Source organism: Limisphaerales bacterium (assembly GCA_014382585.1).
Lineage (GTDB): Bacteria > Verrucomicrobiota > Verrucomicrobiia > Limisphaerales > UBA1100 > JACNJL01.
The window spans coordinates 57,672-115,342 of record JACNJL010000036.1 but is presented as its reverse complement, the minus strand read 5'-3'; the positions used below and the strand labels follow the sequence as shown (position 1 = coordinate 115,342).

Annotated in this window: 48 protein-coding genes, 2 tRNA genes, 1 other RNA gene and 1 pseudogene (2 of these 52 cut by a window edge); 23 read left to right on the top strand and 29 right to left on the bottom strand. The window is 56.5% G+C overall.

What is annotated here, in order from left to right:
• The 8 genes from dnaX to H8E27_07040 all read right to left on the bottom strand — a co-directional run.
• Positions 1-445, bottom strand: the start of a protein-coding gene (gene dnaX, locus H8E27_07075; GenBank protein MBC8325370.1) for a DNA polymerase III subunit gamma/tau. Its footprint begins 1,328 nt before the window's first position; the window shows 445 of its 1,773 coding nt (coding positions 1-445); it begins with the start codon at positions 443-445; its stop codon lies off the left edge, out of view.
• A gap of 75 nt (positions 446-520) precedes the next feature.
• An RNA gene (gene ffs / locus H8E27_07070) (signal recognition particle sRNA small type) lies at positions 521-617 on the bottom strand.
• A 51-nt stretch (positions 618-668) separates the two neighbouring features.
• Complete coding sequence (locus H8E27_07065) at positions 669-1,787, bottom strand: galactose mutarotase (GenBank protein ID MBC8325369.1); 1,119 nt, start codon at positions 1,785-1,787, stop codon at positions 669-671.
• 113 nt (positions 1,788-1,900) lie between these two features.
• Complete coding sequence (locus H8E27_07060) at positions 1,901-4,447, bottom strand: insulinase family protein (protein MBC8325368.1); 2,547 nt, start codon at positions 4,445-4,447, stop codon at positions 1,901-1,903.
• Between the two features lie 39 nt (positions 4,448-4,486).
• Positions 4,487-4,975, bottom strand: a complete 489-nt coding sequence (locus tag H8E27_07055) for a hypothetical protein (protein MBC8325367.1) — start codon at positions 4,973-4,975, stop codon at positions 4,487-4,489.
• Positions 4,976-5,131: 156 nt separating this feature from the next.
• Positions 5,132-7,786: a leucine--tRNA ligase gene (locus H8E27_07050; GenBank protein ID MBC8325366.1), complete on the bottom strand. Its 2,655-nt coding sequence runs from the start codon at positions 7,784-7,786 to the stop codon at positions 5,132-5,134.
• A 44-nt stretch (positions 7,787-7,830) separates the two neighbouring features.
• On the bottom strand, positions 7,831-8,220 hold the full coding sequence (locus H8E27_07045) for a type II toxin-antitoxin system VapC family toxin (protein MBC8325365.1): 390 nt from the start codon (positions 8,218-8,220) through the stop codon (positions 7,831-7,833).
• Complete coding sequence (locus tag H8E27_07040; protein ID MBC8325364.1) at positions 8,217-8,465, bottom strand: type II toxin-antitoxin system prevent-host-death family antitoxin; 249 nt, start codon at positions 8,463-8,465, stop codon at positions 8,217-8,219. Before H8E27_07040 ends, H8E27_07045 begins: the two co-directional genes overlap by 4 nt.
• A 238-nt stretch (positions 8,466-8,703) precedes the next feature.
• On the opposite strand from H8E27_07040, the gene H8E27_07035 reads away from it, so the two are divergent.
• From H8E27_07035 to rdgB, 3 genes are read left to right on the top strand one after another with little or no spacing between them, the layout of a single operon-like run.
• On the top strand, positions 8,704-9,045 hold the full coding sequence (locus H8E27_07035) for an NfeD family protein (protein MBC8325363.1): 342 nt from the start codon (positions 8,704-8,706) through the stop codon (positions 9,043-9,045).
• Between the two features lie 27 nt (positions 9,046-9,072).
• Positions 9,073-10,095 carry an SPFH/Band 7/PHB domain protein gene (locus H8E27_07030; protein ID MBC8325362.1) on the top strand — a complete coding sequence of 341 codons (1,023 nt, stop codon included), beginning with the start codon at positions 9,073-9,075 and terminating at the stop codon, positions 10,093-10,095.
• Positions 10,095-10,727: an RdgB/HAM1 family non-canonical purine NTP pyrophosphatase gene (gene rdgB / locus H8E27_07025; protein MBC8325361.1), complete on the top strand. Its 633-nt coding sequence runs from the start codon at positions 10,095-10,097 to the stop codon at positions 10,725-10,727. The genes H8E27_07030 and rdgB overlap by 1 nt, the downstream gene beginning before the upstream one ends.
• A gap of 24 nt (positions 10,728-10,751) precedes the next feature.
• Here the strand turns inward: rdgB and H8E27_07020 are convergent, their stop codons facing one another.
• Positions 10,752-11,681, bottom strand: a complete 930-nt coding sequence (locus H8E27_07020; GenBank protein ID MBC8325360.1) for a DHH family phosphoesterase — start codon at positions 11,679-11,681, stop codon at positions 10,752-10,754.
• 84 nt (positions 11,682-11,765) lie between these two features.
• On the opposite strand from H8E27_07020, the gene H8E27_07015 reads away from it, so the two are divergent.
• From H8E27_07015 to H8E27_06990, 6 genes are read left to right on the top strand one after another with little or no spacing between them, the layout of a single operon-like run.
• On the top strand, positions 11,766-12,572 hold the full coding sequence (locus tag H8E27_07015; GenBank protein MBC8325359.1) for an SDR family oxidoreductase: 807 nt from the start codon (positions 11,766-11,768) through the stop codon (positions 12,570-12,572).
• A 36-nt stretch (positions 12,573-12,608) separates the two neighbouring features.
• Positions 12,609-13,901, top strand: a complete 1,293-nt coding sequence (locus H8E27_07010) for a DUF2088 domain-containing protein (GenBank protein ID MBC8325358.1) — start codon at positions 12,609-12,611, stop codon at positions 13,899-13,901.
• A 31-nt stretch (positions 13,902-13,932) separates the two neighbouring features.
• Positions 13,933-14,766, top strand: coding sequence for a phytanoyl-CoA dioxygenase family protein (locus H8E27_07005; GenBank protein MBC8325357.1), 834 nt, complete (start codon positions 13,933-13,935; stop codon positions 14,764-14,766).
• Complete coding sequence (locus H8E27_07000; protein ID MBC8325356.1) at positions 14,763-15,848, top strand: Gfo/Idh/MocA family oxidoreductase; 1,086 nt, start codon at positions 14,763-14,765, stop codon at positions 15,846-15,848. The genes H8E27_07005 and H8E27_07000 overlap by 4 nt, the downstream gene beginning before the upstream one ends.
• A 3-nt stretch (positions 15,849-15,851) precedes the next feature.
• Positions 15,852-16,676: a sugar phosphate isomerase/epimerase gene (locus H8E27_06995; protein MBC8325355.1), complete on the top strand. Its 825-nt coding sequence runs from the start codon at positions 15,852-15,854 to the stop codon at positions 16,674-16,676.
• A gap of 2 nt (positions 16,677-16,678) precedes the next feature.
• Positions 16,679-17,074, top strand: a complete 396-nt coding sequence (locus H8E27_06990) for a hypothetical protein (protein MBC8325354.1) — start codon at positions 16,679-16,681, stop codon at positions 17,072-17,074.
• A 122-nt stretch (positions 17,075-17,196) separates the two neighbouring features.
• Here the strand turns inward: H8E27_06990 and H8E27_06985 are convergent, their stop codons facing one another.
• Positions 17,197-17,586: a (2Fe-2S) ferredoxin domain-containing protein gene (locus H8E27_06985; GenBank protein MBC8325353.1), complete on the bottom strand. Its 390-nt coding sequence runs from the start codon at positions 17,584-17,586 to the stop codon at positions 17,197-17,199.
• Between the two features lie 162 nt (positions 17,587-17,748).
• On the opposite strand from H8E27_06985, the gene H8E27_06980 reads away from it, so the two are divergent.
• A complete protein-coding gene (locus tag H8E27_06980) occupies positions 17,749-18,954 on the top strand; it encodes a PQQ-binding-like beta-propeller repeat protein (protein ID MBC8325352.1) in 1,206 nt (401 codons plus the stop codon).
• A 3-nt stretch (positions 18,955-18,957) separates the two neighbouring features.
• Here the strand turns inward: H8E27_06980 and H8E27_06975 are convergent, their stop codons facing one another.
• A complete protein-coding gene (locus tag H8E27_06975) occupies positions 18,958-20,418 on the bottom strand; it encodes a hypothetical protein (GenBank protein MBC8325351.1) in 1,461 nt (486 codons plus the stop codon).
• A gap of 296 nt (positions 20,419-20,714) precedes the next feature.
• Between H8E27_06975 and H8E27_06970 the strand changes: the two genes are divergently transcribed.
• The 3 genes from H8E27_06970 to H8E27_06960 all read left to right on the top strand — a co-directional run bounded on the left by H8E27_06970 (position 20,715) and on the right by H8E27_06960 (position 23,355).
• Positions 20,715-21,842, top strand: a complete 1,128-nt coding sequence (locus tag H8E27_06970; GenBank protein MBC8325350.1) for a hypothetical protein — start codon at positions 20,715-20,717, stop codon at positions 21,840-21,842.
• Between the two features lie 86 nt (positions 21,843-21,928).
• Positions 21,929-22,942: a hypothetical protein gene (locus H8E27_06965; GenBank protein MBC8325349.1), complete on the top strand. Its 1,014-nt coding sequence runs from the start codon at positions 21,929-21,931 to the stop codon at positions 22,940-22,942.
• Positions 22,943-23,124: 182 nt separating this feature from the next.
• Positions 23,125-23,355, top strand: coding sequence for a hypothetical protein (locus H8E27_06960; GenBank protein ID MBC8325348.1), 231 nt, complete (start codon positions 23,125-23,127; stop codon positions 23,353-23,355).
• Here H8E27_06960 and H8E27_06955 read toward each other — a convergent pair.
• Both H8E27_06955 and H8E27_06950 read right to left on the bottom strand, forming a co-directional pair.
• On the bottom strand, positions 23,341-26,505 hold the full coding sequence (locus tag H8E27_06955) for a hypothetical protein (GenBank protein ID MBC8325347.1): 3,165 nt from the start codon (positions 26,503-26,505) through the stop codon (positions 23,341-23,343). The genes H8E27_06960 and H8E27_06955 overlap by 15 nt on opposite strands.
• Positions 26,506-26,638: 133 nt before the next feature.
• A tRNA-Ile gene (locus H8E27_06950) sits at positions 26,639-26,715 on the bottom strand.
• A gap of 173 nt (positions 26,716-26,888) precedes the next feature.
• Here H8E27_06950 and H8E27_06945 point away from each other — a divergent pair.
• Positions 26,889-27,131, top strand: coding sequence for a hypothetical protein (locus tag H8E27_06945; GenBank protein MBC8325346.1), 243 nt, complete (start codon positions 26,889-26,891; stop codon positions 27,129-27,131).
• Between the two features lie 6 nt (positions 27,132-27,137).
• A complete protein-coding gene (locus tag H8E27_06940; protein MBC8325345.1) occupies positions 27,138-27,542 on the top strand; it encodes a PIN domain-containing protein in 405 nt (134 codons plus the stop codon).
• A 3-nt stretch (positions 27,543-27,545) separates the two neighbouring features.
• Here H8E27_06940 and H8E27_06935 read toward each other — a convergent pair whose 3' ends face one another.
• From H8E27_06935 to H8E27_06915, 5 genes are read right to left on the bottom strand one after another with little or no spacing between them, the layout of a single operon-like run.
• Positions 27,546-28,589 (bottom strand): metal ABC transporter permease, encoded by a 1,044-nt coding sequence (locus H8E27_06935; GenBank protein MBC8325344.1) that lies wholly within the window; start codon positions 28,587-28,589, stop codon positions 27,546-27,548.
• Positions 28,586-30,043 carry a metal ABC transporter permease gene (locus H8E27_06930; GenBank protein MBC8325343.1) on the bottom strand — a complete coding sequence of 486 codons (1,458 nt, stop codon included), beginning with the start codon at positions 30,041-30,043 and terminating at the stop codon, positions 28,586-28,588. Before H8E27_06930 ends, H8E27_06935 begins: the two co-directional genes overlap by 4 nt.
• On the bottom strand, positions 30,043-30,825 hold the full coding sequence (locus H8E27_06925) for a metal ABC transporter ATP-binding protein (GenBank protein MBC8325342.1): 783 nt from the start codon (positions 30,823-30,825) through the stop codon (positions 30,043-30,045). The genes H8E27_06930 and H8E27_06925 overlap by 1 nt, the downstream gene beginning before the upstream one ends.
• Complete coding sequence (locus H8E27_06920; GenBank protein ID MBC8325341.1) at positions 30,825-32,045, bottom strand: carbohydrate porin; 1,221 nt, start codon at positions 32,043-32,045, stop codon at positions 30,825-30,827. The genes H8E27_06925 and H8E27_06920 overlap by 1 nt, the downstream gene beginning before the upstream one ends.
• Before the next feature lie 31 nt (positions 32,046-32,076).
• Positions 32,077-33,036 carry a zinc ABC transporter substrate-binding protein gene (locus H8E27_06915; protein ID MBC8325340.1) on the bottom strand — a complete coding sequence of 320 codons (960 nt, stop codon included), beginning with the start codon at positions 33,034-33,036 and terminating at the stop codon, positions 32,077-32,079.
• 113 nt (positions 33,037-33,149) lie between these two features.
• On the opposite strand from H8E27_06915, the gene H8E27_06910 reads away from it, so the two are divergent.
• Complete coding sequence (locus H8E27_06910; protein MBC8325339.1) at positions 33,150-33,458, top strand: DUF971 domain-containing protein; 309 nt, start codon at positions 33,150-33,152, stop codon at positions 33,456-33,458.
• A 21-nt stretch (positions 33,459-33,479) separates the two neighbouring features.
• On the opposite strand, the gene H8E27_06905 is transcribed toward H8E27_06910, so the two are convergent.
• The gene (locus H8E27_06905) at positions 33,480-35,144 is read right to left on the bottom strand and encodes a hypothetical protein (GenBank protein MBC8325338.1); all 1,665 of its coding nucleotides are present in this window, start codon (positions 35,142-35,144) and stop codon (positions 33,480-33,482) included.
• Positions 35,145-35,293: 149 nt separating this feature from the next.
• Here H8E27_06905 and H8E27_06900 point away from each other — a divergent pair, with 149 nt between their 5' ends.
• Entirely contained in the window at positions 35,294-38,938 is a 3,645-nt protein-coding gene (locus H8E27_06900; protein ID MBC8325337.1) for a DNA polymerase III subunit alpha, read from the top strand.
• Between the two features lie 1,365 nt (positions 38,939-40,303).
• Here H8E27_06900 and H8E27_06895 read toward each other — a convergent pair.
• The 9 genes and pseudogenes from H8E27_06895 to H8E27_06855 form a co-directional block, all read right to left on the bottom strand.
• Positions 40,304-41,023 (bottom strand): annotated as a pseudogene (locus H8E27_06895) (MFS transporter).
• 156 nt (positions 41,024-41,179) lie between these two features.
• Entirely contained in the window at positions 41,180-41,965 is a 786-nt protein-coding gene (locus H8E27_06890; GenBank protein MBC8325336.1) for a ThuA domain-containing protein, read from the bottom strand.
• A gap of 8 nt (positions 41,966-41,973) precedes the next feature.
• On the bottom strand, positions 41,974-43,389 hold the full coding sequence (locus tag H8E27_06885) for a PQQ-dependent sugar dehydrogenase (GenBank protein MBC8325335.1): 1,416 nt from the start codon (positions 43,387-43,389) through the stop codon (positions 41,974-41,976).
• 68 nt (positions 43,390-43,457) lie between these two features.
• Positions 43,458-44,486, bottom strand: a complete 1,029-nt coding sequence (locus H8E27_06880) for a hypothetical protein (GenBank protein ID MBC8325334.1) — start codon at positions 44,484-44,486, stop codon at positions 43,458-43,460.
• A 54-nt stretch (positions 44,487-44,540) separates the two neighbouring features.
• Positions 44,541-46,406 carry a sulfatase-like hydrolase/transferase gene (locus tag H8E27_06875; protein MBC8325333.1) on the bottom strand — a complete coding sequence of 622 codons (1,866 nt, stop codon included), beginning with the start codon at positions 46,404-46,406 and terminating at the stop codon, positions 44,541-44,543.
• Positions 46,407-46,444: 38 nt separating this feature from the next.
• Positions 46,445-47,845, bottom strand: a complete 1,401-nt coding sequence (locus H8E27_06870) for a sialate O-acetylesterase (protein ID MBC8325332.1) — start codon at positions 47,843-47,845, stop codon at positions 46,445-46,447.
• 46 nt (positions 47,846-47,891) lie between these two features.
• On the bottom strand, positions 47,892-48,647 hold the full coding sequence (locus H8E27_06865) for a TIM barrel protein (GenBank protein ID MBC8325331.1): 756 nt from the start codon (positions 48,645-48,647) through the stop codon (positions 47,892-47,894).
• A 176-nt stretch (positions 48,648-48,823) separates the two neighbouring features.
• Entirely contained in the window at positions 48,824-49,711 is an 888-nt protein-coding gene (locus H8E27_06860) for a hypothetical protein (GenBank protein MBC8325330.1), read from the bottom strand.
• Between the two features lie 34 nt (positions 49,712-49,745).
• Positions 49,746-51,533 carry an arylsulfatase gene (locus H8E27_06855; GenBank protein MBC8325329.1) on the bottom strand — a complete coding sequence of 596 codons (1,788 nt, stop codon included), beginning with the start codon at positions 51,531-51,533 and terminating at the stop codon, positions 49,746-49,748.
• A 55-nt stretch (positions 51,534-51,588) separates the two neighbouring features.
• Between H8E27_06855 and H8E27_06850 the strand changes: the two genes are divergently transcribed.
• The 6 genes from H8E27_06850 to selB all read left to right on the top strand — a co-directional run bounded on the left by H8E27_06850 (position 51,589) and on the right by selB (position 57,125).
• Positions 51,589-51,759, top strand: a complete 171-nt coding sequence (locus H8E27_06850) for a SelT/SelW/SelH family protein (protein ID MBC8325328.1) — start codon at positions 51,589-51,591, stop codon at positions 51,757-51,759.
• Between the two features lie 50 nt (positions 51,760-51,809).
• Positions 51,810-51,905: transfer RNA gene (locus H8E27_06845), tRNA-Sec, on the top strand.
• Positions 51,906-51,920: 15 nt separating this feature from the next.
• A complete protein-coding gene (gene selD, locus H8E27_06840; GenBank protein MBC8325327.1) occupies positions 51,921-52,958 on the top strand; it encodes a selenide, water dikinase SelD in 1,038 nt (345 codons plus the stop codon).
• Entirely contained in the window at positions 52,958-54,298 is a 1,341-nt protein-coding gene (gene selA, locus H8E27_06835) for an L-seryl-tRNA(Sec) selenium transferase (GenBank protein MBC8325326.1), read from the top strand. The genes selD and selA overlap by 1 nt, the downstream gene beginning before the upstream one ends.
• Positions 54,295-55,236, top strand: a complete 942-nt coding sequence (locus tag H8E27_06830; protein MBC8325325.1) for a transglutaminase domain-containing protein — start codon at positions 54,295-54,297, stop codon at positions 55,234-55,236. Before selA ends, H8E27_06830 begins: the two co-directional genes overlap by 4 nt.
• Positions 55,236-57,125, top strand: coding sequence for a selenocysteine-specific translation elongation factor (selB, locus tag H8E27_06825; protein ID MBC8325324.1), 1,890 nt, complete (start codon positions 55,236-55,238; stop codon positions 57,123-57,125). The genes H8E27_06830 and selB overlap by 1 nt, the downstream gene beginning before the upstream one ends.
• Positions 57,126-57,131: 6 nt before the next feature.
• Here selB and H8E27_06820 read toward each other — a convergent pair whose 3' ends face one another.
• Positions 57,132-57,671, bottom strand: partial view of a sulfatase-like hydrolase/transferase gene (locus tag H8E27_06820; GenBank protein ID MBC8325323.1) — the final stretch only. The gene runs 864 nt beyond the window's last position; only the last 540 of its 1,404 coding nucleotides appear in the window; its start codon lies off the right edge, out of view; it ends in the stop codon at positions 57,132-57,134.

Sequence of the window (57,671 nt, the reverse complement as noted above, 5' to 3'; positions counted from 1 at the left end):
GCGCGGGCGGTTCCTCCAGCGTTTTCAGCAACGCATTGAATGCCGCCGTGGAAAGCATGTGCACCTCGTCAATGATATACACTTTGAAGCGGCAGCTCGCCGGCGCGTACGGCGCGGTGTCGCGCAGCTCGCGCACTTGTTCCACGCCGTTGTTGCTCGCGCCATCAATTTCCAAAACATCCAGCGCGCGGCCTTCGGTAATCTCCATGCAACGCTCATCGTTGTCTTTAAAATCCACTGTGGGGCCATCGGTCGCATTGAGGCATTTGGCGAAGATGCGGGCGATGGTCGTCTTGCCCGTGCCGCGCGGGCCGCTGAAAAGATACGCGTGGGCGATGCGCCCGGAAGCAATGGCGTTGCCGAGCGTTTGCGTGACGTGCTCCTGCCCCACCACTTCGGAAAACCGCTGCGGCCGATACTTTCGCGCTATAACTTGATACGACACTTCGATTGACGGTTGGGGGATTGACGATTGCGGATTGAACACTCGTCAATCGTCAATCGATAATCGTAAATTCAAAAAGGTCAGGGTGACCACGGCAGATGCGGGGCAAGCTACCGTTGCTGCCTTCCGGCCCTGGCGGAGTTCGCAAGCCCACATTCCATGGGCCCTGACGCGCTGATAATGACGCTGCCGGATTGGGGCGGCAAGCAGATTCACAAGAACTCTATTCCGCACGGAATTGATGGACGGTAGTGGTGTGATAATTGTCGCCGGGCTCGAGAATGGTGTTTGGGAATTGATCGTGATTGACCGCATCGGGATGATGCTGAGTTTCGAGGCATACCGCACCGCGATGGGGATAAGTTTTTCCGGCCTTGCCGGTCTGGCCGTTCAAAAAGTTGCCGCTGTAAAACTGGATGGACGGTTGGTCCGTGAAAATTTCCAACACGCGCCCGCTCGCGGGGTCTTTCAATTTGGCTGCGAGGCGTTGTTCGCCAGCCTTGCCATTGATGACAAAGTTGTGGTCGTAGCCTTTCCACGGGGTGTCATCGGCGGGGATGCGTGCGCCGATAACGTGGGCCGTTCGGAAATCAAGAAACGTGCCCGCCACTGCGGTAATCGCGCCGGTGGGGATGAGTGTGTCATCGGTGGGGGTAAAGTTATCCGCGTTGAGCGTCAGCTCGTGGCTGAGCACGGGGCCGCTGCCCGCGCCGGCGAGGTTCCAATAAGCGTGGTTGGTGAGATTCACCGGCGTGGCTTTGGTGGTGGTGGCGTGGTAATCGATGCGCAACTCATCGGCGTCGGTAAGCGTGTAAGTCACATTGATGGTGAGGTTACCGGGATAGCCTTCCTCGCCATCGGGGCTGGTGATTGAAAACGTGACGGCTTGTTTGCCGCACACGGGCGTGGCTTTCCACACTTGTTTGCTGAGGGCTTTGTCGTTGCCGCCGTGGAGGTGGTTGGGATCGTTATTGATGGCGAGCGTGTACTCGGTGCCGTTGAGTGTGAACTTGCCGTTCGCAATGCGGTTGCACACCCGGCCGGTAGTGCAGCCAAAGTATTGATTGCCTTCGCCTTCATAACCGCTCACGTCGTCAAATCCGTTGATGACATCGGCAAGATTGCCGCTTTTATCGGGCACGTGCATTTCCACCAGCGTGGCGCCGTATGTGGTGACTTTGGCGATGAGGCCGTTTTGATTTTGGAGTGTGTAAATCTCCGTCGCCTCGCCCCCTTTCGTAGTGCCAAAGGACGCCTTGGGAATTGAACTACAGGCGGTCATAAAAATTGCGGTGAGGGTGAGGGCACAAAATGTGCCGGTGGTTTTCAATGTGGTTCGCATACGCGGAATGATGCACGAGCGCGGGTGGGAAGCAACTTTTTGTTGGTTGATAGTTGATGGATGAGGGTTGATGAAAAACCAATTACCTTTCACGACTCCCCACTCCCACCCAATCACGGATGCGTCACGGCCATCACGCATTGGCCGGGGCGGAGGTATTTTTGAGCGGCAGCTTCAATTTGGGCTTTGGTGATGGACTCGTATTTTTCGTCGTCTTTGTCGCTGGACTCATAGCCGAGGCCATAGAGTTCATCGAGGCCGCTGATGGTGGCGAGGCCGCCGAGGTCCTGGCGGGCGATTTTCTTTTGACCGATGATCTTAGCTTTGGCGCGGCGCAGTTCGTCGTCGGTAAGGCCGTCTTGGCGGAGCTTGGCGGCTTCGGCAAGCAGTTCCTTTTCCACTTGCTCAAGCTGCTCGGGCGAGGTGCCGGCGTAAAATGAAAAATGGCCTTCGGTGAATCCGGGATGACTCTGCGCGCCGACATAATAAGCGAGGCCAAATTCTTCGCGGATGCGCAGGAACAGTCGACTGCCCAGATCGCTGCAGGCTTCGCCGATGAGTTCAAGCGCATAGCGATCGTCATCGAAAAATGAACAACCGCGATAGCCGAGCACGGCGACGGCTTGTTCTTTATCGCGCACTTGTTCCACGCGACGCATTCCTTCGCCGGGGGGAATGTGCTTCGGGGCGCGGAATCCATTGCCGGCGGGCCACAGGCCAAATGCTTTTTCCACTTCAGCGCGGATGTCGTTGGTTTTGATGTCGCCGAAAATGGCGAGCACGGCGTTGTTGGGCACGGTGAGTTTTTGATGGAACGCTGCGAGATCGCTGGCGTCCAATTTATCGAGCGTTGCCTCGGTGCCGAGGATGTCCAGACCGTAGCCTTGTCCGCCAAATAATGTTTCGCGCATCAGGCGGAAAGTGCCTTGGAGGAGCTTGTCCAACTGCGCTTTGAGGGCGGCGTGCTGCACGACACGTTGGCGTTCCATCGCGGATTCGGGAAAGGAGGGATGCAGCAGCACATCGGCCATTAGCTCCAGCCCGAGCAGCGTATCGCCACTGAGCACTTCGAGGGATGCTCCGAATGAATTATTGCCGCCGTAGGCATCGATGCCTCCGCCGACGGATTCGATTTGCTCAGCGATTTGCTGGCCCGTGCGGTTGGCGGTGCCTTTAACGAGCAGCTTGGCCATAAGTTGGGTGATGCCGCTGTTGCCAATTTTCTCGGCGAGCACGCCGCCTTGGAAGAGCGCGCGCATTTGCACAAAGGGCAGGCGATGATCTTCCTTCACCAACAAGCGCAGGCCATTGGGGAGCTCAAATTTTTGGATGGGATGCTGCACGTGTTTGACCGCCGCACGCGCCACCACGGGAGTGGCGCCGGTGGGCAGCAGCGCGTAGAGCGTGCGATTGTCTTCCTGTAAATATTCGGTGGCCACGCGGCAGACGTCGCGCGGTTTCACGCGTTGGACGCTTTCGAGATAGCGATCAGTAAAGTCGAGGTCGTTGACGGAGATCCAGCAGTCGCCGAGGTTTTGCGCTTGGCCTTCCATTGTCTTGCGCGTAGCCAGTGTGGCGGAGATGAATTGCTTCATCACTTTGTTGAGTTCCGCAGGCTCCACCTGGGCGGATTTGAGTTGATCGAGTTCTTCGAGCAACGCCGTGCGCGCACCTTCAAATTTATCCGCATTCACCACGGCACTCATTCCGAAAAGACCGCTCTGGGTGGGCGTGTAGGTCCACGCATCGGCGCTGTTCACGAGGCCCTTTTTCTCGCGCACATTTTGGTAGAGCCGACTGCTGCGACCGTTGCCCAGCAGCGTGGCGAGCACGTCCAGCGCGGGCATATCCGGATGGCGCACATTGGGCACGTGCCACGAGTAATGCAAATGACCGAGCTGAACGGGGGCTTCCTCGATGACTTGGCGCGGGGCGGTTTGGCGCGGTTCATTGGGCAGCAGCACGGGCGGCGAGGGTTTGTTTTTGTTGTTTGCGAATGCGGCGGCTACTTGCTCGATGACTTCCACGGCGTTCACGTCGCCCACGATGACGTAAAAAATATTGCCCGGCAGGTAACGCGCGCGGTAGTAGCCCACGATGTCGTCGCGGCGCAGTTCATTGAAAATATCGGGATAGCCAATCACCGTATGGCGATAAGGGCTGGTGGTGTATGCGCTCTCGAAGAGCCGCCGCCCCGCGCGGCGGCCGGGGTCGTCCTGGCCCATATCGATTTCGCGGCGGATGACATCCAGCTCCTTGGCCAGCTCGGCTTCGGGCAACGTGGCGTGCTGCATGATGTCGCACAAAATATCGATGGCCGTGTGCGCGCCGGTGTTGGGCACGTCGATATAGTACACCGTGCGATCGAACGACGTGTAAGCGTTCATATAACCGCCGGCTTCCTGCACTTCCTGATCGATGCGCCCCACGCCGCGGGTTTCGGTGCCCTTGAATAGCATATGCTCGAGAATGTGCGAAAGGCCCGCGCCGAGCCACGCGCCTTCGTGGATGCTGCCGGTCTTGGCCCACGCCTGCACGGAAGCGACAGGGGCGCTGTGGTCTTCGCGCACGATGACGGTGAGGCCATTATCGAGAGTGGCAAGGCGCGTGTCGCCGTTGGCGTTAAATTGGCCGGCGGGGTTAGGTGAACCGTCAGGCATAAACGCGGAGCTTATCGCGGCGGAAACCGGCGGGCGAGCTTATTGCTTGTCCGAAGCCTCCGGCTCGGTGGGATGGGTGGAGCGCTCGGAAGGGTTGGCGGGGGTGATCGTGCGGTTCACCACGGGCAGTTCCGGCTCGGGCGCGGCGGGTGGCAGGAAGGGTTGGCGAAAGGCTTCGTCGAAACTATAGCCCCCAGCGAAATCCGTGAGCGTGTCTTCCTCGGTTTTGGCCAGCAGCTCGTGTTCGACCATATTAAACACAATCTCGCCAAAATCTTCGCCGCGCGTGAGACCCCATTCGTTGAGCACCATCAACGCCATTGGCCCGTATTGCTCCAATGCGTGGGCGCGCATCCCGCCGAGCAATTCCTGGCCGCTGATGTGGCGCACGGTGCCTTCCTCCTGTTTGGAGATGGATTGCTGCGTGTAATCAAGCCCTTCGCGCACAAAATGATACGCGTCACGATGGAACCGCGAATCAGCCGCGAGGATCGTGTCGAGCACTTCGTCGTAACTTTGTTTGTGTATCATTTTCCGCCAACGGCCTCCGGAGTTGCCTTCTCCGGCGAATGCGCCGTGCGCCAAGCTTGCACCGCCATTCCCACTAATAAAAGCCCCAATACAATGATCAGCGCTTTCTGTTCCTGTGGCGTCAGGAATTTCATTGGCTACTTTGCAGACCGGCTATTTCACCGCAATATTCACTAGTTTATTCGGCACCACAATGACTTTCTTAACTTCTTTTTCAGAAATAAATTGCTGCACCTTCTCGCACGCCAACGCGAGTTTTTCGATTTCCTCGCGCGAGGTTTCCGGTGTGATGTCAATGTGCCCGCGCAATTTGCCGTTCACTTGCACTGGAAACTCAATGGAATCCTCCACCAAAAACGCCTCATCGAAGCTCGGCCACGGCTGATACGCCAGTGTGTTGCCGCTGACTTCGCCCAAGCGCCCCGCCAATTCCTCCGCCACATGCGGCGCAAAAGGATTGAGCAAACGCAAAAAGATGCCGAGCACTTCCCGCGGGCGGCTTTCCCATTTGGAGGCTTCGTTCACAAAAACCATCAACGCCGAGATGCCTGTATTGTAGCGCATCCCGTCGAGATCATCGGTCACCTTTTTGATGCACGCGTGCAGCGCCTTGAGTTGATCCGGCGTGGGCTCGGCATCATTGAGCGCCGGATGCAGTTTCAAATCCGCCAGCAACGCCTCCGCTTGATCCGGCGCGGCAGTCACCGCTTGCTCGTAATCTTTGTAGCTGCCTTCGTCGATGAACAGCCGCCACACGCGCCCGAGAAAACGATACACACCCTCCACGCCTTTCGTGTTCCACGGCTTCATCATCTCCAGCGGGCCCATAAACATTTCGTACAATCGAAATGCATCCGCGCCGTACTCATCGATCACCCCATCGGGGTTCACCACATTGCCGCGGCTCTTGGACATTTTCTGGCCGTCCTCGCCAAGAATAATTCCCTGATTCACCAAACGTTGAAATGGCTCCGCCGTGGACACGTGCCCCAGATCAAACAACACCTTATGCCAAAACCGCGCGTACAACAAATGCAACACCGCGTGCTCCGTGCCGCCCACATAAAGGTCGACGTTCATCCAGTATTTTTCCGCCGCCTCGCCGACGTGGCACTCGGTATTTTGCGAATCAAGAAAGCGCAAGTAGTACCAACAACTGCCCGCCCATTGGGGCATTGTGTTGGTCTCGCGCGTGGCGCCGTCGGGGAGGCTTACCCAATCGGCGGCGCGCGCCAGTGGCGGATCGCCTTCGGTGGTGGGTTTGTAATCGTCGAGCTCCGGCGGTAGCACGGGGAGGTCGCTTTCGGCAACGGCTTCGTGATGGCCATCGCGCCAGACAATTGGGAATGGCTCGCCCCAATACCGTTGGCGACTAAAAAGCCAATCGCGCAGTTTGAAATTAATGGTGCGTTTGCCGTGCCTTTTTTCTTCGAGCCACTCGATTATTTTTGCCTTCGCCTCGGACGTGGGAAGGCCGTTAAGGAAGCCGCTCTCCACGCTGGTGCCGTCGCCTACAAATCCCAGCGGTTCAAGGGACTCGCCTTCGGGCGCTTGCACGACCACGCGCACGGGGAGTTCAAATTTTTGTGCAAACTCCAAATCACGCGCGTCGTGCGCGGGCACGGCCATAATCGCGCCGGTGCCGTAGCTGGCCAAAACGTAATCGGCAATCCAAATGGGCACCGGCTCGTCATTGACCGGATTGATCGCAAATGCGCCGGTGAACACGCCGGTTTTTTCCTTGGCCAATTCCGTGCGCTCCAAGTCACTTTTGCGCGAAGCCGCTGCGCGGTATTCCTCCACCGCCGCGCGTTGGGCGTCGGTGGTCAATTCATCCACCCACTCGTGCTCCGGCGAAAGCACCATATACGTTGCGCCCCACAACGTATCGGGTCGTGTGGTGAAGACCCGAATTTTGTCTTCTGATTCCTGAATACGAAAATCAACTTCCGCACCTTCGCTGCGGCCGATCCAGTTGCGCTGCATTTCCTTCAAGGAATCGCTCCAATCGATCGTCTCCAAATCATCGAGCAACCGCTGCGCGATGGCGGTGATGCGCAGCATCCATTGGCGCATTGGGCGACGCACCACGGGATGCCCGCCCACTTCGCTTTTGCCATCGATGACTTCTTCGTTAGCCAACACCGTGCCCAGCTCGGGGCACCAGTTCACCGGCGCGTGAGAAACAAACGCGAGGCGGTGGTCGTCGCGATATTCGCGGCGCGCTTCGTCCGTGGTGATGTCGGCGGGAATCTTTAGCGTGTCGATGGACTCCGCTTTGCCGGTGGCGGGGTTCACCCACGAATTGTAAAGCTGCAGAAAAATCCATTGGCTCCAGCGGAAATAATTGGGGTCAGTGGTGTTCACCTCGCGGCTCCAGTCGTAGCTAAAACCGAGCCCTTTGATTTGCCGCTTAAAGTTGGCGACGTTTTCCTCCGTGGTTTTCCGTGGATGCTGACCGGTCTTGATCGCGTACTGCTCCGCCGGCAAGCCGAAGGCGTCCCAGCCCATCGGATGCAAAACGTGGCGGCCTTGCATTCGGAGATAGCGCGCGGTGATGTCCGTGGCGGTGTAACCTTCCGGATGGCCGACGTGCAGCCCCGCGCCGGAGGGGTACGGAAACATATCGAGGATGTAATATTTCTCCAGCGACTCCGGCGCCGCATCGCCATGGCGCACGGCAAAGGGATGCTCCGCCGCAGGCGGTTCACCGGGGTTAAAGGCACGGAATGTTTCCTGCGCCTCCCAGTGCTGTTGCCAGCGGGGCTCGATTAAGTGAAACGGATATTGTCGCCGCATTTGTGACATCGGCGGCGGATAATGCGGAAAAGAACGGCGCGGGGCAATGCAAACTAACGCCATAATACTGAAACCGGATAACGGGCAATGGCTTCGTCCGATGTCAAAATTGTCAGCCCGTTCTCCAATGCCGTGGCGACGAGCAACCGATCGAAAGGATCCGAATGATGAATCGGCAGCTCGGTGGCGCGATACATCACCGCCCGATCCAAGGGCGCGGCGCGCAACCGCCACACGGTGGACTGCGCCTCCACCCATTCGCGCGGTGGCTGGGGCAGTTCAATTTTGCCCGCGCTATATTTGAGGCCCAATTCCAGCACACTCACATCCGCCAGCCATAATTCATTGGCAGCGTCATCAATCGCTGCGCGCGCCTTGCGGCTCAACCGCTTGGGCTCAGTCGCCAGCCAAATGAGCGTGCAGGTATCGAGCAGGAGTTTCATTCAAGTCCCCAAGCTGCTAAGTCCGCGCCTTCCAAGGGCGCAAACGCGTCCGCCGCCACCTTCACCGGTTCCGAGGTCACCACGCCCACCTTGGGCCGGCCCACCGCTTTACCGCGTCGTCGCACCGCCACCAGTCGTGCCACCGGCTCGCGGCCACGGGTAATGACCACTTCGCCCCCCTGCCCCACTTCCGCCAGAAATCGGGACAAGTGCGTTTTCGCCTCGTGCGTGGTGATGGTTTTAATTGACTCAGTTGACTTATTCATTTGACTAAGTCAACTTAGCTTAACTCCCCCAATCGTCAAGTGATTTTTTGGGGGTTCTTGGCGTTGACATTTCCACCTGTTTTCCGGAATCATTGCCGCGACCTGAGTTGTCGTTGTTATGGAATGGTATGTTTGGCTTATCTTATGTGCGGTTTTGATTGTTGGCGAAATTTTTACCGCCTCATTCTTTGCAGGGCCCCTTGGCTTGGGTTGCCTCGTGGCTTCGCTGATTTCCAAAGCAGGGGGCGAAGTGGCCATCCAATTTCTGGGGTTCAGCGTCACTTCGGTGGTGTTGCTGCTCGCGCTGCGGCCGGTGTTGATGCGAATGCGGGAGAACAAAGTAGACGGCGGGGAAACCGGCATTGATATTTATATCGGCAAGCAAGGCCGAATTACTGAGAAGGTGGATGCCCAAGCCGGAACGGGCCGCATCCAAATCGGTGGTGAAAATTGGGCGGCTGTTTCGGATGTCGGCATTATCATCGAAGAAGAATCTCAAGCCACGGTGATCCGCATTGAGGGCACCAAGGCGATTGTGAGTGTGAGCGAAAACCCTTAACCTATTGAACTCCTGAAAGTTATCATTATGGAATATCTCCCCACCCCCATCCTCGCGTTCGATATTTTGGACGGCATTATGATCGTCGTCGCGCTGGTGGTTGTCTCATCGATTCTCTCCTGCATCAAAGTGGTGAAACAAGCCGAGCAGATTGTCATCGAGCGTTTTGGTAAATTTGACCGCATCCTCAACAGCGGATTGAATGTCATCGTTCCGGTGATGGACCGCCCGCGCCCGATTTTTTGGCGCAGCAAAAGGACGGACATCAGCGGCATCGAATACGTGATCACCTCCGAGCGCACCACCATTGATATGCGCGAACAGGTGTTTGATTTTGCCAAGCAAAACGTGATCACCAAGGACAACGTGAACATCGAGATTGACGCGATGTTGTATTTCCAAATCACCGACGTACACGCGGCGGTATACGAAATCGCCAACCTCCCCGATGCGATTGAAAAACTTTGCAAAACCAATCTGCGAAATGTGGCCGGCAAAATGGACCTCGACGAATGCCTCACCTCGCGCGCAGTCATCAACTCCGAGCTCAGCCGCGTGATGGACGAGGCCACCGACAAATGGGGCGTGAAAGTCAACCGCGTGGAACTCAAGGACATCACCCCGCCGCCCGACATTCAACAGGCGATGGAAAAACAAATGCGTGCCGAGCGCGATCGCCGCGCCACCATTCTTGAGGCCGAAGGCGAAAAACGATCCGCTATTCTCGAAGCCGAGGGTGTCCGTGAATCACAAATCAAACGCGCCGAGGGCCAGAAACAATCCGAGATCTTAAGAGCCGAAGGTGAAGCCAACGCCCGTATCAAAGTAGCCGAAGCGGAAAAGACCGCCATCACGCTGCTCACCGAAAGCCTCGGCGGAACCAAAAGCGACCCCGCACAATACCTCATCGCGGTTCGCTACTTGGAGTCGCTACAAACCATGACCTCCGGCAAAGACAACAAAGTCGTCTACGTGCCTTACGAGGCTACCGGCGTCATCGGTTCACTCGGCGGCATCAAAGATCTGCTCAGCGGTATTGGCAAATCGTAGTGGCCACTTCCGTGGTCATCGCCACCGGCAACGCGCACAAGGCGGAAGAAATCCAGGCCCTCCTCGGGCCGGAGTTCGCCTGCCGCACGTTGGCCGATTTCCCCGATGCCCCCGAGGTGGAAGAAACCGCCCGCACCCTCGCTGGCAATGCCGCGCTCAAGGCGCTTTCTCTCGTCAACTGGCTCAAGCAAAATGAGGACTGGAATGAAGGCTGGGTGCTCGCCGATGATTCCGGCCTCGAAGTGGATGCGCTCGACGGCGCGCCCGGTGTGCGAAGCGCCCGCTACGCCGCCACCGATTCGCACGCGGGAAATACCCCCGACCAAAAAAACAACGCCAAACTGTTACACGAACTTTCCGGCCAAAAAAAACACCACCGCGCCGCTCGCTTCCGCTGCGTGATCGCGCTCGCCCGCGCGGGACAATACGGCAAACCGGAAATTTTCCACGGCGTATGCGAAGGCCAAATCATCGAGGAGCCGCGCGGCAGTCACGGATTCGGCTACGACCCCCTCTTTCAACCCGAAGGCCACAACCAAACCTTCGCCGAACTCGGCGAGCCAACAAAAAGCCAAAACAGCCACCGCGCCAATGCGTTGCTGAAATTGAAAGAATGGCTCGAAGCCCGGTAGAGACACCTTGCGCCGTCCCAATCGTTACACTTTCAATCCCTCCAATGCATCCCCCAAACTCCCAAGCCCATCTCCACCCGGCTTCGGGTCCAGGGTTTTCTTCAAATAATCCACCGCGTCCGGAATGCGCTGCACCGTCTGCGGCAGCGTGGCGCCACACGCATTGGGATGGCCGCCGCCTTGAAGCAGTTTAGCCACCGGCAATGCTTCACCATTGCGACTGCGCAAGCTCACGCTCACCGAACGGTTGCGCGTCACCGCCGTGAGGATGACCGGCTGCGAGATGACTTCTTCGGTCAGCATTTGATGCACCACCGCGTTGGTATCGCCGATGGGCGATTCGATCATGGCCACCGTGTCCGACAACGGCGTGATATGCGCCTTGGCGTATTCGTAGCCGATCGGATTTTCAACCCGCCGCCGCGTGGCAATGACTTCGATGAGCGGATGATCCACCAACGATTCCAAATCGCCCTCGATGAGCTTGGCGATATTCCAAAACATATACTGCTTGATGAGGCTGCCGTAATCGATGGACTCCGTGAAGTGCGGGTCATCCGTGAGATACAAATCGCCCACGTTGGTAAAATGCACGAGCCGATCGAGCTTCTCATTGCCAAGCCCGTGCTCTTTGCAAAGTTCGTAACACAGCAAACTGGCGGACTTGGAGTGATCGAGAATCAGCCGCGCGCGTTGCGGATCCACATCGGTTTGGTGATGGTCCACGATCAACCAATTATCGCGGTCCATGCGTTTGGAAAAATTGAGATCGCACACCCACGCGCAGTGTTCGCGCAGCGGGCGCCGTTCGAAGTTGGTGTAATTCCACGCCTGCAAAAGCGTTTGTTGGTCGAACAAATGGTTCGCCAAACGTTGCAGAAGGTGGCCGGACACAAATCCATCCAAATCGCTCTCGTGGGTAATGACCACTTGCGGTTGCGGTAAATCGCTCATCGGCGCGAACCTAACGGGCGCGCCCCGCCGCGCCAACCGTTATTTTCTTTTCGGCGCAAAACCCTTCACGCATACTCGGCGTTTATGAGTCTATTCGATTTGAACAATGAAGTTGCCGTAGTCATCGGTGCCACCGGAGCCCTCGGCGGTGCCTGCGCCCAAGCCATGGCCGAGGCCGGCGCCAAAATTGCCGTGGCCGGTCGCAGCGCCGAACGCGGTGACGCACGGGTAAAAGAAATTACCGATGCCGGCGGCACCGCACAGTTTTTCGCCTGCGACGCGATGGATCCCGCCAGCCTCAAAAGCTGTCACGAAGCCGTAACCAAAGCCCTCGGCGCGCCCACGATTTTGCTAAACGCCGCCGGCGGCAACCATCCCGATGCCACCGTCACGCCCGAGATGCCCTTTGAAAAAATCCCCCAACCGGCTTGGGCGAAGGTGTTTGACCTCAACCTCGTGGGCGGCTTTCTCCTCCCGTGCCAGGAATTCGGCCCCGCGATGTGCGGGCGCGGCAAAGGCAGCATCATCAACATTGCCAGCGTCACCTCGCATTTGCCGCTTTCCAAAGTGATCGCCTATTCCGCCTCCAAAGCCGCCGTGCTCAGCGCCACGCGATTCCTCGCCCGCGAATGGGCCCCCCAAGGCGTGCGCGTGAACAGCATCACGCCCGGATTTTTCCCAGCGGAACAAAACAAAAAATTGCTCTTAAAAGAAGACGGCACCCCCACCGAACGGGGCCAAGCCATTTTCGGCCACACCGCGATGGGCCGCTTCGGCGATGTAAGCGAGCTGGGCGGAGCCGCCGTGTACCTCGCCAGCGAAAAGGCCGCCAGCTTTGTGACCGGCTCGGACATCGTGGTGGACGGCGGGTTTCTATCGCAAACAATTTAATCCCGGCAGAGACACGCGAAGCTCGTCCATCACAAAATGAACCTCAATTCCAAAATTGCCGAAACTGAAATTTCGTTAACCGAATCACAAGTCAACAAACTCGTCACGCAATCGTTACCCGCGGCGGAGTACGTCGGCAAAAAAGTTTTACTCATCGTCCCTGATGCCACGCGCACGGCTCCCGTCGGCCAATTGTTCAAAGCGATCCACGCGCAAATTGGCGGAAGCGCAGCGAAGCTCGATGTGATGATCGCGCTGGGTACGCATCACGCGATGAGCGAGGAGGCGATTTGCGAGCGGCTGGAAATTACGCTCGACGAGCGCCGCGGACCATACGCGGACGTCGCGTTTCACAATCACGAGTGGGACAACCCCGATGCAATGCGCAATCTCGGCACCATTCCCGCCAGTACCATTAGCGAGCTTTCGGGCGGGCGTTTTGAAATGGACGTGCCGGTGGAAATCAACCGCAAGATTTACGAGTACGATCAAGTGATGATTCTTGGGCCGGTGTTTCCGCACGAGGTGGTCGGCTTTTCCGGCGGCAACAAATATCTGTTCCCCGGCATCAGCGGGCCGGAGGTGCTGAATTTTTTCCATTGGCTCGGCGCAGTGGTCACCAATCCGATGATCATCGGCAGCAAATGGACGCCCGTCCGTAAAATTGTCGATCACGCCGGTGCAATGGTGGACATCGAAAAAACCTGTTTCTGCATGGTCGTGCGACCGGACAAATCGCTCGCCGGACTTTTCTTTGGCACACCCGAAAGCGCGTGGGACGCCGCCAGCGATCTTTCCGCCACTGAACACATCACTTACAAAGATCGCCCCTTTCACACCATCGTTTCCTGTGCGCCGCCAATGTACGACGATCTTTGGGTTGGCGGCAAATGCATGTACAAGCTCGAGCCCATCCTCGCCGACGGCGGCAAACTCATCATCTACGCGCCACACATCACCGAGGTCAGCTTTTCGCACGGTGAAATTTTGAAACAAATCGGATACCACTGCTCCTCGTATCTCGAATATCACTGGGAGCAGTTCAAAGATTTTCCGTGGGGGTTGCTCGCGCACTCCGGCCACGTGAAGGGCATCGGCACGGTGGACGGTCACGGCAACGAACAACCGCGCGTTACCGTCATGCTCGCCACCGGCATTCCCGAGGAAGTTTGCAAACAAATCAACCTCGGCTACATCGATCACCGCACGATCAACATTGAAGACTACGCCAACCGCGAGGCCGAAGGCGTTTTCCTGGAACGCAAAGCCGGCGAGCGATTATACCACCTCCGGCAACGCCCCGACTGGGCCGGCGGCACGGACGGTTGACATCCGCGTATGCGCTCGGCATCGTCACCTGATGTCCACCGTTTCTGAAGAAAACATTTCTTCCTTCCACGAAGACGGCTATCTCATTGTACGCGGCCTCTTCGATACTGATGAGGCGGACATCCTCCGCGCCGCCGCGCGTGCCGACCAATCGTTTAAAGAAAACGCCTACGATCTCAAAGACGGCGAAGGCGGCAAGGCGCAGCTGGTGCTTTGGAATTCCGCGGGCGAAGATTTGTGGGGCGCCATCGCCCGTAGCGAGCGCATCGTGAACACCATGGAAGCGTTACTCGGCGATGAGGTTTATCATTACCACAGCAAAATGAGCATCAAACAACCGCGCACCGGCGGCGCGTGGAGTTGGCATCAGGACTACGGCTATTGGTATCAAAACGGCTGTCTTTGGCCCGATATGGGCTCGGCATTCATCGCAGTCGATCCCAACACGCGCGCCAACGGTTGCCTTCAGGTTTTGAAAAGCTCGCACAAACTCGGCCGCCTCGAGCACGGCCGCTACGGCGACCAAACCGGAGCCGACCCCGAACGCACCGCTGAAGCCGCCAAGATAATGGAGTTGGTGCACGTCGAACTCGCCCCCGGCGACACGCTTTTTTTCCACAGCAACCTCCTCCATCGCTCAGACCAAAACACCTCCGAGCATCCCCGTTGGTCACTCATTTGCTGCTACAACACCAAGCACAACAATCCCTACAAAGAATCGCATCACCCGTTTTACTCGCCCGTCGAAAAACTGCCCGATCAGGCCATCAAAGAAATGGGCGCAAAACTTTTCGAACAAGACGCGGACTTTTGGAATCCATCAGCAGACGCCACCACCGGCGCGGGCGAAAAAACCGACGCATGAATCTGGACATCCACTCCCCCCTCCCCGCGCGTAAGGACTGGCGCATCGGCTGCGTTGGCAGCGGATTTATAATGAGCGACTGCCATTTGGCAGCCTATCGCAAAGCCGGCTTCAACCCCGTTGCCATCGCCGGTCGCACGAAGGAAAACGCCGCGATCTGCGCCGTGCAACACAACATCGCCACCGTTTACGATTCCATCGATCAACTGCTCGACGATGAGTCCATCGAAGTGCTCGACCTCGCCGTGCCGCCGCACAAACAACTCGAACTCATCCAAGCCGCCTGCGCGCGCGGCACCGCCAAAGGCATCCTCGCGCAAAAACCGCTCGGCACAAACTATGCCGAAGCCGTCGCCGCCGTGGAAGCGTGCGAAGCCGCCGGCATCGTTTTGGCCGTGAACCAAAATATGCGGTACGACCAATCCGTGCGCGCCGCCAAAACCCTTTTGGACAACGGCACCATCGGCGAGCCCGTCCTGGCCACGCTCGATATGCGTGGCATCCCACACTGGAAACCGTGGATTAAAGAACAAGGTTGGGTCACGCTGCGGATTATGTCCATTCACCATATCGACACCTTTCGATATTGGTTCGGCAATCCCGAGCGCATCTACTGCAGCACGCGCACCGACCCGCGCACCGAGTTCCCACACACCGACGGCATCGCCAGTTACATCCTCGAATACAATAATGGCCTTCGCGTCATCGCCATTGACGACACGTGGACCGGCCCCGCCCGCGAAGGCGCCCCCGCTGACATCGGCATCCAATGGCGCATCGAAGGCCTCGACGGCCTCGCCATCGGCGATATCGGCTGGTGCCACGATCCCCACACCACGCCCTCGACCCTCCGTTACGCCACCAAAGGCGACAAAGATTTTCACACGCCCAGCTGGCAAGAAAGCTGGTTCCCTGACGCCTTCATTGGCACGATGGCGCAACTGCTCATCGCACTGGAAACCGGCGATCCACCTGCCATTAATGGGCGGGATAATTTAGACACGATGGCACTGGTGGATGCAGCATATTTGAGTGCTGAAGAACACCGCGCAGTTTCGCTTGATGAAATTACAAAAGGATAATTTATGAAACTCGGAATGATTAACTCCGCTTGGGAACAGCACGGCGTCGGGCTGGTTGACGGACTGCACAAAACTAAAGAGCTAGGCTTCGACTGCGTGGATATTTTTCAGGATCCGCTTGATGACAATGCAGAAGATCGCATCACGATGGTCAAACAAACCTGCGACGAATTGCAGCTGCCGATCATCAGCGTGGTCGGCGTGAGTGTGGGGTTGATTGACCTGAACCCGAGCGTGCAAAAATTTCACCTCGAACGCTGCAAACGCTATCTCGATATGGCCGTCACGCTGAGCGCGAAGAATTACCTGCTCGTGATTGGCGAATACATTTGGCAAAAGGAAGTCATCCCGCCAACCGATCAATGGAACTGGGCCGTGGAACATTGCCAAACGCTTGGCGACTACGCAGCGAATCGCGGTCTGGAAATTGTCATTGAGCTGGAGCCGTTTGACCTTTCACTCATCAACACCATCGACGAGATGGATCGTTTTCTGACCGACGTGGATCGGCCCGCCGTGAAAGCGAACATCGACATCAGCCACATGGTTCTGAGCGACAGCCCGCCCGAAAGCCTCGCCGCCCTTAAGGGCCGCGCGGGCCACGTGCACATTTCCGATTGCGATGGCAAAGTGCACGGCGACCTCCCACCCGGCCGCGGCGTGGTGCCTTTCGTGCCCTATTTGCAAGCAATCAAGGATTTGGATTTCGATGGCGCGGTTAGCTTGGAGCTGGAGTACGCGCCCGACCCCGCCAAGATCGTCGAATGGGTTGCCGAAGCTTATACCGCCACCGACAAGTTGATGGCCGAAATTGATTTGCGAAATTAACAATGAACGAAAACTGGAAACAACAATTTCACGAACTGTTTTTCACCGGCGTGAAACGCTACGAATCGGGACGGCAAAGCCCGGAAACGATGTTTGAAAAAGATGAGGTGACCTTCCTCGAATCCATCGGCTGTAGTGCATTGGAAATGTTTGATTTCTGCGATGACTACGTGCGATGGGGTGATGTGATTTATGAACACGTTGAGGAACTCCAGTCCGTGCGTCTCGACCACTTTCAAAACACCCTCAACAGCAAACCCGCCGAGCACCGAATGGCCATCGATGAATTCCCTGCCAAGTCAGCCGAAGTGGAAGGCATCGCGTGGCTCCCCCGCCTCATCACCAAAGCCCGCGCCAAGCTCGCCGGAAATTTACCCGCCGACCTCATGTACGGCTGAGGCGGCGACCGCCAGTTTTTCCGTGAGAAAAACGTCCACCCCGCCGAACTCTTGCGCATCACGATTGCGTCCGGCGATGATGAGCAGCCCATTATCGATTATGTGCAAAGCTGTGTTCGCGGCTAACTGTTTGCACGTATCCCGTCCGCGTTCGAAAAAGCAAAATCCTCCACCACACGGCCGCCGATTAGATGTTCCTGAATAATTTGCTCCAGCACTTCCGGCGTGCACGAATGATACCATGTGCCTTCGGGATACACGATGGCGATAGGGCCGCGCTGGCAGACGCGAAGGCAATTTGCTTTAGTGCGAAACACCAATGGCTCGGCATCGGCCAGGCTTAGTTCCTTCAGGCGGCTCTTCAAAAAATTCCACGAGGCCAAGCCATCTTCCTTGGGGCAGCACTTGGCTTCGGTTTGGTCGGCGCACAAAAAAATGTGGCGTTGATATTTTGAGAGGCCGAGCGTGTCGGCGATGGATGCGAGATCAGCCACGGCGCGATTGGAACCGATGGCAGGCCAGCCGTCAAGGTGAGGCGTGCTGCGGCCGACTCGGAAAGTGCCCCCCCACCTTTGGCTTGCGGCTGATGGACGAACACTTATGCTTCGCGGATGCGATTTTTTTTGGCTGCATTTTCGTTCCTCGCGTTCACCCTCCACGCGGAAAACTGGCCAATGTGGCGCGGGGCAACCGGCCTTGGCATCAGCCACGAGAACAATCTTCCGTTAAAATGGAGTGCCACGGAAAATATTGCCTGGAAAATTCCACTGCCCGGACGCGGCAACAGCACGCCGATCGTTTGGGGCGAAAAAATTTTTGTCACTCAGCCACTAGAAACAACTCAGGAACGCGCCCTGCTTTGTTTTTATCGACTCGATGGCAAGCTGTTGTGGCGACGCACGGTGAAATATGCCGCGCCGGAAAAATCTCACCGCACTAATCCGTTTTGCAGCGAATCACCAGCCACCGACGGCGAACGCGTCATCGCTGTATATGGCTCGGCCGGCGTGTTTTGCTACGACCTCAACGGGAAGAAAATTTGGAAACGTGATCTTGGTAAGATCAGTTTCGAATGGGGCGCTGCCACTTCGCCTGTCATCCACGGTGATCTTGTTTACATCTACCGCGGCCCCGATCCCAAGGCGCATCTGCTCGCGCTCGACAAGCGCACAGGCAAAACGATTTGGAAACTCAATGACCCCGCCATAAACATCGCCGGACGCACGGATGGATTTCGCGGCAACAAGAACCGCCAATGGATTTGCAGCTACAGCACGCCACTCATTTTGAAAACCGGCACGCGCGAGGAATTGGTCATGAACCCTCCGGGATTTCTCACCGGCATCCATCCGCAAACAGGCGCGCTACTGTGGAAATGTGCCGGACTCAACCCGTGCATTTATTCCTCACCCATCGCCGCCGAAGGTGTGGTGGTGGGTATGGGCGGTTACTTTGGCACGACCGTAGCCGTGGGTGCCGGAGGCAATGGCGATGTGACCCCAAAAACTCTTTGGCGCACCGAACGCACTCCCAATCGCCTCGGCTCCGGTGTGGTGCATCAAGGCCACGTGTACGTACTCAACACCAATGGGATTATGGAGTGCCTCGAACTAAAAACCGGCAAAGTTAAATTCTCCGAGCGTGTACGCGGCCGCGGGCCCAAGCAGGAATCGTGGAGCTCAATGCTGTTGGCAGGCGATAAAATTTTCATCCCCAATCAATCCGGCGAAACGATCGTCCTCCGCGCCAAGCCGAAGTTTGAATTGATCGGCATCAACTCTGTGGACGGCACGTTGACGAACAGCTCGCTGGCGGCATCGGAAGGCCAGTTTTTTCTGCGCACCCACAAACATTTGTGGTGCATTGGAAAGCGGAAATAACGGCTAATTCCCGTTGAATCCACCAGCGGGGAAGCGGATGGTTGCGCGATTAATGGGAACGGCCTGTTGCGAACGGGCGTTGTTTGTCAACTTCTTGGCCTGAATTATTTGGGTGAGGTAATTGCCCACCATCGGCGCAGTTTGCTGAATGGTCCAGGCGTTGTTGGCAGAATTAGTGTTGCCGGTGGGCGAGCCCCAAACATTGATGTTGGGATTGGAATAGTACCCCAAACGCGGACCGGCACCGTAGGCCATGATGGTCCGCATCGGATAATTCTGGCCGTTAACCGTGACGTTAAATCGCATGCCGTTGGAATTAGTGAAGGCGCCCTTGACCCAGCTGCCGATGTCGTTGGTGGCATGTTGGCAACCGAGGTTATGGCCGATTTCATGTGCAAAAACCGAGGTGGGCGCGTACACTCCTTCCACCACCGTCATCCCGTAACTTGGCGCGGGGTTGAAGCTGGTGATCATCCAGCCGGTTCCGTGAAACAACTCGCCCGGACTCGCACCCACAAACAGCGAAACAAGATCCGCCCGATATTGCTGCCGCATCACATGCACGTTATACAAATCCAAAGTGGTTCCATAAGTAAGCGCCTTGAGATCAGTCACCAAATTGCCAGAGGTGCGATAATTCACTGGGCCGATGTGCGCGATTACTAGCTTAGCCGTAATGCCGCTACGTCGAAATGCTGCATTCACTTGCGCCACACTCAACCGCGCGCGCGTTTCAATTCCCAACAGGCCGGTGCTCTGCTTTTTGGCCTCGGGCGTGTAGAGAATCATGATGCTAATAATTGGCGGCCCCCAGTTCACCACTCCCTGCAATACTTGAGTAGGCCACGGGTTGGTGCGGGTGAGCACATGTGTGAACGCAGAAAATCCGTTCACCCGATTAGTCACCCCCCACTGCAACGCGGGCATGATTGCCGCATCCGCATCGGGAGCGATCTCCACCGGCTTGGCGGCAAAATGTTCCTGCAACGCATGCGGCGTTTGCATCGCCAACGGATCCAGCTCTACCACTGAATGCTCGTTCTTGCCGGCATAGTTAACCAAAAACTGCCGGCCATCGGGCAGTTCCACCGTCCCCGCCAATGCATCGCCCACAGTGACAAAGACAGCTAAACTGCGCGGCACGCCAACCACTTCGCCCATTACTTCCGTGCTATTCCCGCTGGTATACTCGGAAGCCTCCAAGCGGATCCGAACGGTCTCGCCGGGAAATAATTCCAGTTCGATTATTTTGCCCCCTTCACGCACCTCCTGAAGCGCATCGGGATGCAGCTTCACGTGGCGAAACCGCTTGGCAATTTTTTGTTCCGGCAAGGAGCCAATCGGCCGAGCCGCCGTCTCCTCCAAAATCAAGGCCGGCGCAGGTTGAGTAGCACGCCACAGTTGAAAACCGCCCACCACAAGAAAGGGCAACAAAATTAAGAGTGCTTTATATTGGCGCTTCATGGTAATCGGCCTCATCCGTGAGACACTTGGCAACCTACCACTCAACCACCACCACGCAAGGTGAAAGTGCCCATCCAATTTTTTTAAACCACACCAAAAATCCGGTAACAACACCCGGAAAGCCTTGTGTTTGTGATGTTAAATGAAGCTCCCCTTACGGTAACAACAATCAGAATTTGAGATTTGAAAATGGGCTTTCGAAGTCGAAATACCTGGTTTTTTTCCAACCACAATTTCAAACCAAAAAAACAGATTTCAGCATTGCCAGCCACGTTCCTGCTGGTACGATTTCGCCCATGAAAAGCATTCTTGCCTCCCTCACTGCCCTTACTCTCGCCTTCAACCTATTTGCCGAAGGTTCTGCTGGCCCGCCCAATGCTTCTGCTGCATTCTTAGAAAACCCACAAAACGGCGGGCTCAAACTCAACGGCGCAGGCAATTTGTTTGCCGGCCAATTCGGGCTGTTGATTGTTGCCGAAAGTGGCGGTTCACTCGTCGCCATCGACACTCGCCATACCGGTGCATTTGCCTCCGTCAAACCAATCGCTAATCTCGCCGCCAAAGTGGCCGGTGCCCTCGGCACCACCGCTGACAAAGTAACGATCAATGATCTGAAATCCAACCCGGAAACGGGCACCGTTTACATTAGTGTCCGGCGGCGTGACGGCATCAGCACGATTCTAACGATTGATGCCACGGGCAAACTCGCTGCGTTGGACACTGCCAAGCTCAATTGGGTGCGGGTGAAGCTTGCCGATAAACTCAGCATCTCGCGCATCAGCGCCATTGGCCTAGCGGGCAATCGCGTTTTGGCCGCCGGTCAAAGTAACGATGCCTTTCGCAGTAAAATTTTCTCCATCCCAACCCCCATGGTTCACGCAAGCACCGCCGATATTTATAGCACCGATACTTATCATGTGGCGCACGGTCGTTGGGAAACCAAAGCACCCATCCAAAGTTTCATCCTCACGCAGGAAGCCGGCAATCCTTACCTCGTCGGTTCATTCGCCTGTACGCCCATCGCAAAATTTCCGCTCACCCGCCTCAAAGATGGCGCCCAAGTGAAAGGAACCAGCGTACTCGAACTCGGTTCCGGCAATCGTCCGCTCGATATGTTTACCTACCATAGCAGCGGCAAGCAATGGCTCGTCACCCATTCGATGCGGTTCCACAAACTATTCGAATACACCCCCAGTAAATACTGGGCCGCGCGCATTGATATGAAGCTCATCACCGCCAGCGGGGAAAAAACCAACAAGGCCGCCACCCGCCGCAACAAGACCATCGCCAAGGATCCGCAAGGCGTAGAAATCATTGAAGCCCTGCACGGAGCAGTGCAAGTAGATGCCTATGGCAAACAACAAGCCATCCTCCTGCGTGAAGCCAACGGACAGTTGAATTTAGAAATTGTGAAGTTACCGTGATTTTTTGAACCGCCAACGCTCCATACGTTTCCCTCCGTGAACAGCTTTCGATTGCGCAGAGCCCAATCCGCCTTCAACGTCGGCGTATGAAGCACCATTGCAGTATGTTCACGGCCGCCGCCGCGCTCTTATTTACCCTCACCGCCCACGCTTGGGATTACGAGCGCCATCGGCTCATCAACGACCTCGCGCTCACCACGCTCTCCAAAGATTTTCCCGCCTTCGTCCGCACGCCCGCCAACCGCGAGCGCATCCTCTTCCTCAGCGGCGAACCCGATCGGTGGCGCAACAACCGCGACCGCGCCCTGCGCCACCTCAACGGCCTTGACCATTATTTCGATCTTGAAGACCTCGCGCCCTATCAAATCAAACCCGCCGACCTCAGCCATTTCCGCTACCGCTACGTCGAGCAAATGGCCAACGCCCGCGCCCGCCTCAAGCTCGAACTTCCCGAAGCCAACGCCGACCACACCAAAGGCCACCCCGGCTTTCTCCCCTGGGCTATCAACGAAAATTACCTCAAACTCGTCAGCGCATTTTCCTATCTCAAAGTATTTGAAAAAATGGGAACCGAAGCAGAAAAAGCCAACGCCCGCGCCAACGTCATTTACCGGATGGGCATCCTCAGCCATTACGTCGGTGACGCCGCCCAACCCCTCCACACCACCAAACACTTCAACGGCTGGGTCGGCCCCAACCCCGAAGGCTACACCACCAGCAAACGCTTCCACGCGTGGATTGACGGCGGCTTCTTCAAAGCCACCCAAGCCCCCAACCGCGATGCACTTGCCCAACAACTGCGCCCCGCCGCCCTCATCAAGCGCCCCGAGAAAAACCCACTCGCCAGCGGCCACTTCCAATACGCCCTCAATTACATCCTCGCCCAACACAAAAAAATGGAACCTCTTTACCAACTCAACAAAGAGAAAAAGCTATCTGCTGAAACCCCCGCCACCGGCAAAGCCTTCCTCGAAGCCCAACTAAAAATCGCCGCCCAAACCCTAGCCGACCTCTGGCAAACAGCCCAAACCGAAGCCCCCCCCGACCGCTTCCTCCAAACCTACCTCGCCCAACGCCAGCTGCGGGAAGAAGGAAATTAAAAACAAAGCGAACTCGGCAAGATTTGAACTGGAAAGTGGCGAAGACCGCAATAATTTCCCCGCTCGTTCTCTTTACAGCGCCCCTTCCGCCAGTCATCGCACATGGATTCGGCTCGCTCTTCCGGCCCGCACCCATTCCGCAAAGGACGGGCATCAATTAAGTCACCCCCGAAGATGCGTAGATGCGGCTTGAAGGATTCCGTTGCGGTGTGCAACGCCTTCACCGCCGCCTTATCCTGCTGATCGCCATGCAAGTCGCTGGCGAAGATGAATCTTTGCAACATGTTGAAACCACCCTTTCATTTTTAGTTGTTGCGAACCATGTGTCAGCATGGTATTTTCTGGCGTCCGGTCCATTAGCGTTAAATGGGGAGCATTATGACTCACAGCCGGGCACTTTATTTTCTGTCTGAGTAAAAGCTAATCAATCGCTCCCCGCTTTTGTTTTTTCCGGTTATCACTCTGAATCTGATTCCTCCCTTGTGAAGAGTGTATTGGGTTTTATTCTTGGCCCGATTCCTGATTTCACCAGTTCGGATTACTTCGCCCATTGTGAGTAATTCTTTCGCCGAAATCCTCCCCCTGGACCCACTAAAGTGATCAATCAAAATATGAACGGCACCGGCCTTGCGGCTTCCTGCTTGATATTTTATGAAATCATTAATTCCTTCTAGGGCAGATTTTCTAATGTACGCCTCATGGCGCTCCTGTTTTGTTACAGCAGCTACACCCGCTTCTTCTTTATTCAGCTTCACACTCCTAATGTCTTCAGTAAAATCCTTGATTAATTCCAACAATTTACGAGTTTCGCCTAAAGTAAGGGAACCAATAGGTTTAACGGCAAACGGATTCACAACATCATTCGCCTTCATGGGCAGATGAGGGTTATTGAATCGCGCCGGCATAAACCGAGCCACCCCGCCGTCCAGCACTTTCCCCTTTACGTCTGAGGCGAGGTGGACGAAGTGGGCGGGAAGCCTAGGCTGCTTTTCTCCCGGCTGCATAACGCCCTCCGGGCCTATGCGGTAGCCCGCCCCAGCGTCTTGGCTGTGGGCAAACGAACCCTCCTCCACCTTCAGGCCCAGCTTTTTCCACGTCTTCATGTTGACCATTCGCTGGTCATAAAAGCCTTCCATCCCTTCCTTGCGAGGCAAACTGGTTCCAGCATCCTCGGTTTGCATCCGCTCCCAGACCCGGTCCGTCAGCTTATCAACCTGCTTAGTGAAATTCTCCGCAGACCACTGGCCTCGCTCTCGATCCATCAAGGTGTTCTCTACAATGGTCCGCAACTCGTTCTTTTCGGTAACGCTGAACCCGCCCTCCTTGAGCAGTCCCTGTGCGCGGGCCGCGCCTTCAATGTCCACGCCCCCCGCCTCGCCGCCTTGCTGTTCGCTGGCCGAAACCTTCCAGCCATCGCCATCCTTCACCCACGCAATCTCTGAAGAACCGTACCGCTGAAACTGCGTGTCCCCTTTCGTCCAGGCAATGGCATCGTACCCGTTCTTGGCGGCGTAGCTGATCATCCGCTTCATCGCCAACTCGTGCCAACTGGTCTTGAACGGGGCGTCAGGGACGCCTTCACCCCCGCTTAACTCCGTCTTTATTTTGTGCCTCACAGAATTACGAATAGCGTCTGCCGGGGTTGGTGAGCCGTCTTTCGGCGTGAAATAATAATGTTCACCACTGCCATCCAATACCCGCCAGTATGGTTCGCCGTATTGCGTATCCTCTTTAGCGGTGAATCCTGTCGTATCCACTGCATCGACTGCTGAATCTACCCCCCTTTCCGTTACAGCATACCCCTTCTTCCGCCCCTCCTGATGCCAGTCACTCTGAATCTCCTCGATGAACAGCACCCGCTCACCGTTCGGGCCGGTGCGTTCGTTGAACCGGATATGGGCAAGGACGTTCGGGTGTTCGCCGTAGTGGCCGCCGGTGTAGGCTTCTTTATTTCCGCGTGAATCAGACACCTCCAACGTAACCCCATGATGACTGGCAGTGTCTCTGATTTTCGCTAAATCACGATCCGAAAAATTGAGGAACTCCACAACATCCCCATACCGACCATAATCAAGTGCCTCCATGCCCTCTATCGACATATCAGTGAGCATTCCATCCAGGCTCAAGTCATCGCCTCGAACCACACCGCTATGCAACCGAGCATCGCCCCTCGGCAACCGCAGCAACACCTCCCGGTAACTGCCCTCGACTGCGCCGGGTTCGACGTATTCGCCGTGCTTGGTTTCAGTTATCCCAGTCTCGTAATATGGAGCTTTCTCCCCCAACACCGTCTCCTCCACTGTAATCTGATTCTCGACAAGGTGATCAATGATCTCGTTCTTGCTGACCTTGCGGTTTCCTGACAGGAATTCGTCCAGACCGAGGGCGTCGAGTTCCTCCTGCTTCACGCCAGCCTTCCTGATCATTGCCAGCATCTGCGAGGAGCTGCCTGTCTCCTGCTTCAGATTATTAACCGAACGCTCAACTGCGCTGAACATACCCAAGGCGTCTTGACCGCCGATGGCGGGCATGAAGCGGGCTTCCCCACCTTGACGGGATACAGATTCCGTGGTAGGTATGCCTGAGGATCGCAGTTTGGTGAGTACCCTTTGGGTAATTGGTACCCGGTTGGATGAAAGCCAAGCTGCGGTTTTCTTTTCGTTCCAAAGTGTTGCCCGACCTGCGTCTATTGCGGCCAGTACCCCTTCAATCCTTTTACCAAACGCAGTGTCAATTCGACTAACTTGCATGGAGCCAGTAACTTCCTTCACGGAAATGCCGACCAGCACGTTTTTACCGTTCACGGTTTGTTCTGTAATTATGTTGTGGCCCTTGGGTGTGTGCCTATAAACCAGAATCGGGTCGTTGATTGTAAACGGAAGCTCTTGAACCTGCTGGCGCGTCAGTCGGTGTTCTGCATCCTTGCCGCGTGATGACTTGCGAAGAACGGTTTCCGTAATATGGATCGGAAGGTTGGGTATACCTGCGGCCAATAAGGCTGGGGACGGCTTCCCAAGTTTCGGGATATCCCCACCGAGTTTCTTGCCGTCAAAAAATGCGTCAATTTGATGGGGGTACTCAGGGTCCGGCATATACCTCGCCCCAAGCTCCTGATTAATCTCTGAACGCCGCGCCAGTTCGGCACGTTCCGGGCCGCTCTTGGCGTTGAAGGCCAGTGGCTTGTCGTATGACTTAACGGCAAGAGATTTGCCGCCCACCTTTTGATGGAAGATCGGATCGGTAAGTGAACGCATTTGCATTGAGCGGAATGCGTTCTCCCCTACCTTACCCTTGGAGCTGACACCTCTTCCCGGCTTCTCCTTGCCCATCGCACTGAATGCATCACGGAAAACTTGAAAGGCACTCAGTCGCCCCTTTACGTTACTCACCGAACGGCCCTTCACGGCCAGTCGGTAGGATGGATGCTCTGGCACGCCAATCTCTTTCGGGTCAACAATACTCTCGCCCTTGTCGAACTGGATCACCTTGACAATGTCGCCCGTGCGGTAGCCGTCCCTGTTCTGGTAGTCCGTCACCTCGCCGCGTAACATTTGCTTGGCCATATGGACTAATCCACCACCGGCCGCTACTACACAGAACCCAGTGCAAACTATGTGTTAACCCGGTGGAAAACGAAAACGCCAACTGTTAGCAAAATCGTTAGCCCAAGAATCCACTCAAAAACAAAGTTAAAAATGGTGGGCCCGGCAGGACTTGAACCTGCAACCAACGCATTATGAGTGCGCTGCTCTAACCGATTGAGCTACGGGCCCGATTGCCTTTGGGCAAAGGGGGGAATTTGGCGCAGGGATGGGCAAAAGCCAATCGAATTCCCAAATCGCGCACTCCGCGATCCAGTTCCTTCGCTGATTCGATCATTCACAACTTAGATGCCAATCCTCGTTTTTGTTTTTTGTTTGAGGATTTTATTGACTTTTTTTGCATATTGAGCGACGTTGTGTTTATGAGAGTGACGGTGGAAATTGATGATGTCGTGCTGCAGGATTTAATGCGGTTTACCGGTGAAAAACGGAAAGGAACGGCGCTGGCCAAGGCGGCGACGGAGGCTTGGCAGCTTCGGCGGCGGAAGGAGGTCACGGATAAATTTCTTTCCGGCGAATGGTCTGTCGATCTCGAGCCGGTTGATCGGCGAAAGGATGATGCGAAGCGGGCGCGCTGGTTCAAATAATTTGTGATGAGCCGTTTGATTGATTCATCGATCTGGATTTCGATTGTCCGCACGCCAAAGGCGTCGGCGGATTGTGAGGTGCTTCGGCGTATCGTGAATCATCCGCAAGCGTGCCTCTGCGAGCCGGTTCTTTTTGAAGTGACGCGGGGCGCGCCCAAACATCGGCAGGGGCAACTGACTGAATATCTTGACACCACGCCGGTGTTCCCAACTCCCCCTTCCCTTTGGCAGGATGCCGTTCGGTTAGGGCAAAAATGCCGGGCGAAAAATTTTCATCCGTCGGCGATGGATTTGTTGATTGCGACGATTGCGATGGCGCACGGGGCGACGTTGGTGAGTTTGGATGGGGATTTTACTAAATTGTCAAAGGTGGGTGGCTTTGAGTTTGAACGGGTGAAGCTCAAGGGATGAGCGTTAAGGCGCGGTTTTTTCTGTAGTAATTTCTTCGGGCGGTTCGAGCTTTACGTTGCGGCGGCGGTGCCATTGGGCGAGGAGTCCGTCGTGGGGGCTAAGGAGCCAGGCGAGGAGGAAGAGAGCCATTCCGGCAACGACGAAGGCGCCGGCGATGGAGCAGTTTAACCAGGTGGCAAGGTGAAATCCCAGTAGCGTGCCGAGGGCGGCGTGGAGGATAGTGAGGGCGAGGATGACGGGTAAACGAGCGGAGAGCAAATGGGCGGTGGCGCCGGGGAGGATGAGCATGGCCACGACGAGGATGGCGCCCACGGATTCAAAGGCGCTGACGACAACTACGGAGAGCAGCGCCATCAGGGCATAATGAACGACGGTGGCGTTGATGCCGAGGGAGAAGGCGAGCGCGGGGTCGAAGGAACTGACGAGGAGTTCTTTGTAAAAAACCCACACGAGCAATGCCACGGCGAGGGCGACGAAGCCCATTCGGATGACGTCGGGCGCCATCACCAGATCATTGCCGCGCAGGTACACTTCGGACATCGGAAGTTTGCCGACAGCGCCGGCGAGCGCGGGGGCGAGGGTTAACGTAAATTTTTCCAACGGCACGAGGGCGACTTCACCGTACAGCACGCACTCGGTATCGATATGCACTTTGCCGGATTTCATACTGATCAAAATCACGCCGAGGGCGAAGAGGCTGGTGAAGGCGATGCCGATGGCGGCGTCTTGTTTCACGCGGGTGTAGCGATGGATGATTTCGATGATGAGGGTGGTGACCAAACCGGCGGCAAGGGCGGCGATAAAAAGGGTGGGTGTGTCCAGTTGTAGAGCAAGCACCACGGCGACGCCGATGCCGGCAAGTACGCTGTGGCTGATGGCATCGCCGACGAGCGCCATTCGGCGCAGGATGAGATAGTTTCCAAGCAACCCGCACGCGGTGGCGACGAAGAAGCCCATCAGCACAATCCACAGGGTGGACTTGAGGCCGTTGGTCCACGGGGCGATCACGTGCTGCTGCCATTCAAATGCGGGGAGCAGTTCGTTCATAGGCGTGGAGCGTAACCGGTGAGGGTTTCGGGTGGGCCGAACAGGGTGTTCCCACTGGCGAGGTCGGCAAGGCCGGGGATGGATCGGCCGTGCGGATCGCGGGTGGCGTGATTTAAAGTGCGCTCAAGTTGGCGCACAGTTTCTTCACCGAGCACGTGCTCGATGATTTCAGCGTCTTCGTGCACGTGATCGGGCGCGATGTGGGCTTCGTTGGTGAGGTAGAGTTCCCAAAGACGATGGTTGCGAACAATCTCGCAAGCGCGCTGCCAGCCATCGGGCGTGAGGTGGATGGCGTCGCCGTCATCGTGCAGCGTGGCCATTTGGTGTTGGCGGAGAGCGTCGGATTGGGCGCGGGCTTCATCGAGGGTTTCGCGGCGGCGCTCGGCGAGTTCGCGCAGGGACACGCCTTCGCCATCAAACTCCCGCGCCTCGAGCACGTGATAAACTGCTTTCAACGTGTTCTCGCGTTGGACGCGGGCGGAGCGGGATTTCTGCCGCCACCAACGCATCAGTACGCCGTGGCGCGGCCCAAAAAAGAAGGCGAGCACAAACACGAACGTTGCCGCCATCACCATCAAGGGGCCGGTGGGAATGTTGTTGGCGAGAAAAGAAATGAACGCGCCCATCGCGCCGGCTATCACGCCGAACAACGCGGCCAAGCCGAGCAGTCGATGCATTCGGTCAGTGAGCAAATACGCAGCGGCTGCGGGCGTGATCAGCATTGCGCTCACGAGCACCACGCCCACCGCACGCAAAGCCACTACGACGCTAAAGGCGAGCAGCAACGTGAGCGCGTAGTTGATGATGTTGACAGGAAACCCCGCCGCACGCGCGAAGGCGGCATCGAAACTGGTGATCAACAGTTCTTTGTAAAAAACCCCAACAAGCAGCACAGCCAATCCAGTAACAACGGCCATCAAAATAATATCCGACTGACCGATGGAGGCCGCGGAGCCAAAGAGAAATTCATCGAGCCCGCCTTTGTTGCCGGGCATTTTTTGGATGCGCGTGAGCAGGCAAATGCCCACGGCAAAAAACGAGGCGAGCACAATGCCCAGCGCGGTGTCTTCTTTGAGCCGCGTGGTTTGCCGAATGAGTGAGACCATCGCGCCACCGAGCAATCCGGCGAGCGTTGCACCAATGAAAATGGCGATTGGATCTTTGTCCATATCCCATAAAAAACCCAGCGCCACGCCGGGCAACACCGCGTGCGAAAGAGTATCTCCAAACAGCGCCAATTTCCGCACCACAATAAAGCCGCCCATTAACCCGCAACTGATGCCCAACAAAATTGAGCCGATGAGCGCATAGCGCACAGAAGGATCGCGAAAGCTAAAAAACCGTTTGGCCTGTTCGAGCACGGTGGTTTCGGAAAGGTCGCCAATGCGATCGGCCCACGCGGGCATCGCGACGGCGAGCAGGCATAACCCCGCAATGAAAGGCAAGTGGCGCATCAGGATTTCTCCCGCACGGCCTCGGCCACTTCGCTGAGAATGGTGAGCCGACCGCCGTATGTGCTTTGCAGCAGATCATACTTGAACACTTCCTCCGTGGGGCCATAGGCGATGACGCGCATATTGAGGAGCAGAAGGCTGTCGAAATATTCTTTGGCGGTGGGGAGGTCGTGATGGACGACGAGCAGTGTTTTGCCGCGCTCTTTCAGTTCGTGAAGGATGGCGACGATGGCCGTCTCGGTGGCGGCGTCCACGCCCGCGAAGGGTTCGTCCATAAAATAAATATCGCTCTCCTGCGCGAGAGCGCGCGCGAGGAAAACACGTTGCTGTTGGCCGCCGGAAAGATTGGAAATCTGCCGATTCGCGTAGGGCAGCAATTTGACTTTCTCCAAACAATCGCGCGCAATGTCGCGATCCTTTTTTGATGGGCGGCGCATCAGACCAAGGTGGCCGTAACGGCCCATTAGGACAACGTCCATCACGCTGACGGGAAAATCCCAATCAACCGATTCGCGTTGGGGCACGTAGCCGACGCGCTTGAGATTTTTTTTGATGGGCTCGCCAAAGACTTTCACCCAACCACTATTGAGCGGCAGCAAACCCATTGCGGCTTTGATGAGCGTGGATTTGCCCGCGCCATTGGGGCCGATGATGCCGACGAGTTGGCCTTTGGGAATCTCAAGATCAATGCCCCATAGCACCGGCCGTTTGTGATAGGCGACAGTGAGGTCGTGAAATTCAAGGGGCGGCGGCTCGTTCCCGTTTATCCCGTGGGTGCTCATTAAAAAGTGAATCCGGCGCGCAAGCCAAACACCAGCGCGTCACTGGTGGTTGTATCACCGCTCGGCCGATTGATCCACTGAATATCGGGTTGCAAATAAACCGCGGGGGCGAGCTGGATGCGATACGTCGCCTCAATCACCGCTTCGTGCGACTTCACGGCATCGGTGATAGCCCCAGAGTGTTTGGCATAAACAAAACCGAGGCCGGCCACATCCTCATCGCGTCCGGGCAACAAGCCGGTGTAGCTCAGGCCGGTGTCGAACACCCAATGGAAGCGACTGCGATCGCGCTGGCCAGTGCCAAAGCGCAGAAAGCTGCCAAGCCCCTGATCGCCTTCTTCGCGCCAAAGAAGTTTGTCGGTCGCACCGTATAGCCCCCAGTTGCCCTCGCCATTGGTACTGTCGTGTTTGGAAAAAGACGTGCTGTGATGCCATGCGCCCAGTCGGTACGCGCTGGGTAGTCCCGTGCCGTCGTCCACCGCAAACCCGTTGTAGCCAATCTCGTAAAGGCTGGTCCACCCCTGCCCGTTGCCGAGCTCGAAATGGAGGCCGTGTTGGTTGATGGTGGCATCACCGTCGGCACTGTCGAAGCTGTCGCCATCGTAAATGCCCGCCTGTGCGTAGCACGTTTCGGAGAAATCAATACGGTAACGCACGCCCAGCGCCGCCACGTTGAAAGCGGGGCCGGTGTTCAGTGTGTTGGCCGCCCAAAAGGCCGGCTGGCCGAAGGCGGCGTTAATAAATACGCCGCCAAATTCGGTGACGGCAAATTCTTCGTCCGCCAACAGATTGCCGAAGCGGATTGAATGGTTGCCGAAGGATTTATCGACCCACACCTCGTGCAAGCGCAGGCCATCGTAGGCGTCCATATTGCTGACGGTGAGTTCATCGCCCACGTGTTTGCCTGTGGCGCTTGCGCCGTGGGTCCAGAGCGTGCTGATGCGGAAATCCGCACTGCTCCAGCCGGCGGCTTTTTCGAGGTCAATATCCAATGCGCCGTAGCCAAGGCCATCGATGACCGTGCCCTTGCTTGTGCCGCCGGAGGCATTGCGGAAGACCTCCACATCGTAGCTGAGGGAAAACTCGTAGCCTGCCGCCGCCCACGCGCTGCGTTTGCCGCCCCAGTCGCCGCTGAGTTGCTCGCGATCCCAAACGCTATCTTGTGCCGGCAGCGCGAACGCGCCGCACAGGCAGACTATGCTGGTAATTATTTTTTTCATGCGGTGAATTAAATTGAGGTGGACAATGGCGCTACTTGAGCGCGTTGACGATGGTGCTGAGGTTGTGCTTGATCATCCCTTCGTAAGTGCCCACGTCGTTGCCGTGTTCCATTTTGCCGTGCTCGCCCATCGCGTCGGAGAAAAGCTCGCCACCAATCACGGCGCCGGAATCTTCACTGATACGTTTGATGGTCGCGGGCGACACACTGCTTTCCACGAAAACCGCCTTCACTTTATTTTCTTTGATGAAGTCCACCATCTTAGCCACATCCGCAAGGCTCGCTTCATTCACGGTGGAAATGCCCTGCAGGCCAACCACTTTGAAGCCATATGCACGTCCAAAATAATTATAAGCATCGTGACTGGTAATGAGAATGCGCTTGGCTTCGGGAAGCTCTTTCACTTTGGCCAACGACCATTCGTGCAGCGCGTTCATTTTGGCTTTGGTGGCTTCGCCGTTCTTTTTGTAATCCGCGGCGTGAGCGGAGTCGGCTTTGCTCAACCCTTCCACCACGACGTCCACGGTGTCCACCCACAAGGTGACATCAAACCAAATATGTGGATCAAAGTGGCCCTCGAATTCCTCGGGTTTTTCCAATCGTTTGGTGTCGATCTTACTGGTCACCGCGTAAGCGCTTTCCACTTTGTCCAACGTGTCCTGAATTTTTCCTTCGAGCAACAGGCCGACATAAAAAACCACATCAGCATTCATCAGCTTGTCGACATCGCCGGCGCTGGCCTTGAAGAGATGCGGATCCACCCCCGGCCCCATCAGCTCGCTGACTTCCACGTGTTCGCCGCCCACTTCGCGCACGAGATCGCTCACCATATTCACCGTAGTGGTAACTTTGAGTTTACCACCGGTGGCATTTCCGGCATCCGGGGTTGTTTCGGTTTTGCCGCCGCAACCGGTGACAATGAGGGCCAACAGAGAAATTCCCGCAGCCAAAGTAAATCGGCGCGAGACAAGTTTGGTGAGGTATTGGGTCATATTCATGCGGGGAATCTGCCGAAGGAGGAAGTTTGGTGCAAGGAAAAAAGTTTGGCGTGGCAATGTTTTTTATTTTTACCTGTTTTTTAGGGGATTATTTGCTAATAAGCCGCATGCGATTGGTGGATTTACAGCCGGTGGGCGGGGAATTGGCGCTGAAATGGGACGATGGCGCAGAGCATTTTGTGGCGCTGGAAGCGCTGCGACGAGCGTGCCCGTGCGCCTCGTGCGCAGGGGAAACGGACGTGATGGGCAACGTGGCGAAGGGGCCGAAAATGGCGTTCACCGAATCCTCATTTCAAATCAAGCATCTGCAACCGGTGGGCGGTTACGCGGTGCAAATTTTTTGGAAGGACGGCCACGGAACAGGGCTTTTCGCGCACGAGTATCTGCGAGCCATTGGGGAGAAGCATTCCCAATAATCCACCTATTTTGGGATTGGATTATTCGTTCGTTGTTTTTTCTGAAACTGAATCTTCGCCAGTCGCAGCTTCCGGCGTTGGTGCCTCTGGCGTTGGTGCCTCTGGCACTTCCTCAGTCACTTCAACTTCAGCTTCAGCTTTGGATGCTTCTTCAACAGAAGCAACCTCTACCGGATCCGCTTTCTCAATATTCGACTGCCCGTCCTTTGATTTCTTCTCCTTCTTCTCCTTCTTCTCCTCTTTCGGGCGGGGCTTTTTGGCAGTTTCGATTAGGCCGTTGGCAAATTCGAGGACGTGGCCTTGGTGGATGAGCCAGTGTAAATCGGAGATGAGTTGCTTTTGTTCTTCGGTTTGTTCGGGCGCGGGCGGTGGCGCTTCGCCTTCCTTGGGCTCCACGTGTTCGAGACCAGCGAGGTTTTCAAGAATCAATCGGCGCGTGCAATTGGGGGTGATCTCGACAAATTCCACGATGCGGCGCACCCCATCGCTCACGGGCGTGGCGGCGACGTCCAAATAATTCGGGCGCGCCACGGAAACGTGCGTGACCTTTTTGTCTTTCTTAAAAAACTGCAGCCCCATTCCGGCAAACATTTTGCTGAGGTGCGTGGAGAGTTGCATTGGAAAATGCTTTTGCCGGTGCCATTGATCGCGCAAATAATCAGCCAACAAATGGGGCTCACGCATGGCCTTGGCTGCGTTGCCGGTGACTGTTGCGGTATCCGCTTCATCCACAATTGATTCGGCATGATGTGCACGGAAATGGGCCTGCACTTCATCGCGCCGCGCGAAGATGACGGGCTCATCGGTTTGCAGTGATTTCCACGTGGTGCGCCATTTAGATTGCTCGATCCACGCGTTCACCGCTTCCTCTTCTTTGATGATTCGAATGCGCGATTTAAATTTCTCGAAGGGCACGCGCGCCAGATTATCAGCGTGGAACTGGACGAGCTTGTTTTGATAATCGTGATGATTGGGCGGGCCGAGATACGTGTCGGTAAAACCGCATTGGGCCACAAACGTAAAGTTGCCTTTGGGGGCATCAATCTCGTTTTTCTCGGTGGCGTAAAAATGGTCGAAATGTTTTTCGAAAGTGTGCCGCTCGGCTTGGCCGCGATTGAGCCACACGGTGTCATCCATTTTGCTGGTGAAAAGGCGTGGGCCGGATTCATTGCCTTGCCCTGATTTTCCGGATTTACGGAGCGCACGAAGCTTCAGCGAATACCGCGCGGGGCGTTCAAGCACGAGCAGCGCGATTTGAAATAGCGGATAAGCGCGGCCGGTGAGGCGGATTTCCTTGGCGATGGATTCAACACCTTGCGTGTCGGGCACAAAATCAACTTTGATGTCGAGCTGCTGTACCTCGGGGCGTTGGGATTTGCCGCCGCGCTGCGGGCGTGAGTCGCGTTGTGGACGTGGGCCGCGCTGATTCTGCGGCGCACCCCGCTGTTCACCGCGCGGACCGCCTTTGTTGCCTCCACCGCCCCTATGATCACCTCCCGGTTTGCGATCACCGCGCGGGGGGCGACGATCCTCCCAGCCACCTTTTCGGCTGCTTCCTTTGCGTCCGCGCGGGCGTTCTTGTTCGCCCTTGTGGTTGGCGTATTTGTTCACGGCCGTATCTTCCTGCGCCCAGTCGGGCAAGAATTGCAGGTCGAGAGACAGTTCGTTTTTGGGTTCAACACTCATTCACAGGCCTGAAACAAATCAGGCGGGATGCGGAAAGATTGGTTTGTTTTACGCGGAAAGGCAAGCTTTGCATTCGATTTTTGGGTTGTCAACCGATGCCCAATATCCTCGGCTTGCGTGGTGCGGAGGGGCGTGGCTAAACTGTGCTTGTGCCCCACGCCGAATTTGTTCATCTACACGTGCATAGCGAGTTTTCGATGCTCGATGGAGCGTGCCGTCTGGATAAATTGGTGGCCCGCGCGGCGGAGTTGGAGTTTCCGGCGCTGGCGATTACCGATCACGGGGTGATGCACGGGGCCGTGGATTTTTATGAAAAGTCGCGCGCCGCCGGCGTGAAGCCGATCATTGGCTGCGAAGTCTACATCGCGCCGGGCAGTCGATTTGATAAAAAAGCAAACAGCCGAGGCAGTAAAGATGGCTACAACCATTTGCTCCTGCTTGCCGAAAATGAAAAAGGCTACAAAAATCTTGTGCGCCTTACCACTGCCGCGCATCTTGAGGGTTTTTATTACAAACCGCGCATTGATAAAGAAATCCTCGAGGCGAACAATGAAGGGCTCATCGCCTTCAGCGGCTGTCTGGCAAGCGAGATTCCGCAGTCCATCATGCGTGATGATGCCGACAAAGCCCGTGCGAGCATTGATTGGTTTAAGCAAACCTTCGGCAAAGAGCGTTTCTTTCTCGAGCTTCAAAACCACGGCATTAACGAGCAAGCCAAAGTGAATGCCCAGCTCATCCCGTGGGCAAAGGAGTTTGACCTCAACCTCGTGGCCACGAATGACGTTCACTATATTGAGCGCGAACACTCGGACGCGCACGACGCACTCATCTGCATCGGCACGCAAACGCACCTTAACGATCCCAACCGGATGCATTACGTACCGGAGCAATTCTACCTGCGCGACGCCGACGAGATGGCCGCGCTCTTCAGCGAAGTGCCCGAAGCGGTACGCAACACCCTCGCCGTGGCCGAGCAATGCAACGTGGAAATCGAACTGGGCGAATTGCACTATCCGGTTTTTGAACCGCCGAACCTGTACACGCGCGAAGGCTATCTCCGCCATCAAGTGGCCGAGGCAATGCAACATCGCTACAGCGTGCGATGCGAGGCGAAGGGCGAAGAGTTTGTTTGCCACTCCATTGAAGACGCCACGCGACTGCCCAATTTTGAAGCCGCCGAAGGCACTAATCCCGCCGACGTAAACGACCCCGCCGTGACCGCGGCGTTGGCGAAAGTGATCGACCGCATTCAAGTGGAGCTCGGCGTCATCGAGCAGATGGGCTTCACGAGTTACTTTTTAATCGTGGGCGATTTCATTCGGCACGGGCGCAGCAATGGCATTGCCTGTATTGCGCGCGGCTCGGCGGCGGGTTCGCTGGTGACCTATCTATTAGAAATTTCCAACGTCGATCCGCTGCGTTACGGGCTGCTGTTCGAACGATTTCTCAACCCCGAACGCGTCAACCCGCCCGACATCGACATCGATATTCCCGATGATCGCCGCCCGTTCCTCATCGAATACGTGCGCGAAAAATACGGGCGCGATTGCGTGGCGCAAATCATTACCTTTGGCACAATGGGCTCCAAGTCCGTGATTCGCGATGTGGGCCGCGTGATGGGATTGAGCTACGGCGAGTGCGATCGGCTCGCAAAAATGGTGCCCGATGAACTGAAGATCACCCTTGAGCGCGCGCTCAAACAATCACCCGATTTGAAGTTGGCCTACGATTCCGAAGAGATCACGCGCGAACTCATCGACACCGCCTTTGTGCTCGAAGATCTCACACGCAACGCCTCCGTTCATGCCGCCGGCGTGGTCATCGGTGCGGAGCCGTTGGTCAACGTGCTGCCGCTCAAAACCGATGCCGATGGTGCGGTAGTCACCCAATACCCGATGGGGCCGGTGGGCGATTTGGGATTGTTGAAGATGGATTTTCTGGGCCTCAAAACGCTCACCGTCATTCGCAACGCCTGTCGCTTGGTGAAGGAAACACAGGGTATCGAAATTGACATCGACGCGATCCCGCTGGACGACCAGGCCACTTATGATTTGCTAAACGAAGGCCGCACGGTGGGCGTGTTCCAATTGGAATCGGGCGGGATGCGCGATTTGTGCCGAAAATTTCAGCTCGGTTCCGTGGAACACATCACCGCGCTCGTGGCGCTCTACCGGCCGGGACCGATGGATCTCATTCCCGACTTTATTAAACGCCGCCACGGCGATGTAGAAATCCGCTACGAACATCCACTGCTCCAGCAAATTTCCGAGGAGACGTATGGCATTCTGATTTATCAGGAGCAAGTGATGCAAGCCACGCAGTTGCTCGCCGGCTACACGCTCGGCGGCGCGGATTTGCTGCGACGCGCGATGGGCAAAAAGAAAGTTTCCGAAATGGCCAAACAACGCGAGACGTTCGTCAAAGGCTGCAAGGAAACCAACAACATCAAGCCCGCGCAGGCGAATAAAGTTTTTGATTTGCTGGAAAAATTTGCCGGCTACGGCTTCAACAAATCGCACGCCGCGGCCTACGCAATCGTCGCCTACCAAACCGCGTGGTTGAAAACGCATTACCCCGTTGAATTTCTATCCGCCGTATGCACCAATGATATGGGCGACACCGCCAAGCTCACCGTCCTCATCACCGAGGCCAAGGCGATGGGGCTTGATGTATTGCCGCCGGATCTGAATGAAAGCCGCACAAACTTCGCCCCTGCGCGTGACGGCAAAGTCATTCGCTACGGCCTCGCCGCCATCAAGGGCGTGGGCGAGGCCGCGGTGGATGCGATGCTCACTGCGCGCGGTGGAGGTGAGCCCTTTACTTCTCTCAGTGATGTTTGCAATCGTGTGGATCTTCGAGCGGTTAACCGCAAAGTCCTCGATGCCCTCATCAAAGCCGGTGCGTGCGATAGCTTTGGCCAAAGTCGCGCCAGCCTGTGCGCGCAAATCGAGCGCACGCTTTCCCGCGCCGCCAGCGCCGCCGCCGATCGCGCGCGTGGACAGGAAACACTGTTCGGAATGCTCGATGCCGGCAAATCAGATGACGACGAAATTCCCGCCGCATTGAAAAATCTGCCCGAATGGGACGATGCCGAACGGCTCGCCTACGAAAAGGAATTGCTCGGCTTTTATGTGAGCGGGCACCCGCTCAACCCGCACCTCGGCACGCTCAAACATTACGCCACCCATCAAGTCACCGACCTTTCGGAATTGCCCGACCGCACCATCTCCCGCGTGGGCGGCTTAGTCTCAATTGTCAAACGGGCCATTTCAAAAAAAACCGACAAACCGTATTGCACTGCCACCGTGGAGGATATGACCGGCCAAGTCACGGTGCTGTGCGTGGGCGACAACTACGAAATATTTAACGAACAATTCGAACTCAACAAACCGCTGATGGTCATCGGCGAAGTGAACAACAGCGAGGACGTGCCCAAGATTTTTCCCGTGGACGTGTTTCCGCTCGACGACGCGCCGCGCAAGTTTACCCTGCAAGTCCATCTTCGACTCAAAACCGAAGCCCTCCGGCCCGACGCGATGGATGGCGTGCGCGAACTGGCCGAAGCCCATCCCGGAAAAATCCCGCTGTTCCTTTGCCTCCGCCAACCCGGCGGCGCATCGGTTTTTGTGGAAGCCGACGAATGCTTCAACGTCGCCCCCGGCCTCGCCCTCGCCGCCGACGCCAACGAACGATTCGGCGAAGCCACCTACTACCCCAAAGTAGACCCCACCCTCCCCGAGCCCCAACGCCGCCGCTACGCCAAAAAGAACAACGGCAACAACGACAGCCAATAAAAAAAGGCGGCCCCATTCCTAGGGCCGCCTTGAGTAATTTTTTGAAAACGCTTACTCCTCTACCTTACGATCAATCGCCACCGGTTTGTAACCGCCGATGGATTTAAAGTAGAGCATCATCAGCAGATAAATCACCGCCATCACTGCAGGGATGAATGAATCTGCAACGAGCGTCTTCCGGTCTCCCGCAATGCTTGCACGATGAGCCATTCGTTCGTCAGGCGTTAATGCTGCCAATGCGGCGTTTTTGTTTGGGTTTCCTTCTTCCTTGAATACCTCAGCTTTTACGAGCGTGGCCTTGAGGGCATCCAAGCCAGTCAGTCCTTTCTTAGCACCATCCACTGCCATTTGGGCTGCTTCGGTGTCCTTGGCATTATCTTCCAAGGCCTTTTTGTGATCAGCTGCTTCCTCGCGCAGTGCATCGTAACCGGTATCCCATTCCTTAGTATCACCCAGTTTTTCTCCGATTGTGATACTTGTTTTTCCCAGAGTTTCACCGGCCGTTTTTAATTCTTCCAGTATAGCCTCGTTTTCTTTTTGCTCAGTTTCGAGCCGCTTCTTTTCTTCTTCATACCCACCTTTGGGAAGAATCTTTCGAGCGGAATTTAATTTGTCCTGCACTCCCCCCATTTTTTTAGCATCCAATCCCTGTGCCCCGCTGAAGAAAAGGAATTTTGAGGTGCTCTCGTTTTGGTATTCAGCATACACCGCCTCGCTTTCCGCCTTGAGCGCCTCGCCGGCAAACCGGTCTTTTGCGTACCCCAATCCGGGAGAGCCTATCAAGCCCGCGGACAGCATGCCTATCCCGCCCATAATGCTGATGGCAATGGCACCCGTGCGCGGATAGCGATCCGAAGCCACGGCCAGCATTGTGGGCCAGAAGAAAGTTTTGCCGATGCCATAAATTGCCAATGCGACAAACGCGCCCGCAAACGTTTCAATCCCACTGGCAAGGTTTAGACCCAGACAAGCGAACACGGCACAGACAAAAAGAATTCCGATTGGCGAGAGCCCTAGTTTTTCCTCTATCCAACCCGCACAAAAGCGCAGGCCAAACATCATCATCGAGGTAAATACAAATAGAATTCTGCCCTGCTCGCTCGAAAGAATGTTCCCAGTAATATTTTGAATCCATTGATCCGTACCCAGTTCCACCGCACCCACCAAGGCGTGTGTAATGAATAGCACGAATAGTAGGACCGCACCCATTGCCCAGCGCATTGTAACGCCCATCCCCACCATCAACGCGGCGGCAATAATGAGCGTGCCCAGATGCGGCAGATTAAAGGCAATCTGCGCAAAGATGGCGAGTAGAGCGCACATCATCAGCAGCAGCCAAGACTGTACGGGAATCTCCGTCTGCCTACGTGTCATAACACCCGCCACCACAACCAGCAACACACCGAGCATCCAGGCGCTGGCCTTGTCCATTCCGAGGTTGGTGCTAAAGAACAGCACCAACAAGTACGCCACCACGAGCGCACCCAGCACACCCACGTCTCGGAACATTTCGCCCAACCCTAGCCCCTTTTCCGATGCCTCCGATTTCGGGAATTTTTGACCAAAGAACATCCAGCCGTATATCACTGTTGGGATCAGGTACAACGCCAGTTGCTCTTTCCAGCCCCAACCTAGTTTGTCGCCCAAAACCAAACCACACATAGCACCAACGACCAGCCCAGCCGGCCAACTCGCGTGCAGAATATTCAAATAATGCGTGCGCTTTTCTGGGAAGAGTCTGGCGACTAATGGATTGGCAACTGCTTCGAGCACACCATTCGCCATTGCAAAAATGAACATTCCCCAGAAAAGGAATTTGTAAACCGTAGCCCCACCCATTTCGGCATCGGGCATAAAGGTCACGAAGGCTGATAACACATGCAAGACAAACGCCGCGGCAACCAACTTGCCATAGCCCAGTTTATCCACCAGAAATCCACCAATGATGATTCCAAAGCAAAAGCCAGTAAAACCCGCGCCACCAATCGCGCCAAGTTCCGCACCGGAGAAGCCATACTCGCTACCCCAAGTTCCAAAAATACCGCCACGAATGGCGAAGCCCACGCCGGCTGCTAAAATAGCCATAAAACCGGCCCACAATAAACGCATACGATTTTTTTCTTCACTCATAATAGTGTCCTTGGATTACACAGGAAGACCCTCGTTAAAAACAGGGAACGCGGTTAACCTCCTTGAACGGTTGGCCTTATGACATTTTGGCCCTAAAGTCAATCGCAAAAACTACTTCTGCGGACCGTAGCCTTTGGCCGGTTGGCCGTTTTTGTCGAGCTTGTCGCACGACCACAAAAGACCGCGAGTGATATATCCGAGGTAGGCTTCGGTTTCCATCGTTTCGTTGTGATGACCGATGGTGGTGCCGAAGACGCGCGCTTTGCCGTATTGGTTTATCCAAATGCACGGATGATCTTTCTTGGTGCGCACGCCGTGGGCTTGGCCGAGCACAGTGGTGTGCGGCCATACTTTGATGATTTCGTACAGCTCGCCCGCGGGCGTCTTCCAGCTGTTGCCAAACCCCTGCATGATCGGATGCTTGGGCTGCAGGTTTTTGATCTCCACCGCCACGTGCTGTTGATGCCGCACGGTGGTTACGCCCAATAGTTTACGCCATTCGTCAGTCAACTTATCCGCCGCACGGTAGCTGTGCATCGTGCAATGCAGCAACACCGCCGGCACACCGGAATCCCGATGGGCGGTGGCCAGTGATTCCACAAACGCCTTGTCGCCAATCGCGCCGAAACATTCGTTGTGCACCACCACGTCGAAATCCTTAATCCAGTTTTTCTTTTGATAAATGGAAATCCGATGCGTACGCCCCGCGCCACCCTCGTGCAAAATTGTCCAGTCCACGTTTGCGCGCTTGCTGATGCCTTGGCTGATGATGAGCTTTTGCTTCGCGTAATCGTGACAGCACCCGCCGGTGATCAGCAGTGCCTTCAGCGGCTCCACAGCCTGGGTGGTGAACGTGCCGGTGACAGCACACAGGAAAAAGATCCGAATAAGTTTCATTTTGGATTTCATTTATGGAGGCGGTTGGCAGTATACCACGCCACGCGGTTGGCAATTTCTGCGCCCGCGTTGGAGCGCAGGTTTATATTGAGGTTAAACTGATATACCTTCTCTGCGACGAGCGGAAGTGTGAGGTGTGCGATGCGTCGATCCTTGGAGAGTTTCACTGCCGTTGGCTTCATTTTTTTCTGCTTACTCTTCGGCGAACCGTATTGCGGACGGTACTGGTATTCGTACTCGAGGATGTCGTAATTCGTGACATCCACACCGGCCTCAGCATCAACGGGCAGGGTGAAGTGCACGTCAAAGCCGGTTTTAGTAAGGCTGATGTGATGAATTGCCATCGGCTGAGTGCTGCCGTCCCAGCGCACGCGCTCGAGGCCGAACTGTTTGCCTCCCACCGAACCCCAGCCGCGGCCGGTTTGACCGACCCAGAAACTGCCATCCGGCCCGAACACCCCGCGGATGCAACCGGTTTGCATCGGCGAAATAAAGTTCACCACCATGCCCTGATATTCGCCGTCCACTTTCTCGACATGAATCCGCATCAGGTTGGAACGGGTTTGATCGCCGAGGATCATTTGCCCGGCAAACGGACCAAACTTGCCGCCCGTGTAATCTAACACCGGCTCGCCAGGGGAATTGGCCAATTCTCCGTGCGGGATGAACACCGCCGGGCGCGAGCGCATTTTGCGATAGTCCTCGATCGAAATTTCGTTGAGATTCTTGCCGATGTATTTCGGGTGATCAAAGTACGAGGACGGATGTCCGTGGAAACGGCCTTTCACCACATGATGAAGTGAGGAGGTTTCGTTCCAGTCTCCCTGATTGTCCGTGTAGAAAATCTCATCGGCCTGATTGATGACGATGCCGGCCGGCGAACGCATGCCCATCGAAAACGGGACGAACTTGCCCTGTGGCGTGACTTGAAAAGACCAACCCCGGTATTTGGCAGCACGCCCCATCTTTGAATCGTGCACACGCGCTTTATCCCATTTATCACTACCCGCCCAGCCCGGCCAACTGAGGGAGGTGTTCAACGTGCCATAGAAGTTTCCTTTCGAATCGCGCACCGGGCCAAAGCTGTACTCGTGATAATTATCCGTGAGCCCCCAACCGGCACTCACCGTTTCATAAAGATCCGCTTTACCATCCTGATTGGTATCCACGAGACGGGTCAGCTCGGGGCGTTGCATGACGTAGACTTCATTTTTTTTATGATCGATCCATAACCCGAGGCTTTCGTGTAATCCATCGGCGTACAAATCCCATTTACCATTGTCGGTGTTATATTTCCACACCTCCCCTTCACGAGTGCAAATCAACATCGTGGTTTTGTCCAAAAACGCCATGCCGCCCACCCCAAGCGTAATCTCTTTTGGAATGCTGATGGTATCCACCTGATAACCAGCGGGCTTGATCATTGGACGAGCGGCCAAAGCTCCGCAGGCCAATACGAGGGTCGCAAAAATGAATTGAGTTGGTTTCATTGTTATTTCTTTGGCAAAAGAGTTACGGTGAATTCACTGGCCTCCTTGGAGTTGAGGCGAAGGGAGGTCTTGTCAGCATTCCATTTCCCGGCACTGGCCTCCACTAGAACATCCGAAGGATTGAGATCAAAGGTCACAGTGCCTTTTGCGTCAGCCACTTTAAAGGTGTATTGAAGCCCACGCTTCAGAATATCACCGACCAAGCCGGCATGGAGAGAAACTGTTTGCCTCACAGTTGCCTCCCCCACGCGGTAGTGAATCTCCGGAATCCCAAGACGGCTATATCCAAGAAATACTGGCGAAGCTTTGCCAATTTTCAAAGCACCTTGGGAGCCAACTTCGAAGCGTTTGCCAAGAATTTTACAATGACGTCCGCCACGCCCTTTGCGATCGGGGCCCACGTCGAGAAAATCGCCGGTCCAACCATAGGCCACCGCACAAGTCTCAGCATCAAAAAGGTAATTCACCCCACCGGGCAACCCCACACAAATCGAACGGGCCGGTGAATTCTGCACAAACGCCCTTTGTAACAATGGCTTATTTGTCACCAACAGCGGCAATTGAGCTTTTACCTGCGGCCTATTTTTATTAAGGCGGGCAAGTGCCTGCTTCGGATTCTTTGCCACCGCCAGCACTCCCACCATCGTGAACGCATGGCCTGGCAGTGTGCAGACAAATGGATAATCACCCTCGGCCATCGGGGCCTTAAAATAAACCTCCACGCTCTTGCCGGGCATAGCGATCTGGCTCGAGGCGATAATGGCCGGATGATCCGGCACAAAATGTTTAACCATACTCTGCGCGCCAAGTTGCAGTGCCTTACCCGACACTTGATCACGCACCGTGGCGCCCCCCTTCACAAGCACCCAGTTGTGCAGCATTTCGCAGGTATTTTTCAGCGTAAGCTTCACCTTTGCGCCGGGTTGCACCGCAAGCACTTCCTGATCAAAGCGCATCTGGCCATGCTTCGTGCCCAGGATTATTTCAGTGTCCGGTGCACCAAAGCCCGCAGGAGGATTCGCCACCGCCAAACCAGCGGTGAATAATCCAATGAGGAGAAAAAATTTCAGTTTCATTTCAAATAATTAAGGCACCACATGATTCGTGCCCAACAGTTCATTGAGGGCACGGTTAGCGACACGCACGATATACTTATTGGGTTGATTGACCAGCGCCTTTTTAAGTGCCGGAATGGATGGTCTCGCCTGATCATCCATTTCATCCAGCACAATTGCTGCGGCCAACCTTCCCCATTGGTGATCGCTTTGCAGTTCGGCTTCCAACACCGGCAATGCCAACTTCGACTCACCCAGTTTGGCCAAGGCCCGTGCGGCGGCGATGCGAACACTGGGGGATTCGTCCTTCAACCCATCGATCATCGGCAGCCGCGCGGTGACCGCTTGCGGGCCGATGTTGCCCACGCCGGTGGCACCCCAATAACGCACGGCGGCATCCGGATGCTGCATCGCGATCAACATCGACGGCAGCGCGTACACGCCGGAGGAGGCCATTGCCGCGGCGTTGCCGAGTTGGGCGTTGAGTTTGTTTTTGCCTTTGAGAATGTTGTAGCGCGCGCCGGCGGCCTTTTCGCGAATCTCAATTTCCGCTTCGGGCAAGAGCCCGAGGTCGCCGGTCCGTTTCACCCAATCCGAATGAGCCGTGCGCAGTTCGTTCAACTTATCGGCGTGCTTGCGTTCGCCAGCGAGGTTGTGGATTTCGTGCGGGTCAATTTCCAAATCGTACAATTCCTCCGTGGGTTTGGCGGGGGCCATAAAAAGTTTGGCCGCGTTGGGCAATTCCCCCGCAGCCGCCGCGCGGCGAATTTCCTGCATGGTCGCGCCCTTTTCCGGAGTGTTCATATATTGATAGTACGTCTTGAGCGGTTCATAATTTCGAATGTAGCGAAAGCGCGGGCCGCGTACGCTGCGGATGATGTCGTAGCGTTCATCCATCCGATCGCGCGCGCCAAATACAAACTTGCGCGGCGCACCGCCAATGAAACGGCTCCCCTGCATGTGCTTGGGAATTTCCAATCCGGCTAAATTCAAAACCGTGGGACCAAAATCAATCGAACTCACCAGCCGATGATTCACGCCCGCATTCACGCCCGCCGACTTCGGCATCCGCACGATGAGCGGAACGCGTGTACCCGAATCGTACAACCACCGCTTCGCGCGCGGCAGGCCCACGCCGTGGTCGCTCCAGAAAAAAATGACGGTGTTTTCGTAAAGGCCATCTTCCTTCAACTGCGCGATAAGATTACCCGCCCACGCGTCCATGGCGGTGATGAGTTCGTAATTGCGCTTCCAATCCTCGCGCACGATAGGCGTGTCCGGATAATATGGTGGTAGTGTGAGTTTTTTGGCGTCCTGCCGTTGTGAGGGCTTGAGATCGGCGGTGACTGATTTGTATTTTGCCTTACTCGCAATCCCGCTTTCGTGGCAGCCGGTGAAGTTGAATACCGCAAAAAACGGCTGCCCTTTTTTCCGGTTTCGCCAATGCCCTTTACGTCCGGAAATATCCCACGTCTCTTTCGGATGACGAAACTGATAATCGGTCTTGGAATTGTTCGTGCAGAAATAACCCGCCTCGCGCAGCACCATCGGAAACGGTTTGATGTGCGCAGGCAACACCGCCTTGCACCGCATATGATGCGTGCCGAGCGTAGTTTGGTACATCCCCGTGATGATACCCGACCGGCACGGCGCACACACCCCGGCTGTGGTAAACGCATGTGTGTACCGCACGCCTTCCCGCGCGAGTTGATCAAGATGCGGCGTGATGGCATTCGCGTCGCCGTAACAACCCAGATGCGAGCTGATGTCTTCCGCCGAAAGCCAAAGAATGTTCGGCCGATCCTCGGCATTCGCTGCGCTAAACAAAACAAAAATTACCGCGATGAGTTTTTTGAATTTTTTTTTCATCGGTAAACTTTTTGTACGCCGCACCATTGTAACCTGAGCCAGGCTACATTTCAGCACGCTTAACCTTACCAGTCATCCGTGCGAAATGGAGCAGCAGGGAGTTTTACTTGATTCACAAGATTGCAATCCGGATTGTCGCCCCAGCCATAACGTACAGCCACCGGTTTTTTCACCGCGTCACAGGAAACTTCCACCGCGCCATCCTCGTTCACAGTTGCGGTGGCCCAATGGAATTTTTTATCCGCGCCCGCCAGCGCAAAGCCAGTCACCACCCGCGCTTCTTTTGCCTGCAACCCCACCGCGTGCTTGAATTGAACGGTCACCGTGTTGCCTTTGATTTGATGAGAGGCATACATTGGGCCCGTCGCAGTGACATCCGCCTTTCCATAAAACTCCGCAAGCGCCCAGTTGGCGAGACGCGTGCCGGCGTCTTGTTTGTTTTTAGGATGAATGTCCTTCGCCTCGCCAATGTCGATGGCGGTGGCCATGCCAGTGTTGGGTAGTGCGAGCGTGCGCGCCATGCTTTCGCGCATGTGCGCCCAGGCGCTGACCGCATTGGGATCATCGTTGCGAGTTTTGAAGTTGGGCAGTTGCACCCACAGAAACGGAAAATCGCCCTGCCCCCAGCGGCGGCGCCAATTGTTAATCAACATCGGCAACTGATGCGCGTAGAGCTTGGACGTGTCCACCGTGCGCGCGTTGCGCTCTCCTTGGTACCAAATCGCGCCGCGAATGCCGTAGGGAAGTATCGGCGCAATCATTCCGTTGAACAAATTAGCCGGCTTATTTCGGTCGGCCTTGGGTTTGCCCTTCCACTGAGCGAATACAGGCGCAAGTTTTTTGTCGCCCGTTTGTACGTCGATGCTCGTCCACGCTTCCACTGCCGTGCCGCCCCAGCTCGAGTGCACGATGCCCACGGGCACATTCAATTTCTTATGCAACGCGCGCGCGAAAAAATACGCCGTGCCCGAAAAGCCATACACCGTTTCCGGCGCGCACACCGCCCACGCGCCGGTGCAATCGATTTGCGGCTCAAGGTGTGCGCTGCGTTGCGTGGTGAACATCCGAATGGCCGGAAACTTGGCTGCCGCCTTTTCCTTCGCCGCATCGCGGCAGCGCCCCACCGTCATCGCCATATTCGATTGCCCCGAGGCCAACCAAACCTCACCCACGAGCACGTCCTTTATCGTAAGTGTGTTGTTGCCTTTCACCGTGAGCGCGCCCTTCACGGTGGCGTCATTGATGGCATCGAGCCGTACCCTCCATTGGCCGTGTTTGTCGGCCGTGGCGATTTTGCTTTGGCCGGCAAATTGCACAGTCACCGTTTCGCCCGCATCAGCCCAACCCCAAATCGGAGCCACCGCGCCGCGCTGCAAAACCATGTGGTCACTGAAAATCGCGGGGAGCTTCACATCCGCCCGTGCGGCAAACGCCACGAGGCCCAATAGAAAAATACACCGGTGCATGCGGGGAGAATGCGGAATCCATCCCCATTGTGCAAGGCGCAAGCGACTAAACATCGCACACCATCGCCGCGTGGCGCAGAGCGGCCACGGGGTCTTTCCACGTTGGGATAAATTCCTGCGCGACGAAATCCTGATAGCCGGTGGCCACGATGGCACGCATCACGGCGGGGTAATTAATTTCCTGCGTGTCGTCCAGCTCGGCGCGACCGGGATTGCCCGCTGTGTGATAGTGGCCGATCACGTCTTTGTATTGACGAATCCGTCGGATAACATCGCCGTTCATAATTTGCACGTGGTACACGTCGAAGAGCAGCTTCATGCTGGGCGAATCCACTTTGCGGATAAGCTCCACGCAATGATCGACGTCCTCGCCGAAATAACCGGGATGACCTTTCATCGGATGACTGTCATCGCGCGTGTTGAGGTGCTCGAGCACCAGATTGATTTTCTTTTTCTCGGCGTACGGCATCACGGCCTTCCAAACGTCCACGCAATTTTTTGAGCCCGCCGCATCGCTCAGCCCTTTGCCGCGCATGCCGGTAAATGTTATCACGCTCTTCGTGCCAATTCTCGCTGCGAGGTCGACGCCTTTTTTCAGGCTCTCAATCACAAACTCGCGATTGGCCGCCACACACGGGCCTTTCTTAAAACCGTGACCGCCGCTCACCAGCGAAATTTTCAAACCCATTTTATGAATGGCCGGATAATCCTTTTCCGAAACCCCCTCCATCGCCTCCAGGCCAATGGCCTTGCAATGCTTGGCCAACTCCAGCCCCGGCATCGGTTTGAAGCACCACCCCATCACCGACTGCCGAATGCGACCCTTGGTGATTTTGAAATTGGAATCCACTTTCCCGTCGGCATGGGCATGGGCGGGAGTCGTGACTGTAGCCGCCAGCCCGAGGGCCCCGGCCTTGAACGCATCGCGTCGCGTGAATTGCATACGCCGATTGTGCAGCGTTGGCCGCTAAGCGCAAGTTACTTCACATTAAAAACCACTTTGCCTTTGAGCTCACCAGTCCACACCGCGCCTTTGATGAGCTTGCCGCCATTGCGTTTGTTGGTGTAGCCAAGTTCGAGTGTGTATCTGCCGGGTTGCACAATCATCGGCAGGCGAACGCCGTAACCAATGGCTTTCAATTCGCCAACCGCCACGGGTAGGTAATGATACTGGGCCAGTTTGCCCGCGCCGGCGCGACCGAGAGTGATGGGCCGCTGTTTGCCGTCCGGCCCGATGAACCGATATGTGAATGCCTGATCCGGCGGAAAATTTACCACGTGCGTGGCGGCCTTTCCGGAATTGCGCACGAGCACATAGGCCGTGGCGTTGGCCAACGCCTGGACAGGACGACCTTTCACGGCGACTTTTTGCCCGCGAAGATTGCTCTGTTCCACGATCGCGCCAAGTTGCAATCCGCCGACGGGCTTGGACCACGCAATAATTTCGAGGCCCTTCATTTTGGTTTCCACTTGGGGTAATTCCTTGAGTTGCTGAAAATCGGTGGGGTAGCTCGCCCAATAAACATTTTTCTCTTCCTTGTCCGGATACAAGATCCAAATGCCTTCCTGCCCCTTGCGATATTTGATGTCCGTGCTCAATGCAAACGGTGCCGGTCCGGGCCACATCAGTTTCACTTCCTTGAGCGTCTTCGGCCCTTTCAACACTTTACTGACCTTAATGGCGCCCACATCATAAGTGCGTTCGTGCCGCTCAATGCCGTCAACAATCCGGTCAATTTTGCCGACCACCACAAATTTGGCACCGGCAAGGCGCAGTTCCAGCGGCATGTACATCCAACTAGCTTGCGCGTGAGGAACCGCCAACCAACCGACCAGCGCGATGAGAGGTATCAGAATTTTTTTCATGTTCATTGGACGCGATTGCGGTTTTGAAACCCCGTTATTTCTTCGGCTTCTTTTTTCCATAAGGCCACGGCTTGGCCAGCGCCTTCACCGCCCACGCTTCCCACGCGCTGGCCATCGCCTGCAAACGATTGGGTTGCTTGGCGGCGAGGTTATGCAATTCCGTGCGATCGGCCGCGATGTCGTAAAGCTCCCACGGCCCGCGCGCGCCTTTGGCCACAAGTTTCCATTGCCCCTCGCGCATGGCGCGGTTGCCTTCGTGCTCCCAGAAAATCGGCGCTTTGCGGCCAATGTTTTTTCCGTTGAAAGCGGGCGCGAGTGAGGTGCCTTGCATGGGGACAATTTTTTTGTCGCCCACTGTGGCCGGATAGTTTGCGCCGCCGAGATCGACGCAGGTGGCCATCAAATCAATTAAGTGGCCCGCCTGATTTTCAAGTTTGCCGTGGCGGGTTTTGGAAATCCCCTTCGGCCAATGGGCGATGAGCGGCGAGCTGATGCCGCCTTCGTGCACCCAGTGTTTGTATTCGCGGAAGGGCGTGTTGCTGGCGTTCGCCCACGCGAGGCCGTAGCCGTGGTACGTATCCGGGCCGCCGGTCATCACGCCGGTGCCTTGCTTGACGACGCGGCCATCGCGGGTGCGTTTGGGAATCATGCTTGTTTGCAATTCACTGCGGCCCATTGGCTTCATCACTTTGGGATCCCCGTCCTTAAACTGAATCCCCTTGCCACGGCCCATTCCTTCGGCGCAACCGCCGTTGTCGGCGAGGAATAAAATTAATGTATTTTCGTACTGGCCGGTTTCCTTCAGAGCGGTCACCACGCGGCCCATTCCCTGGTCGAGGTTGTCCACCATTGCGGCGTAGGTTTCCATCAGGCGAATTTCCCATTCGCGATTGGGCGCATCCTGCCACGCGGGCGCGCGGCCATCGCGTGCGGACATTTTCCATTTCGGGTCGATAAGCCCCATCTTCAATTGCCGCGCATACCGCGCATGCCGCATCGCATCCCAACCGGCATCGTACTTGCCTTTGTATTTGGCGATGTCTTTTTCCAATGCGTGCATCGGCCAATGCGGCGCGGTGTAGGCCACGTAAATAAAAAATGGTTTGTCACTTTTATGTTCGCGGATGTAACGCGCGGCGTGGTCGCTGATGGCGTCGGTATAATAAAACTCATCCGTTTTGTAGCCCGCATCCGTGAGCGGCGAGACTTGCGTGTTCTCGCGCGTGAGCGAGTTGGGATCAAAGAAACTACCCGCGCCGTGGATGGTTCCGTAAAATCGATCGAACCCCCGCTGGCGTGGCCAATTATACTTTGGCCCATTCGGACTGGTGTGCGGTGTCACGTGCCATTTGCCTGACATATAAGTGGCGTAACCGGCCGTCTTCATCACCTCGGCGATCGTCCGCACATTTTGGCCAAGGTCACCTTTGTATCCGGGCAAGTTGCGATTGTTCATCATATGCCCGATGCCCGCTTGATGCGCGTACACCCCGGTGAGCAACGTGGCCCGCGTGGGGCAACAGCGACCGGTGTTATAAAACTGCGTAAACCGCACGCCGCCACTGGCAAGCGCATCGAGGTTGGGCGTTTTGATTTCGCTGCCGTAACAGCCGATATCGCTCCAGCCCATATCATCGGCCATCGCAATGATGATATTTGGCCGCGGCGCTTTGGCTGCGGAAACAGTTTGTGCAAACAGGCAAAAGCCCACGATAAAAAGAAGAATGCGATTCACGCGGTTAGTTTGCCGAAATAGCGGAATCGAAGCAAGCGCATTGGGCTGGCCAATCCGGCGAAGTGGGCGTATATTTCCGGGAACCATGAAGGTGCGCATTGAATATTGCGCGGCTTGAAATTACGAGCCGCAGGCCGTCAGTTTGGCGGACCAACTTTTGAAGCTGAAGCAGCGCATTTCGTCATTGGAACTGATACCCGGTTCCGGCGGAGTGTTCGAGGTCACAGCCGATGATCAACTGGTGTATTCCAAGCGGGAAACGGGAACCTTCCCGGAGCCCAACGCCGTGCTGCAATCCATCCAGCGATTGTAGACGGCGGCGCGTTGCCTTCCCAACCGCGCTACGCGCACAGAAAATTCCTCGGAGAGTGAAGGGTGCCTGGTGGTCCCCGCGGTCTTCAAAACCGTTGTCGGTTCGTGAACGGGCCGAGGTAGGTTCGATTCCTACCCTCTCCGCCAATTTTTATTTCTGCCATGACTGATTCCACCAATCCCATCCGCCTCACCCAATACAGCCACGGCGCCGGTTGCGGTTGCAAAATTTCGCCCAAGGTGCTCGACGAAATTCTCAGCGTCGCCGGCAAGGCCGCGCCGAGCGCGCAGCTGCTCGTCGGCAACGACTCCAAGGACGACGCCGCCGTGTTCGATCTCGGCAATGGCCAAGCAGTCATCAGCACCACGGATTTTTTCATGCCCATCGTGGACGATCCCTTCGACTTCGGCCAAATCGCTTCCGTCAACGCCATCAGCGATATTTACGCGATGGGCGGCACACCGTTGATGGCCATTGCGGTGCTCGGTTGGCCGATTGAAAAACTGCCGCCCGCCGTGGCCGGTCGTGTACTCGAAGGCAGCCGCGCCGCGTGCGAACGCGCCGGCATCCCGCTGGCGGGCGGTCACAGCATCGACGCGCCGGAACCGATTTTCGGCCTCGCGGTCACCGGCCAAGTCGCCATCACCGATTTGAAACGCAATGACGGCGCGGAAGTCGATTGCGAGCTGTTCCTCACCAAACCCCTCGGGGTCGGCCTCGTCACCACCGCCCAAAAACGCGGCATCGCCGAGAACGCCGACGTCCAACGCGCCATCGACCAAATGACCGCGCTCAACCAAATCGGCAGCACCCTCAGCGCGTTGCCCGGCGTGAAGGCGATGACCGATGTGACCGGCTTCGGCCTGCTCGGCCATCTCACCGAGCTGTGCGAAGGCAGCGGCGTGAGCGCCATCATCGACAGCGCCAAAGTGCCGCGCCTGCCGAACACCGAACATTATATCGCCGAGGACTGCGCCCCCGGCGGCACTGATCGCAATTTCGACAGCTACGGCCACCACCTCGGCCCGCTCACCGATGCCCAACGCGCCCTCCTCTGCGATCCCCAAACCAGCGGCGGCCTGCTCGTCGCCGTGGCTCCCGAGGGCCTCGCGGCATTCCACGAAGCCACTGCCGAATTGGAATTGAAATCCTTCGGCCAACTCACCGAAGCCACCGAACCCCTCATCACCGTCAACTAATGGCCAAGGCGAAAAACAAAAACCTGCGCGCCATCCCCGGCGTGGACACGCTGTTCAACGCGGTGGCCGACTGCGCCCTGCCCCGCCCGCTCGTCGTGGCCACCATTCGCGCGGAATTGGCTTTGCTGCGCAAATCAAAATCCATTCCCGAACCCGCCGAAATTATTTCCGGCCTTCGACTGCGTTTGGAAGACCTCGCGCTGTCGCGATTGCAACCGGTCATCAACGGCACCGGCGTGGTCGTCCACACCAACCTCGGCCGCGCGCCCATCGCGCCGCCGGACAACAGCGGCTACACCAATCTCGAAATCGACCTCGCCACCGGCCGACGCGGCAAACGCGCCGCGTACGTCGAGCAATGCCTTGCCGAACTCTGCGGCGCGGAGGCCGCGATGGTCACCAATAATTGCGCCGCCGCACTCGTGCTCATTCTGCGCCACTTCACGACAGACAAAAAAGAAGTCATTATTTCGCGCGGTGAACTCGTGCAAATCGGCGGCGGCTTTCGCATTCCGGATATCCTCGAAACCACTGACGCTCAACTGCGCGAAGTCGGCACCACCAACCGCACCACGCTCAACGACTACGCCAAGGCCACCCACAAAAACACCGGCCTCATTCTCAAAGTCCATCGCAGTAATTTTTTTATGGACGGCTTTGTCGCCACGCCCGACCGCCGCGAACTCGCCGCGCTCGCAAAAAAAAACCGCACTCTCTTCGTTGAAGATCTCGGCAGCGGCGTGCTGACCGACACCGAAAACTGGGCCAACGGCCATCACGAAACCACTCCACGCGAGGTCATCAAAAGCGGCGCAGCCCTTGTTTGTTTCAGTGGCGATAAACTCCTCGGCGGCCCGCAAGCGGGAATCATCGCCGGCAAAGCCAAACACATCGCCGCCCTGAAAAAACATCCCTTCTTCCGTGCACTGCGCTGCGACAAACTTATCCTCACCGCGCTGCAATCCGCCGCAGAAAAATATCTGCGCGGTGAAGGCCACACGCTGCCCTTAAACCATAGCCTCCAAGCCGACCCAAAAACACTCAAACGCCGCGCCACCAAACTGGCCAAAGCATTGGCGAAACTCCCCGTGTCCGTCGCCGTCGCCGAAGGCGAATCCCAAGTGGGCGGTGGCGCGTTGCCGCAGGCGACTCTCCCGAGCATCACGCTCAATTTGGTGCCCAACGAAATGAACCTTAAAGATTTCGCCACGCGTTTACGCCGCGCGCCCACGCCGGTGATTGGCGTCATCAGCGGCCAACGTTTTCGCCTCGACTTTCGGACCATTTTTCCTGAGCAGGAAAAGCAACTACTCCAGTCCATCCACAAATCTCTTTTATGAAAAAAAAACTGACACTCATCACACTATTGACCCTTTCGCCTATTTTCGCGGCGGACAAAACAATCGTGCGCGGCACGGACCATTTTGAATTAATTTATGAAATGGCGCTGCCCAAGCTCCCCGCCAACGGTACGCTTTGGGTTCCGCTTGCGGGCGGCGATGCCTTTCAAAAATTTCAAACACGCGATATCACCTCACCCGTGCCGTGGCGCAAAACGCGTGATGTCACCGGCGAAAATGAAATTCTCGTGCTACACCCCACACCCGCCGACAGCGGCAAACGCATCACCATTCGCTACCAAGTCACGCGCAAAGAAAAAGCCGCTCACGCCGAAGCCGGCAATGCGGCGCTGCATCTCAAGGCCGAAAAACTCGTGCCGCTTGACCCGCGTTTCACCGCCATCGCCAAGCGCATTACCGCGAATGCTCCGGGCAATCGCGCGCGCGGCAAGGCGCTTTATGACCACGTGCTCGCGCATATGCGTTACGATAAAACCGGCAAAGGCTGGGGACGCGGCGATGCCCTCTACGCCTGCAACGCGCGCACTGGAAACTGCACTGATTACCACGCCTACTTCATCGCGCTTTGCCGCGCGGCAAACATTCCCGCGCGCTTCGCCATCGGCTTCACGATTCCAGCTGATCGCAACGCGGGCGCCATCAGCGGCTATCATTGTTGGGCGGAATTTTTCGCCAACGGCAAATGGACGCCGGTGGACATCAGTGAGGCCGACAAACAGCCCAAACTGGCCGGATATTATTTCGGGCATCATCCCGCCAACCGCCTCGAACTTAGCCGCGGCCGAGACATTACTGTCATGCCCGCACCCAAGGCCGGTTCGTTTAATTACTTTTTTGGGCCGCATCTCGAAGTGGATGGAAAGACAGTGCCCGTGAAAGCAAATTTCAAATTCAAGCGCTTGACTCTCAAGGATTGATGCCCTCCCGCCACGCCATCCTCGCCACAGCCGGTCATATTGACCACGGCAAGAGTGCGCTCGTGAAGGCGCTCACCGGCAATGATCCCGACCGTTTGCCGGAAGAAAAACTGCGCGGCATCACCATCGATCTCGGCTTCGCGCATCTTGAATTGTCCGGGCACAGCCTCGGCATCGTGGACGTGCCCGGCCATCAGGATTTTGTGAAAAATATGGTGGCCGGCGTTGGCGCGGTTGATCTCGCGCTGCTTGTCGTTGCGGCGGACGACGGCTGGATGCCGCAGACCGAAGAGCACTTACAAATTCTCAGCTACCTCGGCGCAACGCGCGGCGTGGTGGCCCTCACCAAAGCCGACCTCGTGGAGGACACCACCGCGCGCGAAAACGAAATCCGCCAGCAATTGCAAAACAGTCCGCTTGCCGGTGCCGCAATCATTCCGGTGTCCGCCCACAACGGCACCGGTTTGGACGAATTAAAAACCGCTCTCACCGCCGCCGCCGAAACAATGCCGCCCCACACCGACGACGGCCAACCGCGTCTCGCCGTCGACCGCGTGTTCTCGCTGCAAGGCATTGGCACCATCGTCACCGGCACGCTCACCGGCGGCACAATGAGCAAGGGCGACACCGTCACCGCGCATCCACCCGGACGCGACACGCGCATCCGCACATTACAATCGCACAACCGCGCGCAGGACACCGCGCAGCCCGGCACGCGCACCGCGCTGAATCTCGCCGATGCCGCGCGAGGCGAATTGCCTCGCGGCGCGACCATCACCCTCCCCACGCTCGCCGCCACCACGCGCACGCTCGACGTGTTGCTCGAACGCTCCGCGCGCCTCGGCCAGGAATGCGCCCCGCTACGCAACGACACCCGCGTGCGCGTGCACCACGGCAGCGGCCATTGGCCCGCGCGATTGGTTTTGGTGGAAGGCAAAACCCTCGCACCCGGCGCGACGCAACTCGCCCAACTGCGCCTCGAACACCCCGCGTGCGTTTGGCCCGGCGATCGCATCGTCATCCGCAACTGGCCCGAAAGCGCCACGCTCGCCGGCGGTCGAGTGCTCGATACACAGGGCAATCGACAAGGCTTGCGCTCGGCGGCCCACAAACTTTTTTTGCAAACCCGCGCCGACGCGCACGAAGACGCCGAAGCTTGGATTACCTCACAACTCGCGCGCGATGGCATTGCGCGGCGAAATGCACTGCTTCGCCCCTCCACTTTTTCCACTGCTGAAATTGACGCCGCCGTTACCGCGCTGTCCACCGCCGAGACTGCACTGGCCGCCGGCGATTGGATTGCTGATTCATCGCGTTGGAAAAAAGCGCGCGAGGCAATGGCGACCGCGGTGAACGCGGAACACCGCGCCCATCCCGAACGACCGGGATTGGCGATGGAAGCACTGCGGCCACTGGCGCAAAAGGCGTTTCCGATTGGCGATGTGTTTGCGGAATTGCTGGACAGTCTTTGCCAAAACGGATTCAAGCGGCAGGCAAAATATTTAGTAGCGCTCACGCATAAACCGGCATTGCCGCCGCATTTGCGCGCGGCGGGCGAAAAAATTCGCAAGGCACTTGCGGAGGCGGATCCGCCCGCGCGTAAAATTCTGGCCGGCACTTCCGAAGGCTCGCAGGCGTTGCGGTTTCTCATCGAAGCGGGCGAAGTGATTGAGGTCAGCCCCGAATTGGCAATGAGCGCGGGGCAGCTTAATCGCTTTCGGATGCTGCTGAAAAAACATTTACGCACTCACACACAAGCCACGGCCAGCGAATTGCGCCAGGCGCTGGGAACGACGCGACGTATTTTGATTCCGTTGCTGGAAAAGATGGATCGCGACGGCGTGACACTGCGCCAAGGCGATGTGCGCGTGTTGCGGCCGGAAAAATAATCCGCGCTATTTGTAATCGCTGCCATTGAGGCTGTTGATCACGCTCTTTTGCCACGTCGCAAGTTCGGTTTTCATCCGAATGAGGCGCTCGGGCTGCACGTGGGCGAGGTCCAATTTTTCGGCCATATCGCGGCGGAGATTGTAGAGTTTGTATTGCACGGAGGTTCCATTTTTGTGGGGGATGCGGTGCAATTTCCAGTCGCCGGAAATCCACGCCGCCGCGTGCGCGAATTCGTCGAGCGGATATTCCTTGTCCACAAAACCCGCCTTGGGCACAGGTGAAATTTCGCCGGCGGACTGTTCCCTGCGAAGTGCCTCCAACATCTTGCGCGCGTGCATCCCGCGCCCGCCCGTTTTATAATTCCAAAAACCCATCGGCTTGGCGCGGCGAAAAGATTTGCCCCGCAACAATCCCGCAAGACTAACGCCATCGAGCACCGGCTGGTGTTCAGGCAGTTTGACTCCGGCCAACTCCAGCACGGTGGGATAAATATCAACTGTATTCGCGGGCACCTGAGTGATGCGATTTTTTTTGATGACCGCCGG

Bases quoted from the DNA above. Each gene is read 5' to 3' on its own strand.
- H8E27_07065 (MBC8325369.1), bottom strand. From the start codon at position 1,787: ATGCGAACCACATTGAAAACCACCGGCACATTTTGTGCCCTCACCCTC.
- H8E27_07060 (MBC8325368.1), bottom strand. From the start codon at position 4,447: ATGCCTGACGGTTCACCTAACCCCGCCGGCCAATTTAACGCCAACGGC.
- H8E27_07050 (MBC8325366.1), bottom strand. From the start codon at position 7,786: ATGTCACAAATGCGGCGACAATATCCGTTTCACTTAATCGAGCCCCGC.
- H8E27_07045 (MBC8325365.1), bottom strand. From the start codon at position 8,220: ATGAAACTCCTGCTCGATACCTGCACGCTCATTTGGCTGGCGACTGAG.
- H8E27_07030 (MBC8325362.1), top strand. From the start codon at position 9,073: ATGGAATATCTCCCCACCCCCATCCTCGCGTTCGATATTTTGGACGGC.
- H8E27_07020 (MBC8325360.1), bottom strand. From the start codon at position 11,681: ATGAGCGATTTACCGCAACCGCAAGTGGTCATTACCCACGAGAGCGAT.
- H8E27_07015 (MBC8325359.1), top strand. From the start codon at position 11,766: ATGAGTCTATTCGATTTGAACAATGAAGTTGCCGTAGTCATCGGTGCC.
- H8E27_07010 (MBC8325358.1), top strand. From the start codon at position 12,609: ATGAACCTCAATTCCAAAATTGCCGAAACTGAAATTTCGTTAACCGAA.
- H8E27_07005 (MBC8325357.1), top strand. From the start codon at position 13,933: ATGTCCACCGTTTCTGAAGAAAACATTTCTTCCTTCCACGAAGACGGC.
- H8E27_07000 (MBC8325356.1), top strand. From the start codon at position 14,763: ATGAATCTGGACATCCACTCCCCCCTCCCCGCGCGTAAGGACTGGCGC.
- H8E27_06995 (MBC8325355.1), top strand. From the start codon at position 15,852: ATGAAACTCGGAATGATTAACTCCGCTTGGGAACAGCACGGCGTCGGG.
- H8E27_06990 (MBC8325354.1), top strand. From the start codon at position 16,679: ATGAACGAAAACTGGAAACAACAATTTCACGAACTGTTTTTCACCGGC.
- H8E27_06980 (MBC8325352.1), top strand. From the start codon at position 17,749: ATGTGGCGCGGGGCAACCGGCCTTGGCATCAGCCACGAGAACAATCTT.
- H8E27_06975 (MBC8325351.1), bottom strand. From the start codon at position 20,418: ATGAAGCGCCAATATAAAGCACTCTTAATTTTGTTGCCCTTTCTTGTG.
- H8E27_06970 (MBC8325350.1), top strand. From the start codon at position 20,715: ATGAAAAGCATTCTTGCCTCCCTCACTGCCCTTACTCTCGCCTTCAAC.
- H8E27_06965 (MBC8325349.1), top strand. From the start codon at position 21,929: ATGAAGCACCATTGCAGTATGTTCACGGCCGCCGCCGCGCTCTTATTT.
- H8E27_06960 (MBC8325348.1), top strand. From the start codon at position 23,125: ATGCGGCTTGAAGGATTCCGTTGCGGTGTGCAACGCCTTCACCGCCGC.
- H8E27_06955 (MBC8325347.1), bottom strand. From the start codon at position 26,505: ATGGCCAAGCAAATGTTACGCGGCGAGGTGACGGACTACCAGAACAGG.
- H8E27_06940 (MBC8325345.1), top strand. From the start codon at position 27,138: ATGAGCCGTTTGATTGATTCATCGATCTGGATTTCGATTGTCCGCACG.
- H8E27_06935 (MBC8325344.1), bottom strand. From the start codon at position 28,589: ATGAACGAACTGCTCCCCGCATTTGAATGGCAGCAGCACGTGATCGCC.
- H8E27_06930 (MBC8325343.1), bottom strand. From the start codon at position 30,043: ATGCGCCACTTGCCTTTCATTGCGGGGTTATGCCTGCTCGCCGTCGCG.
- H8E27_06925 (MBC8325342.1), bottom strand. From the start codon at position 30,825: ATGAGCACCCACGGGATAAACGGGAACGAGCCGCCGCCCCTTGAATTT.
- H8E27_06920 (MBC8325341.1), bottom strand. From the start codon at position 32,045: ATGAAAAAAATAATTACCAGCATAGTCTGCCTGTGCGGCGCGTTCGCG.
- H8E27_06915 (MBC8325340.1), bottom strand. From the start codon at position 33,036: ATGACCCAATACCTCACCAAACTTGTCTCGCGCCGATTTACTTTGGCT.
- H8E27_06910 (MBC8325339.1), top strand. From the start codon at position 33,150: ATGCGATTGGTGGATTTACAGCCGGTGGGCGGGGAATTGGCGCTGAAA.
- H8E27_06905 (MBC8325338.1), bottom strand. From the start codon at position 35,144: ATGAGTGTTGAACCCAAAAACGAACTGTCTCTCGACCTGCAATTCTTG.
- H8E27_06890 (MBC8325336.1), bottom strand. From the start codon at position 41,965: ATGAAACTTATTCGGATCTTTTTCCTGTGTGCTGTCACCGGCACGTTC.
- H8E27_06885 (MBC8325335.1), bottom strand. From the start codon at position 43,389: ATGATCAAGCCCGCTGGTTATCAGGTGGATACCATCAGCATTCCAAAA.
- H8E27_06875 (MBC8325333.1), bottom strand. From the start codon at position 46,406: ATGGTGCGGCGTACAAAAAGTTTACCGATGAAAAAAAAATTCAAAAAA.
- H8E27_06870 (MBC8325332.1), bottom strand. From the start codon at position 47,845: ATGCACCGGTGTATTTTTCTATTGGGCCTCGTGGCGTTTGCCGCACGG.
- H8E27_06865 (MBC8325331.1), bottom strand. From the start codon at position 48,647: ATGGGGTGGTGCTTCAAACCGATGCCGGGGCTGGAGTTGGCCAAGCAT.
- H8E27_06860 (MBC8325330.1), bottom strand. From the start codon at position 49,711: ATGAAAAAAATTCTGATACCTCTCATCGCGCTGGTCGGTTGGTTGGCG.
- H8E27_06855 (MBC8325329.1), bottom strand. From the start codon at position 51,533: ATGGTTCCCGGAAATATACGCCCACTTCGCCGGATTGGCCAGCCCAAT.
- selD (MBC8325327.1), top strand. From the start codon at position 51,921: ATGACTGATTCCACCAATCCCATCCGCCTCACCCAATACAGCCACGGC.
- selA (MBC8325326.1), top strand. From the start codon at position 52,958: ATGGCCAAGGCGAAAAACAAAAACCTGCGCGCCATCCCCGGCGTGGAC.
- H8E27_06830 (MBC8325325.1), top strand. From the start codon at position 54,295: ATGAAAAAAAAACTGACACTCATCACACTATTGACCCTTTCGCCTATT.
- selB (MBC8325324.1), top strand. From the start codon at position 55,236: ATGCCCTCCCGCCACGCCATCCTCGCCACAGCCGGTCATATTGACCAC.